Annotated in this window: 35 protein-coding genes; 16 read left to right on the top strand and 19 right to left on the bottom strand. The window is 50.0% G+C overall.

What is annotated here, in order from left to right:
- Positions 1–453 precede the first annotated feature (453 nt).
- Positions 454–786 (top strand): YnfA family protein, encoded by a 333-nt coding sequence (locus Q1A69_RS15940; protein WP_299587483.1) that lies wholly within the window; start codon positions 454–456, stop codon positions 784–786.
- A 475-nt stretch (positions 787–1261) separates the two neighbouring features.
- Here Q1A69_RS15940 and Q1A69_RS15935 read toward each other — a convergent pair whose 3' ends face one another.
- The 4 genes from Q1A69_RS15935 to Q1A69_RS15920 all read right to left on the bottom strand — a co-directional run bounded on the left by Q1A69_RS15935 (position 1262) and on the right by Q1A69_RS15920 (position 3567).
- Positions 1262–2122, bottom strand: a complete 861-nt coding sequence (locus Q1A69_RS15935) for an IS66 family transposase (RefSeq protein WP_299587480.1) — start codon at positions 2120–2122, stop codon at positions 1262–1264.
- The gene (locus Q1A69_RS15930; protein ID WP_299587476.1) at positions 2055–2852 is read right to left on the bottom strand and encodes a transposase; all 798 of its coding nucleotides are present in this window, start codon (positions 2850–2852) and stop codon (positions 2055–2057) included. Before Q1A69_RS15930 ends, Q1A69_RS15935 begins: the two co-directional genes overlap by 68 nt.
- A 68-nt stretch (positions 2853–2920) precedes the next feature.
- Positions 2921–3226 carry an IS66 family insertion sequence element accessory protein TnpB gene (gene tnpB / locus Q1A69_RS15925; protein ID WP_299587485.1) on the bottom strand — a complete coding sequence of 102 codons (306 nt, stop codon included), beginning with the start codon at positions 3224–3226 and terminating at the stop codon, positions 2921–2923.
- 50 nt (positions 3227–3276) lie between these two features.
- Positions 3277–3567, bottom strand: coding sequence for a hypothetical protein (locus Q1A69_RS15920; protein WP_299587473.1), 291 nt, complete (start codon positions 3565–3567; stop codon positions 3277–3279).
- 515 nt (positions 3568–4082) lie between these two features.
- Between Q1A69_RS15920 and Q1A69_RS15915 the strand changes: the two genes are divergently transcribed.
- Positions 4083–4556, top strand: a complete 474-nt coding sequence (locus Q1A69_RS15915) for an LEA type 2 family protein (RefSeq protein ID WP_299587471.1) — start codon at positions 4083–4085, stop codon at positions 4554–4556.
- Between the two features lie 127 nt (positions 4557–4683).
- Here Q1A69_RS15915 and Q1A69_RS15910 read toward each other — a convergent pair whose 3' ends face one another.
- The 12 genes from Q1A69_RS15910 to Q1A69_RS15855 form a co-directional block, all read right to left on the bottom strand.
- Positions 4684–5640 (bottom strand): lipid A-modifier LpxR family protein, encoded by a 957-nt coding sequence (locus tag Q1A69_RS15910; RefSeq protein WP_366525597.1) that lies wholly within the window; start codon positions 5638–5640, stop codon positions 4684–4686.
- 57 nt (positions 5641–5697) lie between these two features.
- Positions 5698–7407 carry a sulfatase-like hydrolase/transferase gene (locus tag Q1A69_RS15905; protein ID WP_299587465.1) on the bottom strand — a complete coding sequence of 570 codons (1710 nt, stop codon included), beginning with the start codon at positions 7405–7407 and terminating at the stop codon, positions 5698–5700.
- Between the two features lie 248 nt (positions 7408–7655).
- Positions 7656–8222 (bottom strand): CDP-diacylglycerol--glycerol-3-phosphate 3-phosphatidyltransferase, encoded by a 567-nt coding sequence (pgsA, locus tag Q1A69_RS15900; protein ID WP_299587462.1) that lies wholly within the window; start codon positions 8220–8222, stop codon positions 7656–7658.
- A gap of 104 nt (positions 8223–8326) precedes the next feature.
- On the bottom strand, positions 8327–10141 hold the full coding sequence (gene uvrC, locus Q1A69_RS15895; RefSeq protein ID WP_299587460.1) for an excinuclease ABC subunit UvrC: 1815 nt from the start codon (positions 10139–10141) through the stop codon (positions 8327–8329).
- 43 nt (positions 10142–10184) lie between these two features.
- The gene (locus Q1A69_RS15890; RefSeq protein ID WP_299587458.1) at positions 10185–10838 is read right to left on the bottom strand and encodes a response regulator; all 654 of its coding nucleotides are present in this window, start codon (positions 10836–10838) and stop codon (positions 10185–10187) included.
- A gap of 557 nt (positions 10839–11395) precedes the next feature.
- Positions 11396–12412: a UDP-N-acetylmuramate dehydrogenase gene (gene murB, locus Q1A69_RS15885; RefSeq protein ID WP_299587455.1), complete on the bottom strand. Its 1017-nt coding sequence runs from the start codon at positions 12410–12412 to the stop codon at positions 11396–11398.
- Positions 12413–12424: 12 nt separating this feature from the next.
- Positions 12425–13192, bottom strand: a complete 768-nt coding sequence (gene kdsB, locus Q1A69_RS15880) for a 3-deoxy-manno-octulosonate cytidylyltransferase (RefSeq protein WP_299587452.1) — start codon at positions 13190–13192, stop codon at positions 12425–12427.
- Positions 13182–14216 carry a tetraacyldisaccharide 4'-kinase gene (gene lpxK / locus Q1A69_RS15875; RefSeq protein WP_299587450.1) on the bottom strand — a complete coding sequence of 345 codons (1035 nt, stop codon included), beginning with the start codon at positions 14214–14216 and terminating at the stop codon, positions 13182–13184. The genes kdsB and lpxK overlap by 11 nt, the downstream gene beginning before the upstream one ends.
- Before the next feature lie 8 nt (positions 14217–14224).
- Positions 14225–16039, bottom strand: a complete 1815-nt coding sequence (gene msbA, locus Q1A69_RS15870; protein WP_299587448.1) for a lipid A export permease/ATP-binding protein MsbA — start codon at positions 16037–16039, stop codon at positions 14225–14227.
- 115 nt (positions 16040–16154) lie between these two features.
- Entirely contained in the window at positions 16155–16574 is a 420-nt protein-coding gene (locus tag Q1A69_RS15865; RefSeq protein ID WP_299587445.1) for a biopolymer transporter ExbD, read from the bottom strand.
- 15 nt (positions 16575–16589) lie between these two features.
- Positions 16590–17216 carry a MotA/TolQ/ExbB proton channel family protein gene (locus Q1A69_RS15860; RefSeq protein ID WP_299587443.1) on the bottom strand — a complete coding sequence of 209 codons (627 nt, stop codon included), beginning with the start codon at positions 17214–17216 and terminating at the stop codon, positions 16590–16592.
- A gap of 80 nt (positions 17217–17296) precedes the next feature.
- The gene (locus Q1A69_RS15855; RefSeq protein ID WP_299587441.1) at positions 17297–19846 is read right to left on the bottom strand and encodes a DNA internalization-related competence protein ComEC/Rec2; all 2550 of its coding nucleotides are present in this window, start codon (positions 19844–19846) and stop codon (positions 17297–17299) included.
- 283 nt (positions 19847–20129) lie between these two features.
- Between Q1A69_RS15855 and Q1A69_RS15850 the strand changes: the two genes are divergently transcribed.
- Positions 20130–21107 carry a porin gene (locus Q1A69_RS15850; protein ID WP_299587438.1) on the top strand — a complete coding sequence of 326 codons (978 nt, stop codon included), beginning with the start codon at positions 20130–20132 and terminating at the stop codon, positions 21105–21107.
- Between the two features lie 132 nt (positions 21108–21239).
- On the opposite strand, the gene Q1A69_RS15845 is transcribed toward Q1A69_RS15850, so the two are convergent.
- Positions 21240–22724: a bifunctional 2-methylcitrate dehydratase/aconitate hydratase gene (locus Q1A69_RS15845; protein WP_299587435.1), complete on the bottom strand. Its 1485-nt coding sequence runs from the start codon at positions 22722–22724 to the stop codon at positions 21240–21242.
- Between the two features lie 348 nt (positions 22725–23072).
- Between Q1A69_RS15845 and Q1A69_RS15840 the strand changes: the two genes are divergently transcribed.
- The 7 genes from Q1A69_RS15840 (at position 23073) to Q1A69_RS15810 (ending at position 32361) form a co-directional block, all read left to right on the top strand.
- A complete protein-coding gene (locus Q1A69_RS15840; protein WP_299587432.1) occupies positions 23073–23690 on the top strand; it encodes a Crp/Fnr family transcriptional regulator in 618 nt (205 codons plus the stop codon).
- 118 nt (positions 23691–23808) lie between these two features.
- Complete coding sequence (locus Q1A69_RS15835; RefSeq protein WP_299587430.1) at positions 23809–24369, top strand: cytochrome P460 family protein; 561 nt, start codon at positions 23809–23811, stop codon at positions 24367–24369.
- A 502-nt stretch (positions 24370–24871) separates the two neighbouring features.
- The gene (locus tag Q1A69_RS15830; RefSeq protein ID WP_299587429.1) at positions 24872–26122 is read left to right on the top strand and encodes an HlyD family efflux transporter periplasmic adaptor subunit; all 1251 of its coding nucleotides are present in this window, start codon (positions 24872–24874) and stop codon (positions 26120–26122) included.
- 35 nt (positions 26123–26157) lie between these two features.
- Positions 26158–26874, top strand: coding sequence for an ABC transporter ATP-binding protein (locus tag Q1A69_RS15825; RefSeq protein ID WP_299587426.1), 717 nt, complete (start codon positions 26158–26160; stop codon positions 26872–26874).
- Positions 26871–29306 (top strand): ABC transporter permease, encoded by a 2436-nt coding sequence (locus Q1A69_RS15820; protein WP_299587423.1) that lies wholly within the window; start codon positions 26871–26873, stop codon positions 29304–29306. Before Q1A69_RS15825 ends, Q1A69_RS15820 begins: the two co-directional genes overlap by 4 nt.
- Positions 29307–29395: 89 nt before the next feature.
- A complete protein-coding gene (locus Q1A69_RS15815; protein ID WP_299587420.1) occupies positions 29396–30292 on the top strand; it encodes an alpha/beta hydrolase in 897 nt (298 codons plus the stop codon).
- Between the two features lie 1025 nt (positions 30293–31317).
- The gene (locus tag Q1A69_RS15810; RefSeq protein ID WP_299587418.1) at positions 31318–32361 is read left to right on the top strand and encodes an agmatine/peptidylarginine deiminase; all 1044 of its coding nucleotides are present in this window, start codon (positions 31318–31320) and stop codon (positions 32359–32361) included.
- Between the two features lie 287 nt (positions 32362–32648).
- On the opposite strand, the gene Q1A69_RS15805 is transcribed toward Q1A69_RS15810, so the two are convergent.
- The gene (locus tag Q1A69_RS15805; protein ID WP_299587415.1) at positions 32649–33188 is read right to left on the bottom strand and encodes a S41 family peptidase; all 540 of its coding nucleotides are present in this window, start codon (positions 33186–33188) and stop codon (positions 32649–32651) included.
- Positions 33189–33383: 195 nt separating this feature from the next.
- On the bottom strand, positions 33384–33947 hold the full coding sequence (locus Q1A69_RS15800) for a hypothetical protein (RefSeq protein ID WP_299587412.1): 564 nt from the start codon (positions 33945–33947) through the stop codon (positions 33384–33386).
- A gap of 423 nt (positions 33948–34370) precedes the next feature.
- Between Q1A69_RS15800 and Q1A69_RS15795 the strand changes: the two genes are divergently transcribed.
- The 6 genes from Q1A69_RS15795 to Q1A69_RS15770 all read left to right on the top strand — a co-directional run bounded on the left by Q1A69_RS15795 (position 34371) and on the right by Q1A69_RS15770 (position 45207).
- A complete protein-coding gene (locus Q1A69_RS15795) occupies positions 34371–35621 on the top strand; it encodes an anthrax toxin-like adenylyl cyclase domain-containing protein (RefSeq protein ID WP_299587409.1) in 1251 nt (416 codons plus the stop codon).
- 261 nt (positions 35622–35882) lie between these two features.
- The gene (locus tag Q1A69_RS15790; RefSeq protein WP_299587407.1) at positions 35883–36209 is read left to right on the top strand and encodes a heavy metal-binding domain-containing protein; all 327 of its coding nucleotides are present in this window, start codon (positions 35883–35885) and stop codon (positions 36207–36209) included.
- 327 nt (positions 36210–36536) lie between these two features.
- Positions 36537–36995, top strand: coding sequence for a nuclear transport factor 2 family protein (locus Q1A69_RS15785; RefSeq protein ID WP_299587405.1), 459 nt, complete (start codon positions 36537–36539; stop codon positions 36993–36995).
- A gap of 337 nt (positions 36996–37332) precedes the next feature.
- The gene (locus Q1A69_RS15780) at positions 37333–42462 is read left to right on the top strand and encodes an alpha-2-macroglobulin (RefSeq protein ID WP_299587403.1); all 5130 of its coding nucleotides are present in this window, start codon (positions 37333–37335) and stop codon (positions 42460–42462) included.
- Positions 42459–44825 (top strand): penicillin-binding protein 1C, encoded by a 2367-nt coding sequence (gene pbpC / locus Q1A69_RS15775; RefSeq protein WP_299587401.1) that lies wholly within the window; start codon positions 42459–42461, stop codon positions 44823–44825. Before Q1A69_RS15780 ends, pbpC begins: the two co-directional genes overlap by 4 nt.
- Positions 44818–45207, top strand: coding sequence for a hypothetical protein (locus Q1A69_RS15770; RefSeq protein WP_299587398.1), 390 nt, complete (start codon positions 44818–44820; stop codon positions 45205–45207). The genes pbpC and Q1A69_RS15770 overlap by 8 nt, the downstream gene beginning before the upstream one ends.
- Positions 45208–45245 lie beyond the last annotated feature (38 nt).

Below are 45245 nucleotides of genomic sequence, written 5' to 3'. Positions count from 1 at the left end.
ATGGCTATCTCAGCCCTGAGGCGTTTGAGGAACAACTAGTCGCTTAGTGGTGTGTCCGTCGTTGGTGGGTAGGATCAGAAAGCTCAGAAGGCATGTACGACGTTGGAGGGGAAGTAGCGCCGTTTGGTCGTCAGGCGGAATCACTATTTATTTTCTTGCAGGGCTTTTTCCTATATTGACTGTATGCTAATTACGTTAAAGAAGTTATGAAGCAGCTTCTAGGGAAAAACACGCCTTATTCAGCAACCAAGATAATCCATTGCTACTATGCATCGACAACAGTATGGTTAAAGACGTCACAATAACTGATTACCGGCCAAGAGTTAAGGGAATAATAATACTATTGACGAATGGGAGCCTACTACAAACTAGCTATAATTATCAAAAAACATGCCTAGCCTCACTTACTGTCTAGCCGATTGACATTCACTAAAGAGATGGCGATGAAGAGTTATGTTTGAACTAAAAACTATCTTTTTATTTTTTATAACCGCCATCGCTGAAATTATTGGGTGCTACCTCCCTTACTTATGGCTCAAGCAGAATAAAAGTATATTACTGTTAATACCAGCTGCTGTTAGCCTAGGGGCATTTGTTTGGTTGCTCACTCTACATCCATCTGCTGCGGGTAGGGTTTACGCTGCTTATGGAGGGGTTTATATCGGCTCTTCTATTCTTTGGCTCTGGATTATTGAAGGTACCACTCCAACTATTTGGGATTTGGTCGGTTCAGCAGTTGCACTGAGTGGGATGGCAATTATCATGTTTTCACCTAAAAGCGCCTAACAAATCTATGAATTTATTGCATTCTGTAGAATTCCATCTGATATATCTAGCAAGGCATCTCATACCACCCACTATGGCGCTCAATTCTATACACCAGTTTTATTCTGCGCTTGGGCTTCAAGTAATAACTACACAATGGTACCCACCCTTTATGTGACACCTTGCGGTGACCTTTTGTTCTTTGCACTTAAAAGGCTGGCTTGGCTTCGCCGTCCCACTCCTTGATCAAGAGCTGAGCGCTCTTACCAACCATACAATGGAACACAAGCCCGCTTTTAATCCTGCAAAGCTCATGAACCCGCCATGTAAACTTGGGTAAGCGATCTTACTAGGCCACAGGTGAGTACTCTATTCGAGGTACTCAAGTTGGGTTCTTGAGTAGGCCAGTCACCGAAGCTAAACAAGAAGTGACGTCAATCCAGAAACATGGCGGGGTGCAGCTTGCGCCAGCCTTCTTGCTGGCAACGCCCCTACATTACGCGACTACTGCCAGCCCAACCTTTTCAAGCTGGATATTCCAGGGTAGCAGTGCCTCATAATCCTTAACGGATTGGCAGTGAGGAATCTGCTTAAGCACCTCCACATAATACCTGTAGGGGTCAAGGCCGTGGAGCTTGGCAGTGCGAATCAAACTGAAGTGCAGGCACAGTGCTTTAGCGCCATTGACCGACGATGCAAACAGGAAGTTCTTTCGAGCCATGACAAAGGGTTTGATTTCCTGTTCAGTCAAATTGTTATCGATTTCTAAGCGACCATCATTGAGGAATTCACAAAGCCCGTTCCAATATTTCAGGCAGTAATTCATTGCCTTACCCAGCGGGGATTTGGGTAGCACTTGCGGGTGGTGCTCATCCAGCCAGCACTTAAAGGCAGTCATAATCGGCCTGGACCCCTCTTGTCGTAAATCGTGTCGCTGCTTTGCGATCAGCTGATTCTCTTTGGCCCTCCTTTCAACCCGATAGAGCTTCTTATAAAAGTGCATTGCCTGCTTTGCTAGCCCATCCCCTTGTGCCGCTCTTGCTATGGGTTCAAATTTTCGCCGGGCATGTGCATTGCAGTGATTTGGGTTTACAACTGTCTGCTCAAATAACAACTCAAAAAATGGGTCAGCATCGCAATGCAGCGTGCCCTTAAAGCCGGCAAACCAGTCATTTACAAAATCTTTGTGATCAACGGCATTATATTCATAGAGGATCGCTTCCTTTCCTGGAGGGCCACCTCGGAAACAGTAGGCATAAGATTTTCGGCTTGCTGGCCGGCTAGGTTCGTTAAGAACTTGGAGTGATGTGGCATCCAGAGCCCCAATGTCGTAGCCAATGACCTCGTCTTTTAGCAAATTGCTCAGTGGTTGTAGGGGGAGTTACACAATCGATAACAGTACGAGCCATGGTTTGACGGGGAAAGCTAAAGCCGGCGCGGGTCTCAAACTGTTTTTCCAGGTGATAGAAGGGTTGTCGGTCATCAAGCTTACTGACAATGAGATGGGCTAGAATGGATTCGGTGAACTTACCCTTGGGTAGGATATGCTTTGGCTTGGGAGCAATAACTATTTGACCTACACAGCCTTTAGGGCAGGCAACCTTCTCTCGCAACTCTACAATCACCTCGTATACCGGGGGTATGTAGTTCAAGCGCTCATGGCGTTCGTAATCAACGAGGTTCTTTTGGCAGCCACATGCACAGGTTTTATCCTGCTCTGAGACAGGGATTACCACCTCTTTTCTTGGTAAGTGTTCGGCAAAGGACTTCTTTGTTTTTTTATGACGCTTGTATGCCGCAATGCTAACCGCATCGTCCAGGTCTTTGTCGCCATCGAAGGGTGAAGCATCATTTTCCTCTAAGGAACTTTCATCTCGAGCTTCTGAACTTTCGAATAGCAATCCCTGGGGATCATCAGGGTCTTCGTATCGCTCAGAGCGCCGACCAAAGAGAGAACCTTGCAGTTGTTTGAATTGAAACAATAGCTGATTGTAAGCCTTTTCAAACTGCTCGCACCGTTGGCGTGAGAGTTTGAGTTCACATGTAAGCTGTTCAACCTGGCACTGTAGCGTATCATCGGTAGCCATTGGGTTTTCCGATGTTAATTTATGTGTGGATTATACCATGGGCTACTATTTTCCAGGCTCTATACGTATCAATAAAAGCGGGAAAAATAGAGTTTTTCTGGTTCTTCTTGCTGAATAAAGTCCAACCCGGAAAGCAGCCACTGTAGCTGTGAAATCGACAACTCTATTGCGTCATTTGAAATGCCAGGAAAGATAAACCTCGACTTCTCATTTCGCTTATAAAGGAGCCAGAATCCATTACCTTCCCAGTAGAGCATACGAATTTTATCGGCCTTTTTGTTGCGAAAGACAAAGAGCTGACCGGATGTCGGATCTTTGTGTAATGTATCAGCCACCAGCAGCACAATACCATCAATCTGTTTCCTGAAATCGATGGGCTGACGGTAAAATCAGACTTTGCTGTTAAACGGTAGCCACATCGTATTTACAGGTCCATAAGGCCAGGAATTTGCGCCAACAACACCGGGCTATTGATCACCAGTTTTATGCCATTAGGGAACTCCAATATACCCAGGTTTCCCGTAGTGGCCACAGGGGACTTGATAGCCACGGGAACAAAGTCAGGGGTATCAGACACCGAAGTTTGTTCGGATAGCTTGCGGTACCAGTAGAGGAACTGGCTGTAGTTTAGATTGTGTTTACGACTATAGGCGCGCTTGGATTGAGAGCTTTTCTCAAAGGCCCTGATATGGGTTTGCCACTGTTGCTGATTCATGGGGCCGTCCTCCGAAGTTGATGGAGGGGGTATCATGGCAGCCTGCCAGAGCAAGTTGAATAATGTGGTTCATGTACCGCTTACAAATAGCAGCGACGCGCGGCGATGTTAAAGCCTGCCACCTCCTCCACTTTTCCGGATAGCTTCGGCACCTAGAAACAGCGGCACAATGTGATCCATGCCATGCTTCAGCTTACTCAGAAACATCAGGCTATCTCCCCGGACTCATTTTGTTTGATTTTTAGCCATCCCACTGCGAGCAAAAGCCATTTCCAGATTGGGAAACAATACCAATACCAATGCTGTCAAACTTAGAAGCCACATCTTCATTATGACCTCTAGCGCCAGTAATGTTGCGCGGTCACGGGGTTATAAACAATGGAGCGGTGCTAGGACGGGAGCTCTGTCGACTAAAAGCGGTCAACCGACAACATATACAGGGAGTTCAAAATATATACCATCAGACACCTTAACTGGGTGTATGAATTTACGGATAGAATAATCAAGGAATCACAGTGGCAAAATACTATCGTTTCACTCTGGTATTATTACTTACTGCACTGCTTAATGGCTGTGCGGTGCTCTCACCCAATTTCCAAAAGCCTGAGGTGGAAGTGGTTGCAATAGAACCTCTACCGGCAAGAGCTGGAAATAACCTCAAGTTTCGGATCCACCTTAGAGTCTTCAACCCCAACAACAGTGAGCTGGCACTCTCAGGCCTTTACTACACCCTGCGGCTGGGGGGGCATAAAGTATTGACGGGCACGTCTAACAACCTGATGCCTATTGCCCCCTATGGCCAGAATGATATTGCCGTGGATGCAACAGCCAGCCTGGTAGGCTCTATTTTTGCCGCTGTGAACCTTATCAATCAAAACCAGAACACCGTGCCTTATGAGCTGGAAGCAAAGATTGGCCTGAGCAAATCCCTAATTCCCTCAATCAAAGTAAATAGAAGTGGAGTGATAAGCTTGAACCAATATCGCTGAATATTATACGAGGCTTGTAGAATTTCCGAATATTCAGCTTGGCTATGCCGGTACCATTTCCTGGCCGGCATTCGCAAGGAAAATACCCCAGAGGGTATAACTGCCTACACTCTTCTTTACAAAGCCCTCACATCTGCTTGGTGACAATTAGGGACATCACAAAGTTTCCCATAGGGGCACTATTGTGACTCAGGAAACCCTCATCGGGATGCCCCTGGACGGTATAAAGTTTTGTGTTGTATCTGATATTAAAGCCAAATTCGTAGGCCCCACGGCCAAAGAAAGCACCCAGATTGGCGAGGGTCAGCTCCTTCTCAGGAGTCACACCATAACTGAAAATTTTTACCCCCCCTCTAACCTTAGAGTTCCCCTCCATCAACACGTTTCTTTGAACCGTTTTATGCTCAAATCCAGCCTGTAGATACCAGTAATGTTCAGTTTCTTGGGGGAGAGATAGCACACTGAAGGCCGGTAAAGCACTGCCTAGCAGCAAACGAAACCCCGCACCATAATCCCTAATGATATTGCCTGTTTTCCAGCGCAGATAAGGCACTAGACGGTAGTGTGCGCCTCCAAATTCCCCCTGGGATAGACGGTAATCCATCTTTAGTTCTGGCATCACTCCCCATTCATTATAAATCTGCGAATCCCAGCCCTGAGGGGGTGATGAGGAGACAACCCAATGCAGAAACTTCTGCGTCAGACGAGCACCGGATCTTGGGCCGACGGTTCCAGCATCGATAGTAATATCGATCAGCCAACGATCCGATAAAGGGTAACTGTAGTTAACCCCCAGGTAACTCCAGCCCGCATAAGGGTGTTCATTATTGTAGGGCTTAGACCTGCCCAGATGATCCGGGGTATAAATCTCCTGGCCAAACCGTAAGGTGTAGGGTTTACCTGTGGGGCTCCAACGGATGAAGAGACCACCGGTATAGTCCCTGTCTGTCTGGAAAAGTGCATCATTTACCAGCTCCACCTGCAATCTCCCTCTGGGAGAGCCATCCCCATGGGACACGGAGTGATAGCAGACAGAAAGCAAGCCAATTATAAAAATGGGGCGTATTTTTCTATTTTTCAGCATCCTTACCCGGCCCTTTCGTTTGATTAAATAAGCATCGCCAAACTCACACCCGTGTGATTAATGTCCCCAGTCCCCAACCTTATCCGCCCCAGGAATTTCAAACTCCAGGTATTCCTCAATACTAAAGGGCATTTCATCCACAACTGCTCGAACCCGCTGCCCAATAGCCTTGGTCTCAGGCCGCGCATTGGCAAGGCCTGTATAGGGGATACCCGTGCCACTGGGCACATCGGGGTACTTTTTCTTAAAGAGCTGATGCCGGGCCACCATGTGATTGAATTGTCCTTGAGTATGGATCAAGGGCACCAGCTGGGGAGATTCCTCGCGAGGATCCATATAGAGGTCATAGTAAGCTTCCGGCATTCCGGAAGATGCTACCTCCCCGGCCCCAATCCAGTGGCGCTTATAACGCCCCTTTACCGTAGCCCCCAGCTTGTCGCCGGTATAGATAAAGACATAATCACGGCGACCATGGGTATCGCCATGCAATAGCAGTGCTGTTTGATCTAGGCCATCTACCACTCGATCCGTTGGAATATACTCGGCCGCACCACCGAGCTTGGCAAATGTGGTGTAGAGATCGGTGATGTGAACAATATCCCCAACTGCCTGCCCTGGCTCTATCACTCCAGGCCACCAGGCAAAAGCCGGTACCCGCACGCCGCCCTCAGTGAAATCCCCCTTGCCGCCCCTGTAGAGCATTGGCAGCATCCCCCAGCCTGCCGGGGGGCTATGTACCATTGGGCCATTGTCGGCCATAGCGATAAACAGTGTATTTTCCGCAATTCCAAGGCTCTTCAATTCTTCCATCAACTGCCCGACAAAGTTATCTACCGCCGGAAATGCATCCGCCACCATTAGCCCTGCAACTGAGCGCTTAGGCATATATGCGGCCATAAAGTTGAGAAAATTAGGCCAGTAGGCCACAAAGAAGGGTTTTTTGGCTTCGGCATTTTTTTGAATGAATGCCATAGTGCGACGCTCAGCTTCTGGATCAAATTTGCTGAAACACTCGTTGGATGTTCCGCACCATTCACGCCCAGGCTGGCCTTTCTCCCCCTCAATATTCATGACCCAGCCAGCGGGAACCAGCCCTGGGTTATCCAGGCGATAGGGGTCTGGGGGGTAAATATCAGGAAACAACCCCAGTACTGCATTCGCCACATTGGCCTGAGGGTTATAAAGGGAAGTAATCTGGTTCATTGGGGTAAATAACGCCTCATCGAATCCCTGATTGTGGAGGTAGCTCTCCTCTATATCTCCCAAGTGACCCTTACCAAAGAAGCCAGTGGCATAACCGGCCCGAGATAATACCTCAGCAATTGTGACCTCCTCTGCTCGTAAGCCAGAGAACTCATGCGGCATTCCCACCTCTCCCATGCCATGCCGCACTGGGTGACGCCCTGTAAGCACCGCGGCCCTGGTGGGGGTACAGGAAGGCTCACTATACATGCGGGTAAAGTTGATACCCTCCGCTGCCATCTTGTTAAGGTTTGGGGTCGAATAACCGAAATTTTTCTGCAATGCAGGAAAGCCAACCGCACCAAAAGCGGTATCATCCCAAAGTAAGAAAACAATATTGGGCGGTTGCCCGTGCTTGTCCCGCATAGCTTTTAGACGCTTACCAATCTTTGAATCCTCTTGCGCCCAGCGCTCCCCGTTTTGCATTTTCAACACATAGTACTCGGCGTCGTGCACTACTTGTGCTTGTAACAAGGTTGAAAACAGTAGCATCGAGAGCCCAGCCAGTATTTGCCTTACAAACACGATCCACCCTCCATGGTTATCTATGGCTATGCGGCTAGAGAATTAATGTTCCTCACCAGATGGGCGGCAAACCCAATTCATCACTCTAGAAGAAAAGAGTTAAAGGGTGGCTCCTACGGCGACAAGCTGGAAAATTTATGAAGGTGAAGACACAGGTGGGTTAGTGGTAAAGATAAAAAAGAAAGAAGGAAAGCAGAAAGTGGCGCCCCATGTTATTCAAAAGGGCGCCAAGACTAGCTGTAGTATCGTTATGGCGATTTATGGTTATCCACCATTAAGACTGGCCAAGCAGCGCGTAAATACATCACCATGGTCCATAGTGTGAGAGCCGCGGCGATATACAACAGCAGGTAACCGAGACTTTCCATTACCGGGAATTCGCGAACATCAAAGGCCAGCAACACGATAATCGCCGCCATCTGAGCAGTTGTCTTAATTTTACCGACATAAGACACCGCAACACTATTACGCTGCCCCAGCTCAGCCATCCACTCTCGCAAACCAGATACCGCTATTTCACGGCAAATAATGATCGCCGCAGCGACGGTAAACCAAGCACTCTTATGTAGTCCTACAAGCAGCACCAGTGCCGTAGCCACCATCAACTTATCTGCAACAGGATCAAGGAAAGCGCCAAAAGCGGTGCTCTGATTTAGCTTTCTTGCCAAGTAGCCATCCAGCCAATCAGTGGCCGCAGCAGCGGCAAAAATTACTGCAGAGGCAATATAACTCCACTTGTAAGGTAAATAGAAGACTGCAACCAGTACTGGTATGAGTGCGACGCGAAGTAGTGTGAGTTGGTTGGCGAGTGTCATACTTTTCTCTGTTCTTGCGGAGGGCGTACGTTATCAAGCCATGATACAAATTGAAACGCTGAATGAGGGACACTAAATAAAAAATCCCCTACCAGGCCTCGTGACTACTCCTGGTGTAATGCCGAGTATATATCTTGAGCGAGCTTGCGACTGATGCCTTCAACACTTTCAATTTCTGTCACCGCAGCCCGTTTAATCTCTTGAAGACCACCGAAGTGACGCAGTAACGCTCGCCTACGAGCTGGCCCCACCCCAGCTATCCCTTCCAGAGGGGACTCTCTTCGTTTTTTGTCACGCCTTGCCCGATGACCAGTGATGGCAAAGCGGTGTGCTTCATCTCTAACCTGTTGAATCAGGTGTAATGCAGGAGAATCGGCGGCGAGCACCAACTCCTTGCTGGTTGAAACGACGTGCAAGGTTTCAAAACCAGCTTTCCGAGTAGTGCCCTTGGCCACACCAATAATCTGAACACCGACAACCCCAAGGCCATTGAGGGTATCAACCGCCTGAGTCACCTGCCCTTTACCGCCGTCAATCAGAAGAATATTTGGGAACTTACCCTCACCGCCCGACAGACGGGTGTAACGACGCTTCAGCGCCTGCCCCATCGCCGCATAATCATCCCCAGCCTGAATGCTCTCAATATTAAAAGTACGATAATCCGATTTCACCGGGCCACCGGTGTCAAAAACCACACAAGAGGCAACAGTAGCTTCACCCGATGAGTGGCTGATATCAAAACACTCCAACCGCTCTGGTAGCTGCTCCAGCCCAAGCACCTCTTGAAGCGTTTCAAAACGACTAAACAGCTTCTGCTGGGCAGCGGTGCGACTACTCAAGTTCTGCTGGGCAGCCTGCTGGGCCATCTCCACCCATGTAGCACGCCTTCCCCTCAACCGATGGGTGACGACCACATCACGCCCCGCCTGGGCACTGAGCGCCTGCTGTAAAGGAGCTAAGTCCTCCATAGCTTCAGAAGCAAGGATTTCCCGTGGTATCTCCCTCGGCCCTCCCAGATAAAATTGCGGCACAAAAGCAGAGAGCAGTTCCGGTTGGCTTAGGCCTAAGCGCTCACTGGGAAAATAACTGCGACTGCCGAGGATTCGCCCCTGTCTAATAAAAAGCACATGCACACAACAACTACCGCCCTCAGTGGCGACGCCCAGTACGTCGACATCCCCCGTATCTCCCTCAGCTACCTGATCCGCCTGCAGGCGTCGCAGCGCGGAGATCTGATCACGCAAACGCGCAGCTTTTTCAAACTCCAATGCTCTAGAGGACTCATCCATCTGATCGGCCAGCTCGCGGATAATATTGTCGCTCTTGCCCGTGAGAAACATTTCCGCATGGCGCACATCCTGACGGTATTCATCGGGGCTGATAAAGTCGACACAAGGAGCCGTGCAACGATCAATCTGATATTGCAGGCAGGGTCTGGAACGATTGCGAAAAACGCTGTCTTCACAGGAGCGAATACGAAAAGTCTTTTGCAGGAAATTCAGGCTATCGCGTACCGACGAAGCATTGGGAAAAGGGCCGAAATAACGGCCTTTCTTGCGTTTTGCTCCACGGTGCAACGCGATGCGCGGGAAGGTATCACTGCTGGAAAGAAAAATATAAGGGTAGCCTTTATCATCTTTCAGCATCACATTGTATGGTGGCCGCTGAGACTTGATCAGGCTTTGCTCAAGCACCAACGCTTCTGTTTCACTACGGGTAACCGTTACTTCGATACTGCCTATTTTCTGCACCAAGGCCATGGTTTTAGTCGTAAGGCCCGAGCTGCGAAAATAACTCGCAAGCCGATTGCGCAGATTCTTCGCCTTACCCACATAGAGAATATGGTTGTCAGCGTCAAACATTTGATAAACGCCCGGTTTACGAGTAACCGTTGAGAGGAAACGCTTGCTATCGAACATCTGGCAACCGGTAATACAGATTCAGTGAGTGCACTGTTTGTTGTTAGAGGGCCGCTTCGGGATCGAGCACTTGATATTTGACGGCAAGCAGGGTCAATTCCACATCGCTGTTAATATTCAGTTTCTCAAAGATCCGATAGCGATAACTATTCACGGTTTTCGGGCTGACCGAAAGCGACTTGGCAATCTCAGCCACCTTGGCCCCGTTCACAATCATATCTGCGGTTTGCAACTCACGTTTGGAAAGTTTTTCAAAAGGAGAAAGGTTATCTGGCTGGCCGGAAACATTGCGCAAAGCCATTTTGGTAGCCATGGAATTACTAATAAAAACGCCGCCATTCATTACCGTATGAATAGCTCGCACCATTTCCTCAAGGTCCGCGCCCTTAGTAACATACCCCATGGCTCCAGCCTGCATAAGGCGGCCGGGAAACAGATCGTCATCGAGTGCACTAACAGCAACTACTCGCACATGCGGGCAGCGGTTGAGCAGTTTACGAGTTGCCTCCAGACCACCCATACCCGGCATTTTTACATCCATTAGGATGACATCGACCTCAGTCTCGCGCACAAACTCCAAGGCCTCTTCGCCACAGTTCGCCTCGCCAACAACCTCTATATCTTCGACGTCACTCAGCATGCGCGAAATCCCCATTCGCACAAGATCGTGATCATCCACCACTAAGACTTTGATCAAGCTATCCCCAACTACGGATAAGTGCAGTGGCTACGCTGCGTATCAATCCCCATCGCACGTGCCCGTTAACTGCGTTCTTCTTTTTACTCACGAGGAAACTACCTCGTGTAGATTCACCCCAAGAATCCTGTCGCAACATACCAGACAAAAACGCTACTGCAAAGCGAAAGCACCGTCTCAAATGCTGCTGGAACTAAGATTAACCGCAGGATCTTACCCTCTATATAACTATTAATTATAGCTTAAAAACAAAGCAAATGATCATCCTGCGAACAACGGGCCTCATACCGCACGATTTGCGAAATAAGATACTTAAATAAAAGGGAAATTTTTAAGGTACTTTTGGGAATATAAATACCGAAAATTATTTCTATAGAGTATAACGCCGACCCGCCTATTAATCAGCATAAAGCCCTGTCTACTGAAAGCGGACTTTGGGCCGGGAGGAGATATCCAGAAAGTTATGGAACTCGGGAGTTAATAGGCACTAGGCAGATGCAGCCACCATAGATTCCGCATCAATCAGACTAGTACCCTCCCTCATTCACTATTGGCCCCTACGGGTAGTAACGCGGCTCAGGCTCGAGGGAAACCCCAAACTTTGAGTGAATATCCTCGGCAATATCCTGGGCGAGCTGCACCAACTCATCGCCAGCACCCCTACCCGGATTGACCAACACCAGTGCCTGCTGCTCATGCACACCAACAGTGCTTCGTCGCAAGCCCCGCCATCCGGCTCGGTCGATCAACCAACCGGCAGCGAGCTTCCAATGTTCACCCGAGGCATAGGCCACTAGATCTGGATGTTCCGCTTTTAGGTTTTGATACAGCCCCGAATCCACCAGGGGGTTTTTGAAAAAACTGCCGGCATTGGGAATCTTATCCGGCAAGGGCAGTTTGCTGTTGCGGATATCAATGACAGCCTGGGCAACCTGACCCGGAGTCAATGAATCACAGTTCCAATCGTGTGCCAGCATATATTGGCGCAGCGCCGGGTAGTTTATACGGGGCTGCCAAGACTGCGGTAACTGCAAGGTAACCTGGGTAATAATATATTTATCCCTTAGGCGCCCCTTGAAAATACTGTCTCGGTAGGCAAAACCACAGTCTTCCTTGGAAAACTCGTGGAGTTCACCCGTGGCGATCTCCACGGCTTGCAACCCCACGAAGCGATCACATAGCTCAATACCATAAGCGCCGATATTCTGGATCGGAGCAGCTCCGATCTTGCCGGGAATCAGCGCGAGATTTTCGAGCCCCCCCATACCGTTCTTGACCGTAGTCATTACCAGTTGGTGCCAGTTTTCTCCGGCTGCCGCCTCAATAACCTGGCCACCTTGATTCGCCCCAAAAGAGAGACCGCGCAGGTCCACCTGAATTGCCAGACCGGGAAAGTCACCGGTCAATACAATGTTACTGCCGCCGCCCAGCGGTAAAATTGGCAGGTTTTGTTCCCGGGCAAAAACCAGAGCCTCACGCAGCTCGTCCAGAGTACACACTCTGGCAAAATGGGCACTGCGCGCCGAGATTGCCAGGGTATTGTGAGGTTGCAAATCGATATCGGTTTCTATCATTAGGGCCAACTTTTAGCCGAGAAGCTCCCGCATACACTGAAGGTCCTGGTCGGTGTCAACACCACCGGGCACCTCCGCACAGGCATCGGCCACATGAATATTCTCATCGTGATACAAAAAGCGCAGCTGCTCTAAGGCTTCGAACTGCTCCAGGGGCGCCACTGGCCAGGTTACAAAGCGCTGTAAGAGCGCCACACGATAAGCATAGATACCTATGTGCCTGCGGGGTTCCAAGCCCTGCGGCAGTGCATTTGCGTGGATGGCAAACGCATCGCGCGGCCAGGGAATAGGTGCGCGAGAGAAATAGCGAGCCAGCCCGGATTGTGCGGCCACAACTTTGACAATATTCGGGTTGCGAAAATCGTCTATCGAGCAAATCGGCTCGCACAGAGTAGCAACACCCGCACAGGTATTTTCCGCGAGGTTGGCAGCCACCTGGTTGATGACTTGTGCAGGGATTAAAGGCTCATCCCCCTGTACATTTACCAAAATGCGATCATCGGCCAAAGCGAGGTTACTGGCCACCTCCTGTAAACGATCAGTACCCGAGGCATGATCCGCGGAGGTCATACACACCTCTCCACCAAAGCCTCGCACAACCTCAGCTACCCGCATATTGTCAGTGGCCACGATCACCCGCTCGGCGTTGCTCTCAGAGGCACGCTCAAAAACATGCTGTACCATGGGTTTACCGGCAATATCTGCCAATGGCTTGCCCGGCAGTCGGCTGGAGCCGAAACGAGCGGGAATAATCACATCAAACGAATATTTATTTTTCATCTTCGGAAAACTGTTGCAGGTGCTGATGCACTTTTTGATAGAAAAGATCGGGTAACCTGGCGCGCACCTCTAGTGCCCACCAATGACTCTCCCAAAAGTCCCGACATTTTACCGCGTCTTTCATGGTCATAATCACGGGGGTCTCACCGTCAAAATGCAACTCCTGAGAGCTAAATTGATGATGATCGGCAAAAGGCTGCTCCATCACCTTGAAGCCCATACGCTGTAGCGCGCGAAAAAACCGCTGCGGGTTGCCAATCGCCGCCACTCCGTGACAGGGGCCCGGTTCAGGGCCGGAGGTCAGACGCAAAGTCGAAGTCTGATCGAGATTAAACTGATGCCAGCAAGAGGGCTCCAGGGTCATCTGGTACTCCAGCAAGGCGCCACACTGCTTTTTCACCTTGGGTTCGGGCTCTCCATTACTGACCACAAGATCCACGGTCTGCAATCGGCTGGCAGACTCCCGCAGCGGGCCTCTTGGGAGCATATGCCCATTGCCGAGACCCCGGTGCCCATCCACCACACAAACTTCAAAACTGCGCCAGAGACTGTAATGCTGTAGGCCATCATCAGAGAGGATGACATCACACTGATGGTAATCAATCAGCGCCTTGGCCGCCTCACTCCGATTCGGGGATACCATCACAGGAACCCCGGTAATCAGGTGCAGCATCAAAGGCTCATCACCGGATTCCAAAGGGTGTGACTGGGCTGTCACCTGATAGGGGTACTGCTCGGCACGGCCCCCATAACCCCGACTGACAATACCGGGGTTTCTGCCCCGTTCTTTCAACCAGCGTGCCAACTCAGCCACTAGCGGCGTTTTGCCGGCTCCGCCGACAGTGATGTTACCCACAACAATCACTGGGACTGGTAATGGCTCTGGCGGTGTTCTGGAGCTGATCACCCTGCGCCGCTTACTCACACCGCTGTAAAGCAACTCCAGAGGCGTAAGCAAGGACAAAGAGGGGCTCTTGCCACTCTTTGCGTACCAGCGCTTGTTAAACCAATCTTCCAGTGACATCCAGTGCCCTAACCCATAGTCTGCTGTTGTAATAATGTGGCGTAACGCCCACCGCGAGCGAGCAGCTCGCTGTGCTTGCCACTCTCAACGATGCGCCCTTTCTCCATGACCAGAATGCGATCGGCATTTTCAATCGTACTGAGGCGATGGGCGATCACAAAGGTGGTGCGATTTTTCATCACTTCCGACAGGGCCGACTGAATATGACGCTCGGATTCATTGTCCAGGGCCGAAGTGGCCTCATCGAGAATCAAGACTGGCGCATCTTTCAGCAGCGCTCGTGCAATCGATAAGCGCTGGCGCTGTCCGCCAGAGAGCATCTGAGCATTATCCCCCAGCACCGTTTCCAGCCCCTTGGGAAGCTCTTCGATAAAACTGGACGCGTGCGCCAACTCAATAGCGCGCAATACATTCTCCTTCGGAGCACCTTCCAGCTCACCGTAGGCAATATTGCGGTAGACCGTATCGTTAAACAGCACAATATTCTGCGACACCATACTGATATGTCGGCGCAGATCCCGCAACGGTACGGACGAAATATCGGCGCCATCAATAAGGATGCGGCCTCCACTTGGCTCATAAAAACGCGCAAGTAAGCTCACCAGGGTAGTCTTACCGGAGCCGGAAGCTCCCACCAGAGCCACTGTCTCACCCGGTTCCACCGAGAAACTAATCTCCGAGAGCACCTGAGGTACAGACTCATCGTAACGAAAATCGAGCGCTTCAAAGGAGACAGCACCGTGAACAGGCTTAGGCAGCGCCTCAGACCCACCCTCTGGCTCCCTGGGAATATCCATGACCTCAAAAATACTTTCCGCAGCAGCGATCCCTTTTTGGATATCGGCAAAAACCTCAGAGAGGCTGCGCACGGGTTTCGCCAGAGAGGCCGCCGCACCGATATAAGCGGCAAAAACACCCGCCGTCATCGACTCCACCATACCCGGTGCCAGTGCCAGCCAAACAATCGTGGCGGTCGATAGGCCAACTAGGATCTGGATCACCGATACGCTGGCGTTATTGGCCACCACCAGTTTCATAAACTGTCTGCGGTTATTGTCACTGGCCGTCTGGAAACGAGTACTTTCATACTCCTGCCCACCGTACATCCGAACGACCTGATAACCGTTGATGGCCTCCTGAGTAACATGGGTAACATCCCCCATGGAATTCTGGATACGGTGGCTCAGTTTGCGGAAACGTTTGCCCACGGTACGCACGATAAGAGCAATCAATGGGGCAAACAGGAAGAAAGTTAAAGTCAACTTCCAGTTCACCAGCAAAAGGTAGGCCAGCAATGCAATCGTGGTGAAGGTCTCACGAAACAATACCTTTACCGCTTTGGTAATAGAGTTGGTCACCTGCTCGACGTTGTACGAGACTTTTGAAATCAAATAAGCGCCGGTGTAGCGATCAAAATAAGCACTGGGTAACTGGCCGATCTTTTCAAAAAGCTGTGTGCGCAGCTGATGAATCACGGCACGGCCAACATAGGCGAGTCCGTAGCTACCAACAAAGTTACCTATTGCACGCAGAACAATAATGATCAGCATGGCCACGGGCACCAGCCAGCGCGCCGTCTCTTGCGGCATCACGCCATCGGGATAATAGGAGGCCACAAACTTCGAGAGAAAGCCGCGGCTCTCCTGAATACCCGCACCCACGGCGTCCAGAAGCAGTTCCGTAACAGCGATCAGACTGACGCCCATGATGGAAAACAGGAAGAAGCCCAAAACAGCAACACCAAAAATAGCTAGGTGTGGTCGGGCATAGGCGAGCAAGCGGCGGTAGGTGTGCGCCCCGCGCTGTGGTTTATTGGGGGGCATGGTTACTTTCTTCATACAGACCAATGACTGGACTCGCCCTTACCACTTGGGTAAAAGGGCGAGTGCGCTCGCGGGGCCAGCAGTCAATCCCTGACTGGAAACTTAGCCCAGCGCGCTAGTTCTCTTCTGGTTGCCGTGTAGTAATGCTTAGGTTTACAAAACCTAACTGTCCAGCGGCATCCATTGCCCGCACCACGGCCTGATGGTGAGCGGTGGCGTCGGCGGTTATGACAAGCGGGCGATTGTACTCGTCTGCGGAAACTTCCGACAGCGCAGATTTCAAAGTGGTTAGCTTTTTATTGATCAACGCCTGGCCATCCACCGAATAAGAACCGTCCGCACTGATCATAATTTCAACAGCGCGCGATTGTTCAGCCGCCTGTGGTCCAGCGGCCTCAGGCAGGTTCAGCTTCAGATGGCTCTCTTTCGTGAAGGTGGTCGACACCATAAAGAAAATCAGCAGGAGAAAGACCACATCGATTAATGGCGTAAGGTTTACCCCATCCTGCTCTTTAGTTTGTCGGCGGAATTGCATCGGTTGCTACCTCACTCAGGCCGCATTTTCAATTTTGCGATCACTGTGCAAAGCATCTACCAGCTTCACCGCTTCCTGCTCCATGGTTACCACGATGGTATCCACGCGACGCTGGAAATACCTGTGTGCCATCAGTGCCGGGATAGCCACTATCAAACCCGCCGCCGTAGTAATCAAGGCCTGACTGATACCGCCAGCAAGAATGCCCGCGTTACCAGTTCCCTCCAATACAATTGCGTTAAACACACGAATCATACCAAGGACGGTGCCCAGCAAACCGATCAAAGGTGCAACCGCGGCAATAGTACCCAAGGCATTGAGAAAACGTTCCAGTTCATGTACTACCTGGCTCGCAGTCTCTTCGATACTGTCTTTCATGACTTCGCGGCCATGGCGGGAATTAGATAGGCCTGCCGCAAAAATTCTTCCAAGCGGACTGGAGTCGCGCAATTCTTTGAGTTTTTCCCCGTTGACCTGATTGCTCTTCAACCACCCCCACACTTCACCCAGTAAAGTACGCGGTGCAATGCGCTGTGGGTTCAGTGTCCATAGGCGATCAATACAAATGGCAATAACGGCAGCGGAACAGAGTAAGATCGGCAGCATTATTAGCCAGCCGCCAGATTTTATTATTTCAAACACTTTTCTTAGCCCCAAACAGCGAGAGGGATTAATGGAATTTTTTCCTGCAACAAAGGCGCAGAGACAGCACTTTATCACAGCTACTCACGGCGGCTAAGTCCTCTACTAGCTTCAGCGCTACCATTGTGATCCGCATACCAAAATCTTGGTGCGGATCGACCCAGCTTGATCACGGGCTCCGAAGCCTCATCATGCCAAAAAAACTCTATCGCTCCGCTTTGTGCTGTGTTGAAAATTTGCGTATCCATTGCACGGTAGCGCGCGACAACATCGGCATGCGGATGCCCAAAATGATGGCGAAATCCCGCACTGAAAATAACCCGCTCTGGTTTTGCCCAGGTCAATAAGGTTTGTGAAGATGAAGTTTTGGAACCGTGGTGAGGCGCCACCAGTAAGTCCACCGGCCCCTGTTCTGGGTACAACTGTCTCAGCCGACGCTCTACCGAGCGGCTAATGTCACCACTTAACAGTATCCGTACATGGCGCCACTCAACCAAGGCAACACAACTGTGATCGTTTTCTTCACCATCGATCTCCCTTTGTAGCGGCCACAACCAGCGCACAGAAAGTTCGCCAAATGAGATGCTTTCCCCCGCCACGCAGGGCTCAGTTGGAATATTGAAAGTGCCCGCAAGTTTCTGCCCTAATTGCCCAGGGGCATAGAGACGGGTTGATGGTAGGGCTTGTAGTAAACCTTCCACCCCACCGGCATGATCCCGATCGCCATGACTCACAATCAAGGCATCGATCACCTTTACACCGCTTCCGCTGAGATAGGGCGCGACTATGGCATTGCCAGCACTCCATCCTGAAGAGGAAACCGGCCCCGTATCAAATACGAGCCGCCCCTCAGGAGAGTGCAGAGAGAGCGCGAGTCCCTGCCCCACATCCAATGCAGTGAAGGTAAGCCCCTGGCGCTGCTCCACAACCGACACAGGCAGCAAGGGCTGCAACAGCGGAAGTAGGAAAAGCCACCCCAAGTAGCGCCCCGGTAAGCCCCTAGGCAAAACCAGCAGAAGAACGCACAGCGCTGACACAAAGAGCAAACTGGAAGTTTGAGGGGGCGTCAGGGCTTGCCAGCTGGGTAAGAATTGCTCGGCTCGAGCAAGCATCGTCATAAGAAGATCCAACTGCCAGTCGGCAAACTTAAAGCACCAGTGCCCCAGGCTCGACCCCACGAGCAAGGCACCAAGCATTAATGCCGGCAGTATTAATAAGCCAAGCCAGGGAATGGCAAGCAAGTTAAGCAGTATTCCCCCCGTGCTATAACCGGAGAAATACACCACAGAAGGCAGGATCAGCCCCAGAGCCACCCACCACTGGCTGCGCAGAAGCGACACAAAAAAGGAGAGCCAGCGCTTAGGCAGCCCGCTCAATTTATTCGCCGCCTCACCACTTAATCGTGCACTCCCCTCCGGCCTAGTGGCCTGCCGACCAGAAAACCCCAATAGAAGTGCCGCCACAGCGGAAAAAGACAACCAAAAACCGACACCGAAGAAGGCCAGTGGTTGGATAAGTAATACCAGCGCCAAAGCCACTGAAAAAGCGAGCCCAGCGCCCACCCTGCGCCGCCAGTGCCATGCCAGCAGTAAAACCCAGATCATCAGCAAGGCCCTCTGCGCAGAGAGGGGCGCACCCGCTAGTAGCGTATAAGCTAAAGTCCCGGTGAGAGCCAATAACAAGGGCAGCCATCTGGGACTTATACCCACCAACACCCCCAAAAAACGTGCCAGTAACTGCCCCACAAAGAGGAAAAACCCGGCCACCATGCCCACATGTAGACCCGAGATCGCCAGGAGGTGAGCTGTCCCCGTTTGTCGCAACATCTCCCTATCGGTATTAGAAAGGCCACTGCGATCACCCAGCAACAGTGCAGCTACCAAAGCATGGTGATCAATTGGCAAGCTTTGAATCACTCCCCTAAGATGATCTCGCACAAAGGATAATCCACTACCCTGCCGCAACCACTGCGGCTTTAGATCCCGCGTACGTACATAGCCGGTTGCATATACCCGACGCTGTAACAGCCAGCCCTCGTAATCAAAAGTATGTGGATTCACGCTACCCCGTGGGCGTTTTAGCCGCACCGGCAAAACCCAATGGCTATTACCGCGCAAGCGTGCCAAAACATCTTTATCGACCCGATACCAAGTGAGATATAGAAGGCTTCCCGCCTTAATAGGGCCCCGACCCGTCTCCTGTACTCGTGCCTGGAAGCGGATATCCCTACCCAAAGACCGCTGCCAGCCGTTGCCCCTAGCGGGCTTCTCCTCGGGTAAAGAGACAACTTCGACCGTCAGGAGCTGATCAGTACCCTGTGCCGTAATAGGCAAGCGCTGCTCTAACGCCGCTTGATTACTGATAAGAGCCCACAACGCCCCAAACATAGAAACACAGAGCAGCACCAAAAGTGTGCGATTCCGAGAAAGGGTAAGCAGCGACAGCAGTACAGCCAGATAGCCCCCCAGCATCACCCAAAGCTCCGGTAGGGTGGGCAGCAAACCCACTGCGACCATCGATAAGGAAAACACCCAAAGCGCCGGGGTCACCCCCTCGAGCAAACCGATGTCCTTCAAGCCGCTACAACTTTGAGCATTGAATGGTTTGTAGACCGATATTTTCCCTGTCATCCCTGTACAAGGCCCTTTCGTAATGAGTATTCCGTTAGACTGGGCCCTTCGTACAACCGGCACCATGGAACCACAAACCGCCCGAAACCGACATATTAAGCCACTTAATGACGGCCTTTGCCGTTTTTATGACACTCGTTGGTCATATTTTTTCAAGAAAAATACCGCCTTTAACATGTTTGTAATATTCAGGTCGCAAAATCCGCACCAAATCGAGGGACAGCCAACAAACTAAACGGAAGGCTTCCCCTCACACCACAACCATAATCTGTGCGAGACGACTATGAATAAGACCGCTCTCTCTCTGGCCATTGTTGCCATGATCCCTACTCTGGCCAACGCCCAAGAAGAAGGCGATGTCCTCGACTTTTACGGCAAAGCCAATGTTACCTTCCAGTCTGCCGACGAAGATGACGGCTCTGTCACTGACGTTCAAAGCAACGCTTCCCGACTGGGCGTGAAGGGTGAGATCGCCCTGACCGACGGTATCAAGGGTATCTACCGCATGGAATACCAGGTAGATATGGACGGCGACGCTGATGACACCTTCTCCCAGCGCAACATCTACGCGGGTTTGGAAGGCGGCTTCGGTCAGGTAATCGCGGGTAAATTCGACACCCCGCTGAAAGTAGCCCAGAAGAAAGTTGACCTGTTCAACGACCTCGAAGGCGACATCAAAAGCCTGATCACCAGCAGCGACAACCGCGAAGAGGACGCCCTGCAGTACACTACGCCGTCTTTCGCAGGCTTCAAAGCTTCTGCGGCTTACATCAGCAACAAAGACGAAGTAATTGGCTACGAAATCCTCGGTCAGGACGATAATGGTGACGTCATTCTGGGTGATGAAATTACCCGTGATAACGGTGTTTCCGTTTCCGTTGCCTATGACAACAACGGTGTTTACATGGCCTACGCCATCGACCAGGATGTTGAAGGTCAGGACGTTGACGTTCAGCGCTTTGTAGCCCAGTACAACATCGGCCCTGTACAGGTTGGTGCACTGTTTGAAGACCAGGAAGATGGCGCAGGTGAGAACACCGACGGCTGGATGGGCTCTGTTGCGTACAAAATCGAGCAGTGGACTCTAAAAGCTCAGTACGGCCAGTCTGACATCAAGAAAGAAGACGGTGAGACCTATAGCCTGGGCGTTGACTACAAGTTCAACAGCGCAGCCAAAGTATTCGGTTTCTACACCGACGAAACTGCTGATGGCGACTACGACCGCAACTATGCCGGTATCGGTGCTGAATACAAGTTCTAATAACACCCTGAGCAACGCTCATCCAAATTGGGTTTAGGTTGAGCCGTTAGGCGATCGCTCAGTGTAAAGAGCTTGAAAAAAGGCGGCTTTAGCCGCCTTTTTAGTACCTGACGAAAATGGAAGCGGATTTTACTAAATTACTAACAGGTCCATAAATCGGTTCACTGGCATTCCCTCAAGTTTCTCCTGCTCTTCGAAGATACCGACAATCTTTTTTACTCGGTGAGGGGGAAAACGCGAGAGTAGATTTGATCTGAATTTCTCCCCCAACAACGGAATACCCTCCGTACGTCGACGCCGATGCCCCAATGGATATTCGACGGCAACCTGATCTGTCTTGCCGCCGCCTTTAAAAAACACCTGAACCGCATTGGCAATAGATCGCTTCTCTGGCTCCAGATATTCTTTGGAATAACGCTTGTCTTCTACCACAACCATCTTTTTGCGCAACTCATCTATTTCTGGATGATCCCGATGAAAATCATCCTCGTAAAAACCAGCAGATAAACGACCAAATAGCAAGCCGACGGCAACAATATATTGAAGACAGTGATCTCTATCCGCAGCATTCGCCAGGGGGCCTGTTTTAGCGATAATGCGAATAGCCGATTCATGGGTAGTCACTACAACTTTATCAATTTCCGCAATTCGCCCCGCAATCTGTGGATGCAGGATAATTGACGCTTCACAAGCTGTCTGACCATGAAACTCTGCGGGAAAGGAAATTTTGAACAGAATGTTCTCAATAACATAGGAGCCGTAATCACGGGGAAAGTGAAATTCACGATTTTCCGGCGCCTTTATTTTCTGATCTGCGCTGGTCTTACTGAACGAAACATCGTAAAAACCCCACTGTTTTGCGGTAAGTGCGCCGGGCACCCCCATCTCCCCCCGCAGGGCGATATCAGCCAAACGAACTCCCCGTGACGTAGCATCCCCTGCAGCCCAGGATTTACGCGAACCGGTGTTGGGCGCATGCCGGTAAGTACGTAAGGCGCTGCCGTCCACCCACGCCAGGGAAATGGCTGCCATCACCTCTTCCCTACTCCCGCCTTTTAGCCAGGCCACCACTGCCGTTGAAGCGACCCGCACAAGCAGAACATGATCGAGGCCCACACGATTAAAGCTGTTTGCCAATGCCAATACGCCCTGGATCTCATAGGCTTTTATCATCGCCTCTAGAACGGTTCGCATCTTTAACGGGGGTTCTGCAAAGGTCAATTTCTTCTGGGAGAGATAGTCGCAGACGGCCAATATGGCTCCCAAATTGTCAGAAGGATGCCCCCACTCCGCCGCGAGCCAGGTATCGTTGTAATCCAGCCAGCGAATGGTAGCGCCTATATCCCAGGCGCTCTTTACTGGGTCCAGACAAAATTGTGTACCTGGAACACGGGCGCCACTGGGGACCAGAGTCCCCTCTACTGTAGGGCCGAGTAATTTTGTGCACTCAGGAAAACTTAGCGCCAAACATGCACACCCGAGGGAGTCCATGAGACAGTGGCACGCCGTGCGCCAAGCCTCATCTGAATCAACCTTGTAGTAGAGAACGTAATCGGCGATATCTTGTATCACCTGATCATATTCCGGGCGGTTAGTCCGGTTTGAATCGGAGCACATAACTGAGAACCTGACGTTGGTATGAAGGGAAATCAACAAGCCTAGCGGCTCTAGTCGCCATCCTCGATAAGATTGAGGAAGCCCCTAAACCCAAGACTTGGCAGAAACATAGAACATCTCGATGATACTGGCTCTTTGTGCTTTAGACCGTCACAATACTAGACCAGCTAACTACTGGAACTGCGAAAAAATGGTTTGTTATTGTTTAAAAAAGTGTTGAGGATCGATATATTTCTAATTAACTTTTGGGCAGATACCTTCACTACAAACGTCTCTACATTGATCAGCTCAAACTAAAAAAGATTGGAACCAAACCACACACTCCAAATTCACCTGCGGAATGTTAAGTTGCAAGAAGCCATTACTAAAACAAAAAGAATATACTGCGCGAAAGAAACGAAATTATTCCGACAGGGACAAACCTCTCAGAAGATTTACTTTATTCACACAGGCTATGTTCTTATCCGTAAAGTAGATTTTCATGGTAATCCGGGAGTTGTTGATCTGTATGGTCCAGGTTCCTGGTTTGGACCAGGTTTCGGTGGGCAATCACAAGATACCGAAGCAGTTGCCAAAATAGGCTGTGAACTTGAGGTAGCTCTACTAGAAAATATCGATACCTTGATGCGCTCACTGTCACAAACTCCAAAAGATCTCATAGAGCACTTAGCTAATAGGGAATCCCTATTACAACAACGTCTGTTTCAGCATATAACCGCACCTTTACCGGTAAGATTAGCAAGCTTATTGTCTCAACTATTCCACTTTCGGGGGCAGCCATGTGCTCACGGACATGAACTGGACGTCAAACTTTCTCAGTCTGAGCTAGCGGCCATGGCGGGGGGTAGTAGACAAACCGTTAGCCAACTTCTCAGTCGCTGGAAGGAGGATGGTGTTATCGATTACACACGCCAACATATCTGCCTGCTCAACAAAATTGCCCAGGAAGCTTTAAGCCAAAGATAAGTCTCGCCGTTATGTCAGCTAGCTGACAGTCAACTTGCCCATGCCTCCCTATACTTTCAAAAAATTGAAGACTTGGGTTAGCCCTCACAGCCATTAAATCAGTAAAGGAAGAAGCGTCATGCGGATCATCTCTTTAGCCACTGTTGTGCTTATGTTTAGCTTACAGACCATAGCCCAAGAAGACCTAAAGTCGACATACAGTCATCTTGTCGATAAACAGGGAAACATCACTTTGCCCATGGATTATCGCAGAAACTGGACATTTCTCGGCTCCTACCAAGTAAAGTCTTCAAACGGTAAAGGCTGGGATACACACAATGTTTACACTCAACCCGAAGCGGTTAATGCCTATCGTAAAAATGGGAAGTTCCCGGATGGCTCAGTACTGGTGAAAGACGTCAATAATACCAAATCAGAACCCCTAACTACTGGACTGGCTTATTACTCTTCAGCACTTCAGTTTACATTTATGATGGTAAAAAATAGCAAGGGACGATTCCCTGATAACGAATCTTGGGCCGAAGGTTGGGGATGGGCTTTATTTAAACCTGGAATCGCACAGAGTGAAACAAAATCCTGGAAAGGAAGTGGCCTCAACAACTGTTTCGGGTGCCATTTACCCGTAAAAAATAATGACTGGGTATATACACAAGGCTATCAGCAGGTTCTACAAGATTAACATCCAAAATTCAGTTCAAACGATTAATTTTGCTCAAGGTAAAAGTCAGGCGTTTCTACAACATCGCAGAAGCGCCACTTTACAGTACTCGCACCCTGCACTCCCAATATCCCAATATCCCAATATCCCTATAGATATTTATCTTCTTACTTGCCTATGGCGCTGGGAATCTCTTTCCTCAAGGTGTAAACGATTGGATCACAGAATTCATACTATCTTATATTTCCCAACAATTCGTCGCAAGCCGCTGGCCATGCACCTTATTTTCCTGCAACTTTAACTTCTATTAGGAAATGCATTTCAGATATTGCAACTGAGCTTTCATCACTAGAAAACTGTAATATGTTCAACAGCGCTAATAAGAAAGTCAGGACCTTTTCCCCTCAAAGTTCCGACAGGGGTTTATCTCATCCTCCGAGTCTAACAATTCTTAACTCTCAACAAGCAATAAACAATCTCTAATAGCTAGGGAAAGCAGTTCGACACAGGAAAGTTCCACGATATGGATATCATCAAACCCAAGAAGCACCCTTTTTTCAAGCATCCTGTCATTATTGGCGCAACTGCGCTTTCTTTTGTGGCAATCGCAAGCACTCTTTTACTCCTACCTGAAGGCGCCCACAAGGTGGATCGCGAACAACTGATGCTGGGTACTGTCCAGCGTGGGGATTTACAGGTAGTGGTGGATGGCTACGGCATATTGCGCTCAGATAAACAGACATTGATTACCGCCCTGACCGCAGCCAATGTACAAAAAATCGTATTGCGTCCCGGTGCCGAAGTGCAAAGAGACAGCATCATTATGCAACTCAGTAACCCAGAGCTAATGCGCGAACTGGATGCCGCCGAAACTTCCCTTGAACAGGAAGCGGCCAATCTTCGCCGGCTTATACTCAACAACCAGCGGGATGTCCTCGCTGAAGAGGCTATACTCGCTGAGCTGAACGCCAACTATCAGGTGATTAAGCTGCGCCGCGAAGCCGAAGACAAGCTGGTGAAAAGTGGAGTGGTTTCCCAGCTCACCTACCAAACTACCGTTTTACGCCAAGAGCAGATGAAGAAACGCGTGGACCTGCAAAAACAGCGTATCAATCACCTGCACAAGGTTGCCGTCGAATCGGAGTTAATCCAGCGCGAGCAAATCAATCAAGCTCAAACCCAACTGCAAAGCATCCAGCAACGCGCAGACCGCCTGACAGTACGCGCCGGTCTGGACGGCATACTACAACGGCTACCCGTGGAGCTGGGGCAAGGTGTCGGCCCCGGCCAGGAGCTGGCGCTGATCGGCAGCGAGACAGATCTACTCGCCCTGGTTCAAGTACCACAATCCAAAGCAGAGCAACTGGCAGTTGGCCAGCCCGCTGAAATTGATACCCGCCGAGAAAAAGTTGAGGGCGTGGTAACCCGTATTACCCCTGAAGTTCGGGACGGCAATATCGAAGTGGAAATTGCCTTCAACGCTGGCGCCCCGGAGTCCGCCAGGCCACAGCTCAACGTCGATGCCCGGATCTTCACTGCCACCATGGAAGATACGCTGTTCGTCGAGAGGCCTATCAATGTACAGAGGCACAGTGAGACAACCCTCTTCCTGATCAACAAAAACGGGGAAGAAGCGGCACTACAATCGATAAACTTTGGCGAGGAGTCAGGCCGATATATCCAGATCACCCAAGGCGTCAATGAAGCAGACCGTATCATCCTATCCGATATGGCCAATTTTAATGAAGCTGAGCATATCCAGATTATTGACTAAAGCCTGAAACCCAAAGCGAGAACAGGGAGTTCGCTATGTCCAAGCCAATCCTTCATATGGCCGGGATCACTAAGGTGTTCAGCACCGAAGAAATGGAAACTCACGCCCTGCGGGGCGTTGACCTGAGTATTTACTCGGGGGAATTTGTTTCTATCTGCGGCCCCTCGGGTTGCGGTAAATCCACACTGCTCTCGATTCTCGGCCTGCTGGACCTCCCCACCAGCGGCAGCTATCAGATTGAAGGCACTGAAGTCGCTCAATTGACGCTCAGTGAGGCGGCAACAATTCGTAACGAGAAAGTAGGCTTTATCTTCCAGTCCTTTAACCTGATTGACGAACTCTCTGTCTACGACAATATCGCCCTGCCCCTGCGCTATCGGCGCAATTCAATTCCCAAGTCTGAAGCCGACAAAAAAGTGAAACACTGCCTGGAGAAGGTGGGGATGAGTCACCGGGCCTCTCACAAACCTAATCAGTTATCGGGTGGCCAACAGCAGCGAATCGCCATAGCCCGGGCGCTAGTTGGCAATCCGTCCCTGCTGCTGGTGGACGAGCCCACCGGCAACCTGGATTCCCACAATGGCGATGCCGTAATGGAAATGCTACGGCAGCTCAACAGTGAAGGGACTACTCTGTGCATGGTGACCCATGACCCCCGCTATGCGGACATGGCCGGCCGCCAATTGCATCTGTTGGATGGACAAATCTCAGCGCCGCAGCCCATAAAAGAGCCACATGAGATGGCCCTATGATCACCACAAAGGACCTGTCCATTGCCCTCCAGTCCCTCAACCGGGCACGGAGCTATGCCACCACTATTATTCTGACCCTGGGTATCACCCTCGGCGCCCTGGTAACGCTATTTAATCTCAACTACCAACTGCTAGCCGCGCCCCTACCCTACCCGGACGAAGATCGGCTGTATGTCGTGAATGGTAATCTCTACCAGAACAAGCAGCTGCGATTGGAAAACAACAGCCAATACCCCGCCCTGGTTGAAATCTATAAGAACGACAGTTTCTTCGAGTCCAGCGCCCTGGTGTACTTCTGGGAAGATGTGGTTCGCAATTTATCCGGATCACCACGGGTGAATGTTTCCTATGTCTCTCCAGAATATCTCCAGCTGGCTGGAGCACCCCTGGCCCTGGGCAGACAATTCAATACCGATGAAGGGCTCGACAGCCGGGTTCCCGTGGCGGTTATCAGCTATCAAACCTGGGAGCAGATGTTCCGGCGCAACCCAAATGTCTTGGAGCAAAGCCTGCAATTTGGGGAGGTGGACTTTCGCATTGTCGGCGTCACGGCCAAAGACTTCATTGAACCCCAAATCTATAAGCAGGGCCGACAAACGGCGGTCTGGCTGCCCTGGGACTTTAACGATACACAAATAGAGCGCAGAAATAATTGGAGAGGCTTTTTGCCTTTCCGCATGCTCACAGGAAAGCTGAAGCCGGGCATTGACCCCGCCAGCGCGGGGCATGAATTGAGCACATTAATGGATGCCCAATATCAAGCTGCACTAGCGGGAAGATCCTCTTCGGTAGAAAGGTCCGTTGAATACCGGCTCACCCCCTTCGCCAATAAAATTCTTGCCGACAGCACCACGCGAACCCTAATGGTAATGGGGGGTACACTGGTGCTCCTGTTAATTGCCTGCGCCAATGTCACCAACCTGATTCTATCTCGCGCAGCCAAACAACAACGCACTATGGCGATACAGGTTGCGCTGGGCGCACACAAAAAACATATCTTTTTCGCCCTGCTGTGCGAAATCGGCCTACTCATGTTGGGGGCGGCATTACTTTCCCTACTTTTGGCCCTGGGATCGACGGAAGTAGTCAAGATGATGGCGGCGGAACAAATTCCTCGTATTCAAGAACTTACCTTAAACTGGCAGACACTGGTTTTCGCGCTGTTGTGTGCCTTACTTCTCGCCCTATTCTTCTCAGCCATCGTCAGTCGCCAGATTAATTACCGCGCACTGAATCAAATGTTGCAGAGCAGCGGCAAAGGTTCCGGCGTACAGATTTCGCCTCTCATCCGTAAGGTACTCATCAGCAGTCAAGTAGCGATGACCAGCTTACTTATCGTCGCCAGTTTGCAAATTTTCCTGCAAGCCAATCGTCTGATTAACCAGCCATTTGGCTTCCCTTTGGACAGCGTTCAAGTGATGACTCTGAATATCGGCAATCTTAGGGGCGCCCCCACTGCGGAGCGCGAGGGCTATCTGAAGGCCATCAGGCAGAGATTACTGGAGCACCCCAAAGTACAAAATGCCAGCTTGAGCTTGAACACCCCTATCTCTATCAGCCGGCCACTCTGGACCACATCCCTAAGTCATGATGCCAGCCGGCAAAGCCCGGTGATGGCCAAGACCACGGTAGTCGACGAAAACTACCTTTCCATCTTACGTATGCCGCTAGTGGCAGGTCGGCACATCAATGCGGCTGAGTTTTCCGATAACAATCGCATGATACTCGTCAACGAAACCTTGGCCCAGCAACTAGAACCCAGCGGCGAAGTATTAGGCAAGCGCTTCTATTGGCGCGGTGATAGGCCCTACCAAGTGGTCGGTGTAGTGCGCAACGCAAGCCTGCCCGGCAAAAAGGAACCCGCCCGCTTATTTGTGCGCGGTATCAATGTGAGCTATCCCCTACTCGTACTAAAACACAAGCCTCACCAACCACTCAGCACCACAGAGATAAATCAGGAATTTGCACAGGTAAACAGGCAGTACAAAGTTTCCGAGCTATTCTCCCTGGAGCAGGCACGAGACCTACTTCTCAGCAATGACCGGGTTTCAGTTTGGGTGACCACCGCCCTAACAATAATCGCACTCAGCCTCGCTGCCATCGGTATCTTTGGGGTGATCAGTTACAGTGTACAACTGCGGCGTACTGAGCTTGGCGTGCGCTTGGCAATCGGCGCCCGCCCCGCGACGATTTTCTACCACACCCTAATCGATAGCCTGATTCCCGTAGTTATCGGTATCGCCTTAGCGACTCTGGTAGTGGTCCCACTGGCGCTATGGCTTGAGCAAAGCGAGTTCAGCATTGAAACCAGCCTCTTGGGATGGCTGCTGCCGCCACTACTTATTATCGGCCTAACCGCCTCGGTTACCCTGCTTTCTGTATGGAAGATAATCAACAAGCCCGCGGTTTACGCCCTGCGAGGAACAGGATAAATACTTTCCATCTGATAGCCGCTGCTTGAGGTTGCGCGCTTGTCGTGCAATCTTTACCACAAATACAACAATAAGAAATGGAACAGCTAATGCAACCTCAGCAGTGGTTATCAAACGGAAAGATTTTTGAGTATCAAGGCCACCAACTCTTCTATATCGATAGCAACCCAGGCTGCCGACATAAACCAGTACTGCTTTTGATTCACGGTTTTCCAACGAGTAGTTATGACTGGCAAAAAGTGTGGCCCCAACTTGTAGAGCACTTTCGCTGTATCTCCATGGATATGCTGGGCTTTGGTTATTCCGATAAACCCAAACAGCATAACTACAGCATTCATGGACAAGCTGACTTACACGAAGCCCTTCTGCAACACTTAAACGTCAATGGAACACACCTCTTAGCCCACGACTATGGCGATACTGTTGCTCAGGAATTGCTCGCTAGAGCCAATAGCAGTGGCGCGATAGAGTATCTCTCTGTTTGCCTACTGAATGGAGGCCTGTTTCCAGAAGCTCACCAAGCCCGCCTCGTACAAAAGCTTCTGCACTCTCCTCTTGGCTCCCTGGTCAATAAGTTGATGAGCTATCGACAATTCTGCCGCAGTTTCAGAGCCATTTTCGGACCGGATACACAACCCTCCGAGAAAGATCTACGAGAACTATGGCAAATACTCCAATACAAGGAAGGCAACCAACTTCTTTATAAACTAATCACCTACATGCGTGATAGACGCCAAAATCGACAACGCTGGGTAGAAGCCCTGAACCAATACCCTGGTCCTCTACAACTGATCAATGGTTCATTGGATCCGGTATCAGGGAAGCATATGGTGGAACGATTTCGCCAATTAATAGATAGATCGACAGATATAGTAGAACTGGCACAGATAGGGCATTATCCGCAATGGGAAGCACCTAACAATGTAGCAAATGCATATCTAAGGTTCGTGGGTGTAAACCCGATGAATTTCCTTTTACACTCCTGAATACCCAATCGATATTCTTATGGAGCTTGCGCACAATCCGATAGAGACCCACAATCCACCGGTTTTGCAAATACAGAGTACCTCTAAAACAGTTTGTTGTACTTCATAGCACTGACTAATAAGAATGTAGGGGATAAAAAGGAGGAGTGAATGAGTAGTCGACCATTTATCTCACTGACAAAAAATCATCAACGCTTGCTGCGAGCCCGGTTTCCAGAGTTACTTGCGTTGATAGTAGATGGATATGCCAAAGGGTTCCATCGATTAGCGGTCTCAGTTTTTGATCACTGGCTGTCCGTCGTTAGCGGGTAGGATCATATAGCCGCCAACTTATGATAAAGAAAGCTGCAACCATTGTTAGAGTGTCCATACTTTAACCAGGAACAACCGCGGCCTCAGTTCCGACTAGCACTCCACAGTAACGTATTATAATGTTCATCATTGCCGCCCTCCCGATTAGCTCCCTACAAGATGAATTTTTTAATATTAAGATAAAATAAAAATATACAGCAACCATAAGAGCTAACCCTTCCATTTAGACTGCTTTCACCATAGGCAACATAAAATACTAGCCAGTAAGCCAAGCATGAACACCTAACGGTCTTTTGCCTACAAATCATGATGTAAGCTATCTTTTCTTTGCCAGTACGGGGTAAAATGTAGAACTGCCACTTTAATTTATTACAACCTCAACATTAAACTTATATTAAAAAATCTATATATAATTTTAATAGACCCAACCGAAAGATGTAACTTGTACGAAACGGACCGACACTTTTTAGAAAAATATCTACTGAATAGAAATAACAGTAATTTTTGGAACTATTAGAGTATTCTATCAGTCCACGGGGAACTTCAATTAAGCCACCAAATGAAAGCCATAAAGGGGGATGCAACATTAAACTTACGATCAGCCCCAAGAAACGGTCAAAACATAAACAATAGGATACGATATGATTAATCGAAGGCTGTTTATTAAATTAAACTCTCTTTTAATTGGCAGCTCTCTACTTGGGAGAAGAGCAATGGCTAGGCAGAATTTCACCTCCAACTCCCTTTACATGCCTGACGAAAGCGGCCTACATAAGCGCACATGGATGGCTTTTGTTGCCAATGACTATATTTGGTCACACAAGCAAATTCCAGAAGTTAAGAGAAACCTGGCATTAATTGCCAATACGATTGCCCAGTATGAACCAGTATCCATATTGGTAAGCAAAGACGATCTTCCTAAAGCGCAACAATTACTGAATATTGGCAATTCAAACTTTGAAATCGCGCTACACCTACTTGAAATCGATGACTTATGGCTACGTGATACGGCCCCCACTTTTGTAAAATCCATCAATGGGAAAAAAATTGCTATAGATTTCAATTTCAATGGCTGGGGTAACAAACAGGAACACTCTCTCGACAAACATATCGCCAGATATATCGCCAATAAATCTGGAGCAACCCTAGAGAAAGCCAATATTGTACTAGAGGGCGGTTGTTTTGAGGTTGATGGTAATGGTACAGCTATTATGACCGAGAGCTGCATTCTTAATAGGAATCGCAATCCAGGATGGTCAAAAAAAGATATCGAAGAAGAACTTAACAAATTACTCGGACTACGTAAAATCATTTGGCTTAAAGGTAGAAAAGGCATGGATATAACAGATGGTCATACCGATTTTTATGCCCGCTTTGTGAAGCCAGGTGAAGTTATCGCCAGCAGAGACAATTACCGCCTTTCCTATGATTATGAAGTAACACGAGAAAACATTGACATCTTAAGTAACAGTGTCGATGCGGATGGAAAGCCATTAAATCTTCGTATTATAGACACACCTGAAATCGTTAACGAAAGTTTTGACTCTAAAGATTTTGCCGCAGGTTACATAGGCTACTACGCCTGCAACGGTGCAATTATTGCACAAAAATTTGGCGACCAAAAAGCAGACAATAGAGCCAAAGCTGCTTTGCAAAGTGCCTACCCAGACCGCAAGATAGAACAGATCACCATTGACGGAGTCGCCTCAGGGGGTGGCAGTATCCACTGCTCTACACAACAAGAAATTATCGTTTAAAAATCGACAACAAATATACCTTATAAATTACTTTGGCGCCTGGCTGCCCATTATGACGGCATGAAGCCTCCTCCAATCCAAGAGTATGCAAGTAACTCATGAGTGGTCCCAGGAGGCTCCCCTTGAGCACAACTGATAACGGAAGCACCGTTTAAATGGGCAACACACTCTCACCTGTAAAGACAATTGACCATACACTAATATCCAATACTTTCGCAGATTACTTCTAATAACGTTAGAGACCCGTACAGCTATTTATCAAGAAAAGGGAAAATAAATTTGCATACTCACATACGACTTTTGATATCACCCAGAATCCATTCCAGCGGTCTATCTATACCTTTCTTATAGCTTTGCCAATCCTGTTTAATCAGAACATCCGGCTGTACACCCTCTGTATAGGTTTCCTGGAACCTGTAGTTGCGCTTGGAGTAGGTTATGACCCAGTCGGAGTTAGGCAAAGAGAACTGATCCATATCCTGATAGCCAACAGGATTCCCTCCGGTAGGCTCTCCCACTAACTTGGCATTCAATATTTGGCGATATTGGGCTGCATTACTCATCGATGCGGAAAAAGTCCTACCACCAATCAACGTATAAACGCCGTGATCCCAATCAATACTATCTACAAGAACCAGCTTCCAAGCCAGAGTTAAACCAACAAAGAAGTCTCCACCGCCATTATCCCTAAAATCAACAATCAAATTTTTGATAGCATTTTTCTTCAAATATTTTTCTACATCAGTCCCAAAGCGCTCCATATCTGAAAAACTGGGATACCTTTTGAAGTAAATGTAAGCTGTTTGCCTTCTCTCATCTGCGGACATCCATAGATAGGATGACTCTATGATCGATTTTGACTTGAAGAGAGTAGTCTTGGGGAAGAGTTTGTGGGTAATTTTAGAGGAGTATGCCTCCATTGGCACAGAAGACACCGAGACGACTTCCTCTTGACCTGAGTCACTTGCAAATAAATAGGCTGCTCGCTTAGTACTCGTTGTAATACCTGCACCCTCAAGGATTTATGCAACGTTTATTTGGAAAGCAAGCTTTCTTTTTAACGAATGTTCATTCTCAACCCCCTGCACTATAGGAGTGAGTCTAGTAACGACAGCACCTGCGGGAGTACCATCAATAGCAGTTAATTTATAACCTAGTAGGTGCCGATAGGGTTCACTTGTAGCAACAAGACGAAGATCACCATCAAACTCTGAAAATTGGAAAGGATAAATATCTATACTCTGGTTCCAAAAAGCGAGCTGAGTATGTCCATCCCCAACCAACCGACTAACCCTCATCATTTCAACCAGCAACTGATTTTCAGAAAGACTCGGCAATCTGGATTTAAGCTGTGCCAGTTTCTCTGCAAACTCAACCTTAGAAACTGTGTGATAGAGATTGATATGACTCTTTTCCAGCTCTTGGTGGAAGTAATCGATATCCTCTACCCAATCGTTTGTTTTCGTGACTGCTGACACGAAAGTGGTCTGCACCAAACACACGCCAAGAAAAAACCAACGCGATAGACTAAGCGGTATAACACTTCTATCCTGATATCTTTCAACCAAATCTGAATCAGTAATCACCCAGTCCACCCTACTTTTTTATTATTCCCAGAAGACTTCGTATACTCTACACACGAGCAACAAAATAGATTAATCATCCACCTCTTCCATTACAACCACCCAGTGTGTAGAAAATATTTTAAATAGTAAGAAATAAAAAAACACATTCAACACCTCGTATAACATTCACTTGCTTTTAACTCACCTATCTATATATTCAAAGAGACAAAACCTCTGAATAACCCAGTGATATCTCTGAGGGCCATTCTGAGGGCCATAAAGCCCGCCGGCCATCAACGCTCGCCACGAATGGCCATAACCTACAACAGCGCAGGTGCACTTTTAAAGGTCCGGTCGAGCTTCAGAGACATCATCGAATATTCGGGGTTGTACAATCTGAGCCTACCAGTAATCGCTAGTAGCCTTCAAGCAGGGAGCTGACATATGGAATTCACCTATAATAACGCCGCATTACGTGAGAATCTCATTGGCTGTCCAGCCACTCATGCCGAGGCATTTAAAACCACTGCAGCATCTCTCCGGTGTGTCATTATGGTGCGAGCGACAGGGCCAACTTGCACTCAGTTACTTGAACAAGGCTATGACACCAAGGGCTTTCGAATTCATGGGAAATCCTGTGACTGGGGTCCAATGGCCGGTTTCGTATTACGTGATCCGCGTTTGAATAAATATGGTATGCGGAAGGCAAAATATAATTGTCATGAACACCACGAAGCTCTTACCGATGCAAACTCGGGCGCTGGCTGGGCCGCATCTACAACACCTTTACGCTTGCATGAAGAAAGGGTCAATTGGCTAGCTCACAATAATAAAATAAACATCATAAGAAAGACTGAGGATCGTTACGAAGGAGTGGCCAGACACCCCAGCGGCATTACTCTTCATTACTCGCTAATTAAGGTCGATACACATTTAGGGAAAATGTGGGGGATATATGTTGACAAAGAAAAAAGCAAGCAATCTGGTTTTATCCAGGAACGTGGGAATATCGTCGTTCCATATGACACTAAATACAAAGACCTGTACGAACCGCTGCTGGCGATGACCAACCCTATCGAACATCGGCAGTTCCGAGAGGAGCATCCTCTTAACGCCATTACTGGCGACTATGATTTATTTGCCATTTGGCCATATAAGCAAGGCGCAAACAGATATAACAAGTATGGGAATGATCGCCGTATGCTTGGTACTACCCAAGCCTGGTCCCAGCGTCGTCGTATCGCAAGCCAACTCGAGAGATATTTTACCACTCAAGGGCAAGGTACCAAGCTCGGTAATATGACCAACCGGATCTATGAAGTGGGTCAGACTGTCAACTCTGTTATCGCAAATATTCGTATCCCGCGTAATAGAGGCAGTCAGTGGGGGCCCTTCCCCAAAAGAAATGTGCTATGGCACAGTGATGAAGCTGCGCGCCCCTTTGTAAATGATGTTGATTTGCCTCTTATCGCGTTTACTCCTGCACGCAATGAAGTGGTTATTCAAACTTTACAGGGGTTCAAAGAATTTATAGATCTCTGTATAAAATCCGGTATCAAAGTCACACTAGCCGAGGGTTGGGCAATGAACCCCTCCACTGAAAAGCCCAATCGTCTGGGGCAAGGGTACAACAATCTAGTACCCAGTGACTGGCGCGGCGGGCAGTGGATTGTTCCTCCTTGGTACAATGCTTAGCCGGCAATGGCTTTTAAACAACACGGCCACTTTATTTACCTTTAAAAAGTGGCCGCCAATCTCCGCACTGAAGTATATAAGGTAACGTGACTTTCCAGTAAGAAGCCTGAAGCCTCCTCCAACATGACTTCATAAAATGTGCATTTTTCCTATCAATTTCCAGGAAAAATACCTTGAAGCAACTCAGTTTACTTATGAAATCACACGGAGGATAATAATGTTCAATTAACTATATGTACGTACCCTAGCGAAGGAATCCACATGATCTACTCAACCACCGAAACTATACCAGGAAACGAAATCCTGGAGATTCTAGAGGTTGTTACAGGCAATGTTGTGCAATCCAAGCACATCGGTCGCGATGTTATGGCGGGCTTAAAAAGTATTGTTGGTGGAGAGATACGTGGCTATACCGAAATGCTGACCGATGCCAGGAATACTGCCCTACAACGACTTGGTGATAATGCCCATCAGGCCGGTGCAGATGCCGTGGTAGGTGTTCGCTTCACTACAAGCGCTATTATGGAAGGGTCTTGTGAGATTATGGCTTTTGGGACGGCGGTTAAATTAAAGAAATTACGAATATAGGGAATCTCTGAGTAACTCCGAGCCAACTTGGTAGTATTCAGCCATCTGTCAAGACTACGATGAATCGTGCACCAAGTCATCTTTGCCAAAGCAGAGTATAAATTAAAGTGCCGTATAACTCGTCGAAAGAAATTTCCTTCTCGAATGGATGCCCTCATTCCATAGCAACGACTAGAAATTCCAAAAGGGCCTTGCCATCTACAAGCATGGCCGACAGCCGAATCCATTGAGGGTCAGCACTGTACCTGCGAAGCTGAATTAAGGCGGACCGAAAAAATAAGGGCAAAGGTTAGGCCTTTGTAAAATAAATCATCCAAGGAAGTATTTATGTATCGAATAGCACTGTACATTTTTTCTACCCTACTAGCTTGCGCTGTAAACGCCCATTCGCCTGATGATAAGAAAAGCATAGAAAGGGCTATGCTCGACTATATCGAGTCCCAACACCAAGTTAAGCCCAATTTAATGCGTAGGGGTTTAGATAAAAAATTAGCCAAAAGGACCTTTTGGAAAGCTAAGGATGGTTCGGAGTTCATAATGGAGACAGACTATGAAACTATGATTTGGATCGCCGAAAACTACAATAAGGATGACGACAAGTTTCCACCCTCCCCCAAAATAGATATAGATATACTTGATATTGATAACCGAGCTGCATCCGTAAAATTATCTGTAGATGAGTGGATTGACTATGCGCACTTATATAAAAATGATAAAAACGAGTGGAAGATTATTAACGTTCTTTGGCAGTACCATGATACCAAAAGGCATGTAAGCAAGAAATAAACTGGGGCGATGCGGACCGTAAAGCCCTGAATAATATCCACTTCGAGAGCTCACCTACAATAAGATTGAGATGTAACCAGCTGGAGTGAAGTCGAAGACTATGGGCTTTTCCCTGTCAAAATTCTCGAACTTATCATCACCGATACACTAGCCGCGGATAACAAGGTTGTGGTCGACAAGTTCCTAAATTTTAATTGTTAACCCTATTTATATCCTTAATTGAAGTAGATACCCCTAGTGCCAGACTCTAAACACTTGGCGTAATATGAAAGCTTGAGACAACTCTCAAGACCGTCTAAATTATCCGCCGCTTCAAACGATCAATAAGGAAATATCCATGCCCCCTCACCGCTTGCCGCGCTGGATTGCGGTCATTCTTCTCTGTCTTTTCATTGCAGCCTGCGTACCAGAGAAGTCGGAAATGGCGGGTACTGATGGCCTTACAAGCAATGCTACTGAGACAGCGAAGACCGGCCCTCGAAGCAACGATGAAAAGAAAGCAGAGGAAGTTTCCCCAACAGATAGAGATAAGATCAAAACCGCTACATCAAGGGTCGCTTCTGTAAGCCATACAAGCGAGCCAGCGTATGAATCGGAAGAGGCGCTTGCACCAGCTGCAATGACCGAAAACAAAAGCAAGCCTGTTACCCAGGGATCAACAGATCGCCCTCTCAAGGTTCTCCACATCGCAGAGCGGATGCTCAAGGATACACGGGCCATTGCCGTTATCTTTTCCGAGCCGTTGCTTGGTAATGCCCATTTTGGCTCCTACCTGACCCTCTCCCGCGAAGATGGCAAGGATGTCGATGGTGGCTGGGTATTGTCAGATAACCAGAAGATCCTGTACTTCCCCAATATCGAGCCAAATACACGCTACAAAGTCTCGATACGTGCCGGTCTGCCCAGCGAGGACGGACTTGAGCTTCAGGAGCTGCAGCAAGAGCTAATTCGCACCCGTCGCATTGAACCGAGCATCAGCTTTTCCAGTAACGGCAGTATATTTCCTGTCACAGTAACTCCCGGCTTACCCGTGACTGCAGTCAGCATTGAAGCTGTACAGATCCATTTTCACCGGGTCAAACCTGAGCACTATTCCGACTTCTTCAGCTTGATCAAAAATCAGTCCCTAAAGTACTACTACCAGTTACAGGCGCTCAATGGAGTGGCTGATTTGGTTTATAGCGCGCACTTTGATCTCACTAAAGAGAAGTATGTTCAGCAGGATTTTGACCTTTCTATCGGCCATATTGCGCCTCTCAAACAGCCCGGCATCTATGTGGCCGTGATGCAGCCGGCTGGTGTGTACAACACCGACCTTTACGATGTCACTCACTTCTCGATAACCAACCTAGGCCTACACGCGCGCCACTACCCGGACAGCGTTGACCTCTATGTTTCGTCCCTGGACGAGGGGGGGGCGTTGGAAGGTATTGAGGTGGCGCTGCTGGATAATAAAGGGAAGCTGATTAAGCAACATACGACCTCAGAGGATGGACATGTCCGCTTTGTGCTCGCACAGCAACAGGAAGGCGTCCATCGCTTTTTTGTTGCACGCGACCCGAATACCGGCCATTTCTCCATGCTGGATCTGCGTGAACCAGCGCTGGACCTGTCGGACTTTAAACTGGGCCAACGCCCTTCCAGGCCGATGGAGTTCTTTATGTACGGTCCCCGGGACTTGTACCGTCCCACAGAATCCATACAAGTTAGCGGCCTGCTACGCAATTACGACGGGCGCTATTTAAAAGACCTACCGATCAAAGCGGACTTGATCAAGCCCGATAACACCAGTGCGCGCACTTTTACCTGGCACGCCAGCGCGCCGGGGTATTACGAGAAGCTCATTCCCCTGCCGCAAAATGCACCGACCGGTGACTGGCGTCTGGACGTAGAGCTGGCCGATGGGCGTAAAGTGAATTACCCGTTCAAGGTGGAGGAGTTTCTACCCGAACGGATGAAGCTGGTATTACAGGAGGGTGAAGCGCACAGCCTGGTAAGGGGGCACGATAAGCCCCTGACATTGGAAGTCGAAGGCAGCTACCTGTACGGTGCTCCGGCCGTGAACAACCGCCTGGAAACCCTGGTGCAGGTCCGTCATTACCGCGAACCCTTCCCGCACTGGAAAGGTTATTTGTTTGGGGATACTAAAGAGTCATTGCCAGTACGCCAGTTTAATGCCCCCACCATCGTGCTGGATGACGAGGGGCTGGGGAATTTACCGCTACTTTCACGCTGGAAGCACGCGAAAAACCCGCTGAAGATCAACCTACTCTCCAGTCTGTTTGAGTCCGGAGGCCGCCCTGTAACCCGCCAGCACCCGGTACTGATATGGCCCGAGCATCCGGTGGTCGGCATACGCCCAAATTTCGGCGAAGAAAACCCCGCAGCCAACAGTAAACCGGAATTCGATATTATCGTTGCCGATGCGCAGGGTAAGCTGGTGAGCGGGCGTAATCTAAACGCGGTATTGATCTCCGAGGATCGCCAGTATTTTTGGGAATACTCAGCAAATCAAGGTTGGCACTACGAATATTCCACGGCCGAGTTCGAATCTTTCAGCCGCCAACTGCAATTTAATGAAGAGACTCCCCTGAAACTTACGGTGCCCGTGGAATCAGGCCACTACCGCCTTGAGGTTACCGATACTAAAACCGGAGCCACCAGCAGTCTGCGCTTTCACGCCGGGCGCAACTGGTATTACTGGTGGCGCAAGGATCAGGTAGCTAAGGGCCAGGCGGCTCGACCTGATACTGTGGCGCTATCTCTGGATAAACCCAGTTACACATCCGGTGATCTGGCGCAACTCACGGTAGTGCCGCCGGCAGACGGTGAAGCGTTAGTGTTGGTAGAAAGCGATCAACTGCTCTGGTCCAAACGTGTATCAGTAGATAAATCGGGCACCAAAATTGAAATCCCCATTTCAGCAGACTGGGACAGTCACGATACCTATATTTCCGTAACCGCACTACGACCCGCCGACAAGAACGCGCGTATCGCTCCCAACCGTGCCTTCGGACTCACCCACTTACCACTGGATAGGCAGCCTCGGCGCTTGCCGCTGAGCATGGAAGCACCCGCGCGCGCCCTGCCCGGCTCCGAGGTTCAGATAACCGTAAGTGCGGATAAAGATTCCATCGGCGCGAACGGCGGCACCGCCTGGACCACTTTGGCCGCAGTAGATGTGGGCGTGCTCAATATCATTCGCTTCGAAACGCCGGATCCCTTCGAGGCCTTTTTCGGCCAGCGCCGCTACGGCGTGGATGTGCGCGATATCTACCACCGCATTATCGAATCCAGCAGCGGCAAACTGTTAGAGCAGCGCTTTGGCGGCGATGCAGAACTGGCCCGTGGCGGTGACGAGCCCAATTCCGATGTACAGATCGTCTCACTGTTTTCCGGTCCGGTAGAATTCGATGCGCAAGGCAAAGCAAAAGTTGCTCTTCAGCTGCCGGAATTCAATGGCAGTCTGCGCCTGATGGCCTTGTCTTTCAGTAAAGACGGTTTCGGGAGCGCTGATGCAGAAATGACAGTCGCCTCTCCGCTGGTAACCCAGGCAGCCCTGCCCCGCTTTATGGCTCCCACCGATAGCAGCACACTGGCACTGGATTTGAACAACTTGAGTGGCCGCCCCCAGCAGCTCATCGTGAAAATGCAATCTGTCGGCGCGGTGGAAATGGAAATGGAAATGGGTGAACGGTTATTAGAGCTGGCCGATGGCGAGCGCAAAACCTTACGCTTCCCTATCACCGCGAAAGACGCCACTGGCGATGCGGAATTCCAGCTGGTTGTCCGTGGTGCGGTAGATGAAGACGGCCAGGATATCACCATCGAACGCCAGTGGCGCTTGGGCGTACGTCCAGCCTGGCCGGCAACCACCCGCACACAGCGGCGCATGCTGGCCCGGGGCGAGAATTTCAGCCCCGAAACCAGCGTCTTCGATTCACTGATGCCGGATACAGTACAGACCCTGGTATCCCTGGACAGCCTCCCACAACTGCAGTTGCAGGATCATCTGGCCAATTTACTACAGTACCCCTACGGCTGCCTTGAGCAAACCTCCAGCCGTGTTTACCCTCTGGTAATGGCCACGCCACAGCGACAACAACAACTGGGTATCGAGCCGCTCGATGAAAACGAACGTGCCGATCGCATCAACGCTGGTATTGAACGCATCTTCAGTATGCAAAAAAGCAACGGCAGTTTCGGTCTGTGGAGTCCGGAATCCCCCGAGAACCAGTGGCTCACTGTTTATGTGGCTGACCTGCTACTGCGCGCGCGGGACCAGGGTACTGTGTTCGATACTACACGCCTGGAATCCACTCTAAAGCGCCTGCAAGAATATGCCCGCGAGCGCGGCAATTTCTATCAGCAACGCTACAGCAGTGCGCCCAATTTTTACGCTTACGCCGCGCGTTCCTATGCCGCCTATGTACTGTCCCGCGTACAAAAAATCTCACTCGGCCAATTGCGTAGCCTGTATGAAAACGGCTCCGACCTGACCCAATCTCCCCTGCCGCAACTGCACTTGGCCATTGCACTGCACAACATGGGCGATTCCACTTTGGCCGAGGAGGCACTGCAGAAAGGCCTCGCCATTGAGCGCAAGCGCCGCAGTTATTACGGCGATTATGGCTCCAACCTGCGCGACACAGCGCAGATGATTTCCCTGCTGCTGGAACACAATCTGGCTACCGATAAGGCCGAGGGACTGCTGTTTGAAATGATGGATCTGCTGCGCGAGCGCCAGTACCTAAGTACCCAGGAGCGCAACAGTGTATTTATGGCGGGTGTTCAGTTACAGCTCAATAGCGGCGAGCACTGGTCAGCCTCGCTGAATACTCTGGATGGCTTGCGTGAATTGAGCTACAGCAACCCGTACAACGCCCTCTTCCATGGTCGTGAAGCCGCAGAAGCTATCGAAGTGACCGGACAAACAGAAAAACTCTTCGCCGCCATCACCACTAATGGCTATAGCAAACAAGCCCCCTCTGAGGTGACAGACAAGGGGGTCACAATCAGGCGCAGCTACCACAACCTGGATGGCTCAAGCGTGGTGCCCGCCGAGGTTCGCGAAGGTGAGCTCTATTTGGTGCGCCTGGAAATCAGTGCGAACCAACGTCTGCCAGACCTACTCGCCGTGGACCTGTTACCTGCGGGATTCGAACTGGAGAATCAGAACCTCGCCGACAGCATCAAAGTGGATGAGCTTGAGTTCGACGGTAAGAGTATCGCCCAATGGCTGGACGACCAGGACAATGTACAGCATATGGAGTTTCGGGATGACCGCTTTGTCGCTGCACTGGACCAGTCCAAGTGGAAACCCACCAACCTTTTCTATATTGCCCGCGCGGTAACACCCGGCAGCTATCAGGTGCCGCCGCCCTATGTGGAAGATATGTACAAACCGGAGCGCTTCGCTATCGGTAAAAACCCGCTGGCGCAAATGCGGGTTGTCGGCAAACAGTGAAACTGCCAGCCTTGTTCACAGGCATCTGGAAAAGCAGCAGCCGCAAATTTCGTGTGCTGTTGCTCACGCCTTTCGCCCTGTTAGGCACTCTGCTCATACTGGATGTTATGTTTCCCCCACCACTACCCAAAGAGCAAGGCTTCGCTCGGGTAGTGGTCGACCGCCACGGGAAACCGCTGCGTTTCTTCGCCGATAATCGCGGAATATGGCGCTACCCCATTAGCCAAGATAAAGTATCGCCGCGATTTATCGAGGCGCTGCTCACCTATGAGGATCGCCACTTCTATCAGCACCCCGGCATCAATCCCCTTGCTCTCGTTCGGGCGGCCGGCCAATACCTTCGCAATGGACATGTAGTCTCCGGTGGCTCTACCCTGACCATGCAGGTAGCGCGCCTGCTAGATCCACATCACAGAACTTTAACCGGTAAAACCAAACAAATGTTGCGTGCCCTGCAGCTGGAATGGCATTTCAGCAAGCGGGAAATTCTCGAGCTCTATCTGAACCTGGCGCCCTACGGTGGCAATATAGAAGGCGTGGAGGCCGCCAGCCGTCTCTACCTGCGCAAATCGGCCGCCGACCTTACCCACGCCGAAGCAGCGCTTCTGGCAGTATTGCCTCAGGCGCCAAGTCGCCTGCGTCCAGATCGACACCCACATCGCGCTCAGAAAGCACGGGACAAGGTACTGACCAGGTTGCAGGCCTACGATGTTTGGAGCACAGACGAAGTAGAGCGTGCGCAGCTCGAAAATGTCTACGCCGAACGCTTGGCATTCCCACAGAACACCCCCCACCTTGCGCGCAGGCTAGTAGAAAAAAACGGTGATAGAGAGGTAATTCACACCACCATCGACGGCAATATTCAACGCGGGCTGGAAGATTTTCTGCGCGATCATATGGGCAGCTATCCGCAAAAAACTTCCGCTGCCGTTGTGGTTATGGAAAATTCCGATTTAGCCGTTCGCGCCTATGTGGGTGCCTCCCATTTCGGCGACAGGCTCCGATACGGTTATGTGGATATGGCCAGGGCCGTGCGCTCCCCCGGCTCCACCCTCAAGCCATTTTTGTACGGACTGGCGATTGATGAAAGCCTGATTCACAGCGCCTCACTACTCAGTGACGCACCGCGTCTCTACGGCGATTACCGACCCGAGAATTTCCACCGCGGTTTCTCTGGCCCGGTCAGTGCCACTGCCGCTTTGCAGAGATCCCTCAATGTCCCAGCCGTACAATTATTGGAACACTACGGCCCCGGCCGCCTCGCGGCAACGTTAGAGAATGCCGGCTTATCGCTACAGTTCCCCAGCGGCGGCAAACCCAATCTGGCCATGGTCTTGGGCGGTGTCGGTGCTCGATTAGATCAACTCACCGGAATTTATGCCTCCCTGGCGCGCGGTGGCCAGGCCGCCGCGCCACGCTATCTACCGGAAGAGCCCATACGTGAGAGGCACCTGATGTCCCCAGAAGCGGCTTGGATTACTTTCGAGATGCTCGCCTCCAACCGCAGCGGCTCTCGTCGCTGGCGCAACCTAGTGCGGCAAAACAAGGCAGATGTCGCCTGGAAAACCGGCACCAGCTATGGCTACCGCGACGCCTGGGCCATCGGCGTAACACCAAGCTACGCCGTGGGTATCTGGGTGGGCCGCCCGGATGGCACCCCTCTACCCGGCTACTACGGCTCTATCAGTGCCACGCCATTATTGAACGCGGTCATCGCAGCACTCCCAGGCAACAAGCAGCAACATCTGCCAAAACCCGAGTCAATAACCCGGGAGGTAATCTGCTGGCCGCTCGGTGGCCAGAAAACACGCACTCAGGCGGAACACTGCCACCAACAGCGCAATGCCTGGCTGATCCAAGGTCGCGCCCCCAGAACATTACCGACAAAAGGCGAACCGCTGCGCGCCGCACAAACTTATAGCTTCTTTGCCAACCAACAAGGTTTGCGCGTAAAACCCAGTTGTATGGATGCCAGTGCAAAAAAGCACAGTCTCGCCCTGTGGCCGAAAGAACTGGAAGCCTGGCTACCTCTGGGCCAAACACGCGCTCAAAAAATCCCTCCAACCGCGCCCGAATGCGACAATCCCGCTGCAACCAATGGCGCTCCACTAAAAATTGTCGGCGCCGGCAACGGCAATCAATACCGCCCCGCCGGTGCCAGTGCCCCACTACCGCGTTTGAATCTCAGTGCTATTGGCGGACAGGGAAAACGCTACTGGTTCCTAAATGGTGAACCTAAGGGGGAAACTCTAGGCAATCGAAATCTGGAACTGTTACCGAAAACAGGAAAGCATCAGATTGCCGTGCTGGATGCCAGTGGAAATGTGGATCGGATTGAGATTTTTGTGGGGCCTGATGATTAATTACAGCGTTAAAGAAATGGAGAGTGATAAAACATCCCGAAAAGCCTATGAGCTGAAAAGTTCAGGAAAGCTTGCTGAAGCACTAAAACTCTATTCTAAATTAGCAGCGTCATCAGATGAGCCTCGATATCACATGGCTTACGCTCTGTGTCTTCAAGACATGAGTCACTGGAAGCAATCTATTGAAGTTCTAACAAAAGCAATTGATCTTAATCCTCCGTACTGTTTACCAGATGCTCAACTCTCTCTCGCAGTGGCCTACCTTAAAGTCAATAGTAAAAAGAAAGCGATAAAACTATTAAAAGTTTGTGCAGACAGGCCCCCTGAGTATCCGAGTTATGAGACCCTAGATTCCCATAACAACCGACACACTTGGCAATAGCGAGAGAGGTCAGCTGGCTGTAGGCTAGTAAGCTTCCA

It is taken from the genome of uncultured Microbulbifer sp. (assembly GCF_947498635.1).
Classification (GTDB): domain Bacteria; phylum Pseudomonadota; class Gammaproteobacteria; order Pseudomonadales; family Cellvibrionaceae; genus Microbulbifer; species Microbulbifer echini.
This window is presented reverse-complemented; position numbering and strand designations above follow the sequence as displayed.

Coding starts and splice junctions, on each gene's coding strand:
- Q1A69_RS15940 (WP_299587483.1), top strand. CDS start 454: ATGTTTGAACTAAAAACTATCTTTTTATTTTTTATAACCGCCATCGCT.
- Q1A69_RS15930 (WP_299587476.1), bottom strand. CDS start 2,852: ATGGCTACCGATGATACGCTACAGTGCCAGGTTGAACAGCTTACATGT.
- Q1A69_RS15920 (WP_299587473.1), bottom strand. CDS start 3,567: ATGAATCAGCAACAGTGGCAAACCCATATCAGGGCCTTTGAGAAAAGC.
- Q1A69_RS15910 (WP_366525597.1), bottom strand. CDS start 5,640: ATGCTGAAAAATAGAAAAATACGCCCCATTTTTATAATTGGCTTGCTT.
- pgsA (WP_299587462.1), bottom strand. CDS start 8,222: ATGACACTCGCCAACCAACTCACACTACTTCGCGTCGCACTCATACCA.
- uvrC (WP_299587460.1), bottom strand. CDS start 10,141: ATGTTCGATAGCAAGCGTTTCCTCTCAACGGTTACTCGTAAACCGGGC.
- murB (WP_299587455.1), bottom strand. CDS start 12,412: ATGATAGAAACCGATATCGATTTGCAACCTCACAATACCCTGGCAATC.
- kdsB (WP_299587452.1), bottom strand. CDS start 13,192: ATGAAAAATAAATATTCGTTTGATGTGATTATTCCCGCTCGTTTCGGC.
- lpxK (WP_299587450.1), bottom strand. CDS start 14,216: ATGTCACTGGAAGATTGGTTTAACAAGCGCTGGTACGCAAAGAGTGGC.
- msbA (WP_299587448.1), bottom strand. CDS start 16,039: ATGCCCCCCAATAAACCACAGCGCGGGGCGCACACCTACCGCCGCTTG.
- Q1A69_RS15865 (WP_299587445.1), bottom strand. CDS start 16,574: ATGCAATTCCGCCGACAAACTAAAGAGCAGGATGGGGTAAACCTTACG.
- Q1A69_RS15855 (WP_299587441.1), bottom strand. CDS start 19,846: ATGACAGGGAAAATATCGGTCTACAAACCATTCAATGCTCAAAGTTGT.
- Q1A69_RS15850 (WP_299587438.1), top strand. CDS start 20,130: ATGAATAAGACCGCTCTCTCTCTGGCCATTGTTGCCATGATCCCTACT.
- Q1A69_RS15845 (WP_299587435.1), bottom strand. CDS start 22,724: ATGTGCTCCGATTCAAACCGGACTAACCGCCCGGAATATGATCAGGTG.
- Q1A69_RS15835 (WP_299587430.1), top strand. CDS start 23,809: ATGCGGATCATCTCTTTAGCCACTGTTGTGCTTATGTTTAGCTTACAG.
- Q1A69_RS15830 (WP_299587429.1), top strand. CDS start 24,872: ATGGATATCATCAAACCCAAGAAGCACCCTTTTTTCAAGCATCCTGTC.
- Q1A69_RS15825 (WP_299587426.1), top strand. CDS start 26,158: ATGTCCAAGCCAATCCTTCATATGGCCGGGATCACTAAGGTGTTCAGC.
- Q1A69_RS15820 (WP_299587423.1), top strand. CDS start 26,871: ATGATCACCACAAAGGACCTGTCCATTGCCCTCCAGTCCCTCAACCGG.
- Q1A69_RS15815 (WP_299587420.1), top strand. CDS start 29,396: ATGCAACCTCAGCAGTGGTTATCAAACGGAAAGATTTTTGAGTATCAA.
- Q1A69_RS15810 (WP_299587418.1), top strand. CDS start 31,318: ATGGCTAGGCAGAATTTCACCTCCAACTCCCTTTACATGCCTGACGAA.
- Q1A69_RS15805 (WP_299587415.1), bottom strand. CDS start 33,188: ATGTCCGCAGATGAGAGAAGGCAAACAGCTTACATTTACTTCAAAAGG.
- Q1A69_RS15795 (WP_299587409.1), top strand. CDS start 34,371: ATGGAATTCACCTATAATAACGCCGCATTACGTGAGAATCTCATTGGC.
- Q1A69_RS15790 (WP_299587407.1), top strand. CDS start 35,883: ATGATCTACTCAACCACCGAAACTATACCAGGAAACGAAATCCTGGAG.
- Q1A69_RS15785 (WP_299587405.1), top strand. CDS start 36,537: ATGTATCGAATAGCACTGTACATTTTTTCTACCCTACTAGCTTGCGCT.
- Q1A69_RS15780 (WP_299587403.1), top strand. CDS start 37,333: ATGCCCCCTCACCGCTTGCCGCGCTGGATTGCGGTCATTCTTCTCTGT.
- Q1A69_RS15770 (WP_299587398.1), top strand. CDS start 44,818: ATGATTAATTACAGCGTTAAAGAAATGGAGAGTGATAAAACATCCCGA.